Source organism: Streptomyces coelicoflavus (genome assembly GCF_045041415.1).
In the GTDB taxonomy this organism is placed as follows: domain Bacteria; phylum Actinomycetota; class Actinomycetes; order Streptomycetales; family Streptomycetaceae; genus Streptomyces; species Streptomyces coelicoflavus.
In genome coordinates this window covers 6,532,225-6,588,597 of sequence record NZ_CP108218.1, presented here as the reverse complement: position 1 = coordinate 6,588,597, position 56,373 = coordinate 6,532,225, and the positions used below count along the sequence as shown (strand labels likewise).

Below are 56,373 nucleotides of genomic sequence, written 5' to 3'. Positions count from 1 at the left end.
GGAGGTCCGCGAGGTCCTCGTGTCCCGGCACGCTGCCCTGTGCTGGGCGGACGTCCGGTCCCGCCCGGTCACACCCCTGTGGCGCACCACCGACTGGGGCTACGTCCGCTTCCACGAGGGCCGGGCCACGGCGTGGCCGCACTACGGCCGCCGGTCACTGTCGACGTGGCTCACCCGCATCGCCACGACCTGGCCGAACACGAGCGACGTCTACACCTACTTCAACAACGACCCGAACGCGGCGGCGGTGACAGACGCGGCGGTGTTGGCCGATCTGGCCCGCGCATCAAACCTGACGGTCACCCGAACGCGCCCCCAAGGGGCGCGGGGAACTGCGCGACAAGCCACAACGCACCCGCAGCCGAAAGGCAACCCCCACCCGAACGGCGCTCACCCGTAAGCCGCCCGCAGGGCATCCCGCACCGCGCCGAGCGCGTCCCCCTCGCTGACCCCGAGCCGCCGAGCCCGCTCGGCATACCCCTGGGCCGCGGCGGCCACCTCCCGCTCCGCCGCAGAGCCCGCGGCAGCGACGAACGTTCCGTTGCGCCCCCGCGTCTCGATCACCCCGTCCGCCTCCAGCGCCCGGTACGCCTTGGCGACCGTGTTCGCGGCGAGCCCGAGGGACTCGGCCAGTCCGCGCACGGTGGGCAGCCGGTGGCCGACCGGCAGGGCGCCCGACCGCGCCTGTTCGGAAATCTGCGCGCGCACCTGCTCGTAGGGCGGTGTGCCGTCGTCGATACGGATCTTCAAGGTCACCCGGTGATTGTCCCGTATCCCCGTGTCCCCGGGAAAATGAGAGGCACCGGACCGCCCGGCCGCCGTAGCGTGCGCCCACATGACCGTTCTCGTACGCGACCTGCGTTCCGACGATCCGGCCGATGTCGCGGCCTTCACCCATGCCCGCCACCGCGCCCTGCCGTTCATCCTGTGGACGCCGGAGGCCGTCGTGCACCGGCTCGCCCACACCCCTCCTCGGGCCCGGAGCCGGTGCCTGGTCGCCGAGGAGGACGGGGAGGTGATCGGCACGGCCCAGATCGGGCTGGTGCACGACAGCCCGGAGCCCGGTCAGGCCTTCCTGAACGTCTACGTCCACCCGGAGCGGCTGCGGCGCGGCGCCGGCGGCCTGCTGGTGCGGACGGCCGAGGAGTACCTGGCCGGCGAGGGCGCGACGAAGCTGTACGCCTGGGCGCTGGACGGGCCCGCCAACCTGGCCTTCGCCGAGCGGCACGGCTACGAACGGCGCCGCGCCGCCCATTTCCTCCGGCTGGACCTGTCGCACGCCACGCTGCCGCCCCTGTGGTCCCCTCCCCCGGGTGTCGAGCTGCGCACGGCCGCCGACTTCACCGACGACCCCCGGCCCATGTTCGAACTGGACGCGGAGACGGTGGCGGACGAACCGAGCGACGTCGAGATCGAGTTCACGAACTACGAGACCTGGCTGGCGGAGACCTGGCGGCACCCGCTGCTCAACCGTGAACTGACCACCGTCGCGCTCGTCGACGGCCGCCCGGCCGCCTTCAGCGTCGCCTACACCGACGGCACCCGGTATTCGACGGCGATGACGGGCACGGTCCGCTCCCAGCGCGGCCGGGGCCTGGCCAAACTCGCCAAGACCGACTCCCTGCACCGGGCGCGCGCGGCCGGGTACACGGAGGCGCTCACCGGCAACGACACGGACAACGGCCCGATGCTCGCCATCAACAAGTGGCTCGGGTACGAGATCTGCGCGACGGAGGTGCGGCATGTCCGCGAACTCGGCTGAGCCGGCGGCCGGGCTGAGCGTCGTGCTGGTCAAGGCGGGCCGGACGAAGATCCGGTACGCGGCCGCACTGCTGCACGACGACGGGACCCGCCTCGCCGTCCGCGCCCCCTGGGCCGGTGACGGCGTGCGCGACTTCGGCTTCGTGCGCTTCGAGGCCGGGGACGTCTTCACCGAGTACTACTGGCGCGACCGGTGGTACGCGGTGAAGGAGGTCCGCACCGCGGCCGGGGTGCTGAAGGGCTGGTACTGCGACGTCACCCGCCCCGCCGTCCTGACCGGCACGGAACTGGTCGTCGAGGACCTCGACCTGGACCTGTGGCGCTCCGCCGACGGCACGGACGTACGGCGGCTCGACGAGGACGAGTTCGCCGGGAGCGGGCTGGCGGACCGGGATCCGGGGGCCGCTGCCGCCGCCGTGGCCGCGCTGGACGAACTGGAGCGGCTGGCCCGCGGGGACGGCTTCACCGCCCTGCTGGCATAGCGCGCCGCCGCCCGGTCATCCGTACGTCACCACCACCGCGTACCGCTCGTCCGTCACCTCTCTGCCCCACAGCGACGCGTCGTCCGACAGCCGCTCCACGCGGGCCTGCCCGGCGAGCGGGCCGAGCAGGTCGAGGAGCCGGCCGGCGGATATGCCGACCGGGGCGGCACTCCCCCACACGCCCTCCACCAGGACCAGCCGTCCCGCGGGGCGCAGCAACTGCCGCCAGTGCCGCAGGACCCGGCCGGGGCCGGGCAGCGTCCACAGCACGTGCCGGACCAGCACGGCGTCGAAGCGCTGCTCGCCCACGGGCGGTGCCGCCGCGTCACCGGTGAGGAACACCGCGTCACGACCGGCGAGTTTGGTCCTGGCCAGCTCCACCATGGCCGGGGAGCGGTCGACGCCGGTGACGCGGTGCCCCTGCTCGGCCGCGAGGAGCGACAGGCTGCCGGTGCCGCAGCCCAGGTCGAGGACGTCACCGGGCCGCTCGGGCAGCCAGGAGGCCAACCGGGCGGCCCAGGCCCGGCGTACGTCCGCGTCGCGCAGGCCGTGGTCCGGTTCGTCGTCGAAGGAGGCGGCCAGGGCGTGCCAGTCGACACCCGGCGCGTTCGTCCCGTCACTGTTCCCACTCATGCGCCCAGCGTGACAGGCACCACTGACAACGGAGTCGGGCCACGGGAACGTGACAACCGCCACTGACAGGGATGCATCGATGAGTGAGTCTCGGGGAAAGGGTCTACCTCCGTGAGAACGCGGAACCCGGTGGATCCGTAAGGAGGCAGCCATGCGCCGTCTGACCGTGCAGAAGCCCCTGAAGAAGAACGACGCCCGCCGAGTCCGCGAGGAGACCGACGAGCACGCCTCGAGGCGTCCGGAGGTCCGCAAGGACATCGCGCGCACCTGGTGGCCGGAGAGCTGCTGACCGGGCGGGGCGGCCATGAGACGCCTCAGAGCAGCCGCTTGCGGTAGTGGACGCGGTCGTAGGGCCCGTCCACTCGGCGTTCCACGACGTCGTACCCGTACCTCGGGTAGATCTCCTGGTTCTCCCACATCAGCGCGTTCGTGCAGAGCCTGACCTCGGGCAGCCCCAGCGCACGCGCGTGCGCGTCCACGAACCGCAGCAGCCGTCGGCCCACGCCCCTGCCGTGCGCGCCGGGATGGACGGCGATGCTGTCGAGGAACAGATGGCCTGCCGACGCCTCCACGACCACGAGCCCCAGGACACCCGCGAGCCCCGCGGGGCCGGTGCCGGGCTCGTCCGTGACGAAGACCTTCCCCGCCGCCACGTCCGCCGCGTGGTCCGCCTCCATGGGCTGCGGCACCACCCCGATGCGCTCGATGTAGGGCCGGTAAGCGGCGTCGGTCACCGCCTTGACCGCCGGCACGTCGGAGGCGACCGCCGGCCGGACCCGTTCTCGTTCCATACCGCGCACGGTAGCTACCTCAGCCCAGCCTGAGCAGTCCCTTAACGCGACCATAAGGATCTCCGTCGCCCGCCTCCGGCGGGCGATTCCACGGTGTCCTGGGGCTAGCTTGCTGATCAACCCCACGGGTTCCGGCCCGAGTTCCCCAGTCCCCCGTGACCGTTTCGAGGAGTTCCGCATGCCCGCACCGTCCGCGTCCCGCAGGGCCGCCGCCGTCGCCGTCGCCGGTCTCGCCCCGCTCGCCCTGACCACGCTGGCCGCCGCCCCGGCCTCGGCGCACGGTTCGATGGGCGACCCGGTCAGCCGGGTGTCGCAGTGCCACGCCGAGGGGCCCGAGAACCCCAAGTCGGCGGCGTGCAGGGCGGCGGTGGCCACGGGCGGCACCCAGGCGCTCTACGACTGGAACGGCATCCGCATCGGCAACGCCGCCGGCAAGCACCAGGAGCTGATCCCGGACGGCAAGCTGTGCAGCGCCAACGACCCGGCCTTCAAGGGCCTGGACCTGGCCCGCGACGACTGGCCCGCGACCGGTGTGAACAGCGGCTCGTACACCTTCAAGTACCGCGTGACGGCCCCGCACAAGGGCACCTTCAAGGTGTACATCACCAAGCCGGGCTACGACCCCTCGCAGCCGCTCGGCTGGGGTGACCTGGACCTGTCGGCGCCGGTGGCGACCGCCACCGACCCGGTCGCCTCGGGCGGCTTCTACACCTTCTCCGGCACGCTGCCGGAGCGCTCCGGCAAGCACCTGCTGTACGCGGTGTGGCAGCGCTCGGACAGCCCGGAGGCGTTCTACTCCTGCTCGGACGTCTCCTTCGGCGGCTCCGGTGGCGGCAGCGGCAGCGACGACGGCGGCAGCAGCGACGGTGGCGGCGACGACGCGGCCGGCGGTGCCGCGCCGGCGCCCGAGGCCTCCGCGCCGTCCGAGGAGCAGATCGCGGCGGCGGCCGACAAGTCGACGATCGAGCACCACGGCCACGGCGACCAGGACGCGGAGACCACCACGGACCCGACGGATCCGGCGGCCACCCCCGACGCTCCGGAGGAGGCGCCCGAGACCGCCGCCGCCGAACCCAACCAGGTGAAGGCCGCCGGCGGGGGCACCGAGAACCTCGCCGAGACCGGCGGGGACAGCACCACGCCGTACATCGCCGTCGGCGGCGCCGCCGCCCTGGCGCTCGGCGCGGCCACCCTGTTCGCGTCGGTCCGCCGGCGCGCGGCGACCGGTGGCCGGCACGGCCGCTGACCCGGAGCCCGGGGGAACGCGGGGGAACGCGGGGTCCGTCCAGCGGCTCAGGCCGGGCGGACCCCGCGTGACGTGCGCCGGGGCAACCGGTCAGCCGAAGACCGAGGCGCAGGTGGTCGGCGTGGCGTGCGCCGGGTCCAGGGCGTTGGTCACCTCGTGGAAGGCGATCCGGTCGAACAGCCCGATCGCCAGGTGCTCGGAGAAGTCGAGCGGGCACAGGTCCTGGAGCAGGACGTTGCGCACCCCGGGACCGTCGAGGAACTGGCTGCGGTACGGCGTGACCACCTCGTCGTACTTGGTGGCGAGGACGGTGTAGCGCACGCCCGGCACGGTGTCGCCGCCCGCGTTGAGCTTGGTGAGGACGTCCGAGCCGACGATCTGGTCGGCGAGGGCGGGGGTGTGCTCGTTCAGCAGGTCCTCGACGCCGGGGAAGTACGGCAGCAGCCGGGTGAGGCCGGACAGGGTGGTGCCGTGGTTGCTGGGCGCTATGCCGACCAGGGCGTTCACCTTGTCGGCCCCGCCGAGGAATTTGAGGTAGTAGCGGGGCATCATGCCGCCCTGCGAGTGGCCGACGAGGTCGGTCTCGGCGGCGCCGGTCGCGGTGAGCACCTTGTCGACGTAGGCGGCCAGTTGCCCGGCCGACTTCTCGACCGGGCCGAGTCCGTTGAAGAGCGGGACCCCGGGCAGTTGGCCGTAGTCCAGGGAGAAGACGCAGTAGCCGCGGTTCTTCAGGTAGGGCGCGAGACCCAGCCAGTTGTCGACGGAGTTCCCGAAGGTGCCGTGGACCAGGACGACGGGGCGGGGATGGGCGGCGGAGGGCTCGCAGGTGTAGTCGTTCCAGCCGGAGCCGGGGCGGGCGTCCGCGGTGGGGGCGGCGGTGGCGGTGACGGTGGGGACCAGGGCGACCGCGACGGCCAGCAGCAGCGCGGCCAGCGGTCTGAACACTCGGTTCCAGGGCAGCATCGGGTGATCTCCTTGCGGATCGGGGGAGTTGCGACGGCAGGGATGCCCTGTGATCCGGATCACGGGATGCTGTTCACCCGTCAAGTTACGGGCGAGTAGTGCAAGTGTGAAGTTACGCGTCAGTAAAAACTTCCAGTGATAACCGCCCACGCCGACGCCGCAGGTGACGGCGGACCGGGTTCACCAGGCGGGACGGATCGGCCCGCCCGGCGCCACCCGCAGCAGCCCGTCGCGCAGCGCACGCACCCCGTCCTCGCCGAGCACCCCGGCCCAGGCGCCGACGGCCTCCGCCGCCGCCTCCTCCGCGGCCCGCGTGCAGGCCCATCCGGCCTCCGTCAGCACGACGAGCCGGGCGCGCGCGTCGGCGGGGTGCGGCCGGCGTTCGACGTAGCCCTTGCGGACCAGCTCCTCGACCAGCTGACTGGCGGCCTGCTTGGTGGTCCCGAGGTGCACGGCCAGGTCGGTGACGGTCGCGCCGTCCGGGGCGAGCCGGGTGAAGGCGAACCCGTGCGCGGGCCGCACGCCCTCGAAGCCGCGGGCGACGACGCCCTCGTGGATGCGCTGCGTCAGCCCGCCGGCCGCGGCGAGCAGGGCGGCGGTCAGGGCCATGGCGTCGGAGTTCTGCACGGGGGCATTGAAACACCCTTGACACATTGGTCAAGCAGCTTGACCATAAGGGCGACAGAAGTAGTCAAGCCGCTTGACCACATGTTCCGAGGAGCCCGCCATGCCCGTCGTCCGCTCGTCCGAAGGCGTCACCCACGAGATCCACGGCGCCCGATTCGTCTCGTACGCCAGTCCCCGCGCCGGCAGCAGGGAGCTGTGCGCCTGGCGGGGCGAGATCCCGGCGGGGACGAAGGCGCCCGCGCACACCGTCGACCGGGAGGAGGTCTTCCACCTGCTCACCGGCGAGCTGCTGATCACCCTCGACGGCCGCACCGAGCGCGTCGCCGCGGGCGACACCGTGATCATCAACGCGGGGGCGACGCTCGCCGTCGAGAACCCCACCGATCGGACCGCGACCTCCTGGGTCACCACCTCCGTCGGGCTGACGGCGGAGCTGGCCGACGGCACCCGCCTCACTCCCCCGTGGGCCAACTGACCGGCGGACGGGGGCTCATGCCGCCAGGGACCCCGGCATCACCGCCCTCGGCCCGAACTTCGCCCGCGCGCGGTCCGCGACCTCCTCGATCCGGCGGACCTTCTCGTCCACGGGGTCGAAGGTCAGCTGGTGGGAGGCGTGTTCGGCGGGCGTGAGGCTCTCGGCGCGCAGGGCGAGGGAGCGGACCCGGGCCCGCTGGAGGCCGAGCGCCTCGTACAGGTCGTACGCGGTCCGGGTCAGGGCCGCCGAGTGCGCGGTCGGTTCGGACAGGGTGCGGCTGCGGGTGGTGGCCGACCGGTCGGCGTAGCGGACGGTGAGGGTGAGGGTGCGGCAGACCTTGTCCACGGCGCGCAGCCGGGCGCCCAGGTCCCCGGCGGCCGAGAGCAGGGCGCGGCGGTGGCGGTCCGGGTCGAGTTCGTCGCGGTCGAAGGGGCGGTCCGCGGCCAGGGACCGGGAGACGCCGTTGGGGACGACCCGGCCGCGGTCGACGCCCTGGGCCTTCTCGTGCAGTTCGCGGCCCGCCTTCGCGCCGACCAGGCGCTGGAGCGTGGACAGCGGCGCGGCGGCGACCCGGCCGAGGGTGTCGAGGCCGTACTCGCACAGGGTGCGGGCGGTCGCGGTGCCGACGCCGGGCAGCGCGGCGACGGGCTTGCCGTCGAGGAACGCGCGCTCCCCGCCGCCGGGTACCGCGCGAGTCAGTCCCGGCCGGGCGTCGCGCAGGGCCATGCGGGCCAGCATCGGGCCGGGTCCGGCGCCGATCACGCAGTCCACGCCGTACAGCGCGAGGGCGCGCACCCGGATCACCGAGGCCAGCTCCACGGCGTCGCGCCCGAAGTACCGTTCGGCGCCGCGCAGGTCGGCCAGCGCGCCGTCGGGCGGCAGCGCCTCGACGACCGGCGTGAACTCCTCGAGCAGTCCGAGCAGTTCGGGCAGGGCCGCCTCCCGTGTCGGCGGCAGCTGGAAACGTACGCAGAGGATCGTCATCCCGCACTCCCCGGACTCTGGTGCCACAACTTCCTTCCGACCGCGGGCCCTTCGCCCGCGGGGCGCAGATCGGCCCAGGGGTGCATCTCGTACCCGGTGGACATGCGGATCCTCCGCTGCTCCATCGGGTCCTGGGCCGCGGACCCGGCCGGCGCGGGCTGCCCGTCCGAACCGGCGAGGCGGCGGCGCGCCGGGCCGCCCTCGGGGGCGTCGCCCTCCTGGCTTGCGCCCGCTGCGGCCAGCCGGGCGGCGACGCCCTCCAGGCCCTCCTCCCGGCGCACCTCCAGCAGGTCGGCGAGGTTCCAGGCGGCGGAGCCGACCACGCTGAGGCTGCGCGGGCCGCGCCGCTGCACCACCCCGCGCACCAGCAGCAGCCAGGAGTGGAAGACGGTGTGCGCGCAGGTGTCGTGCGAGTCGTCGAAGAAGGCGAGGTCGACCAGGCCGGAGCCGTCGTCGAGGGTGGAGAAGATGACGCGGCGGCCGGAGCGGACCGGCGGGGTCTGGGTGGCCGCCTTGGCGCCCGCGACCAGCACCGTCTCCCCGTGCCGTGCCTCGCGCAGCCGCTTGGCCGACACCACGCCCAGCTCGCGCAGGAAGGTGCGGTGGTCGTCCATCAGGTTGCGCGAGGCGTCCATGGACAGCACGCCGAGTTCGGCGCTGAGCTTCTCCTCGGAGGTGAGGTCGGGCAGTCCGGCGGAGGCGGTCTTGCGGCCCCCGGCCAGGGGGAGCTGGTCGCCGCGTCCGCCCCGGGCGCCGCGGTGCAGTTCGGTCAGGTGCAGTTGGAGGTCGCGGCGGTTGGCGCCGAACGCGTCCAGCGCGCCGACCTGGGCGAGCCGTCCGGCCAACGGCCTGCTGGGGCGGGCCCGTTCCCAGAAGTCGAGCAGGGAGGCGTAGGGCTGCCCCTCGGCGATCCGCCCCGCCTCGGCCTCGCTGATGCCGTGCACGTCGGAGAGGGCGAGGCGCAAGCCCCACGCGTCGGGCTTCCGTGGCCGCGCTTTCCGTGATTCAGACACCAGTTCGATCCTGTGTGCGACTCCGGACTTGTTCACGTCCAACGGCAGGATCGGCACCCCGCGCCGCCGCGCGTCCGCCAGCAGCAGCCGCTTGGGGTACATGCCGGGGTCGTGGGTGAGCAGGCCCGCGTAGAAGGCGGCCGGGTGGTGGGCCTTCAGCCACGCCGACTGGTACGTCGGCACCGCGAAGGCGACGGCGTGCGCCTTGCAGAAGCCGTACGACCCGAAGGCCTCGACGATCTCCCAGGTCCGCTGAATCGTTTCCGCGTCGTAGCCGTTCGCCGCCGCGTGCTGGGCGAACCACACCTTGATCCGCCCCTGCGACTCCGGGTCGGACAGACCGCGCCGCACCCGGTCCGCCTCGCCGCGTCCGCAGCGGGTCATGATGGCGACGATGTCGATGATCTGCTCGTGGAAGACGACGACCCCGTAGGTGCCCGCCAGCGGCTCCGCCAGGTCCTCGTGCGGGTACCGCACCGGTGCCCGTCCGTGCCGGGCCTCGATGAACGGCCGCACCATGTCGGCGGCGACCGGTCCGGGCCGGAAGAGCGAGATGTCGACCACCAGGTCGTGGAAGGTGGCCGGCTGGAGCCTGCCGACCAGGTCCCGCTGGCCCGGCGACTCGATCTGGAAGCAGCCCAGCGTCTCGGCGGACCGGATCATCCGGTACGTCGCCGGGTCGCCCTCGGGTACGGCGTCCAGGTCGACCCGCTCCCCCGTCGCCCGCTCCACCTCGGCGACCGCGTGCGCCATCGCCGACTGCATCCGCACCCCGAGCACGTCCAGCTTGAGCAGCCCGAGGTCCTCGACGTCGTCCTTGTCGAACTGCGTCATCGGGAAGCCCTCGCCGCTGGTCGGCATGACCGGCGTGCGGGAGAGCAGGGAGGCGTCGGACAGGAGGACGCCGCAGGGGTGCATGGCGACGCCGCGCGGGAGGGCGTCGAGGCCCTCGACCAGCTCCCAGAGCTTGCCGTACCGCCCTCCTCCGTCCCGCCGGGACTCCCCCGCCAGCGCTTTGAGTTCGGGCAGCTCCTCCAGCGCCGCGCGGGCGTCGCGGGCGCGGATGTGCGGGAAGGACTTGGCGACCCGGTCGATCTCGGCCGGGTCCATGGACAGGGCGGCGCCCACGTCGCGGATGGCGTGGCGCACCCGGTACGTCTCCGGCATGGCGACCGTGGCGACCCGCTCGGTGCCGAACCGCCCGATGATCGCGCGGTAGACCTCGAGCCGGCGCGCGGACTCCACGTCGATGTCGATGTCGGGCAGCACGACCCGCTCCCTGGACAGGAACCGCTCCATCAGCAGCCCGTGCTCGACCGGGTCGGCGTGCGCGATGCCCAGCAGGTGGTTGACGAGCGAGCCCGCGCCGGAGCCGCGCGCGGCGACCCGGATGCCCATGTGCCGTACGTCGTCCACGACCTGGGCGACGGTGAGGAAGTACGAGGCGAAGCCGTGGTGGGCGATGACGTCCAGCTCGTGGTGCATCCGCTCCCAGTACTCCCGGTGGCCTGGGCGCCGGTCGTAGCCGCGCCGCACCATGCCCGCCGCCGCCCGGGAGGCGAGCGCCCGCTGGGCGGTGCGGCGGCCGGCGCCCACGAGGTGCGGTTCGGGGAAGTGGACGGCGCCCATGCCGAGGTCGTCCTCGGGGTCGACCAGGCACTCGGCGGCCGTGGCCCGGGTCTGCTCCAGCAGGCGGTGGGCGGTGTCGCGCCGGAAGCCCGCGGACTCGACGATCCGCTCGGCGGCGTCCCGCATGGCACCGGCGTCCTTGAGCCAGGCCTCGCCGGAGTCCAGCTCCTTGCCGGCGCCGATCGGGACGAGGCGGCGGGCGGCGTCCAGGACGTCGGCGACCTCGCCCTGGCCGGGGTCGGCGTAGCGGACTGCGTTGGAGAGCACCGGCCGCACGCCCTGCTCGGCGGCGAAGCCGACGGTGCGGGCGGCCAGCCGCAGGGAGCCGGGGCCGGTGCCCTCGCGGCCGTGCCAGACGGCCTCCAGGCGCAGGGCGTCGCCGTAGACCTCCCGCCAGGGGACGAGGAGCCGCGCCGCGCGGTCGGGGCGGCCCGCGGTGAGGGCGCGGCCGACGTCGGAGTCGGGGCCGAGCAGGACGGTCAGACCGTCGGCGTGGTTGTCGGGCCAGGACAGCAGCGGGGTGCCCTCGGCCGTGTGGGCGGCGGAGACCAGGCGGCACAGATCGGCCCAGCCGCGGGCGCCGTCCCGGGCGAGGAAGGTCACCCGCGGGGCCGACTCGTCGACGAAGGCACCGCCGCGCACGGGGGCACGGCGCCGGTCCCGGCGTACGGAGGTGTCCGTGCGGTCGGCTCCGGACTCGGGGGCCGCCACCGCCAGCTCCGCGCCGAACAGCGGACGGACGCCCGCCTTCGCGCAGGCCTTGGCGAAGCGGACGGTGCCCGCGAGGGTGTCGCGGTCGGTGAGGGCGAGGGCGTCCATGCCCCGTTCGACGGCGCGCCCGGCCAGCCGCTCCGGGTGGGAGGCGCCGTAGCGGGCGGAGAACCCGGAGACGGTGTGCAGGTGCGTGAAACCCGGCATCACGCACCTCCCGACTCATGAAACCGACGCGTGACCACGTAGGCCCGAACGCCACTATCGAACATCTGTTCCCAGCTACCCCACCCACCATACCCCCATCCTCGAATGTGTGTACGACATCCGTTCGGCCCCGTCCCACCTGCGCAAACACCCCCCGACCCGGACTGTGGGGACATGTCACACACACCGGGCCCCCGCACGCGAAGCGGCACGCGAGGCGGCACGCGAGGCGGCTCCTTCCTCGGTGAGGTGAGGGACGCCGTCACCCCGCGGGCCACCCTGCTCGTGCTCGGCGTGATCGCGCTCCAGCTGCTGTTCATCGCCTCCTACGTGGGGGCGCTGCACGACCCCCGGCCGAGGGACGTGCCCTTCGGGGTGGCCGGGCCCGGTGCGGCCGCCGGACGGACGGTGGACCGGCTGGAGCGGCTGCCCGGCTCCCCGCTGGACCCGCGCACGGTGGCCGACGAGGCGGACGCCCGGGAGCAGATCATGAACCGGGAGATCGACGGCGCCCTGATCGTGAACCCAGGGGGCGGACAGGACACCCTGCTGGTCGCCTCCGGCGGCGGCACCGTCCTCGCCACCACTCTGGAGCGTGTCGTCGGCAAGGCGGAGCAGGCCGAGAAGCGCACCGCGCGGACCGTCGACGTGGCCCCGGCCTCGCCCCACGACTTCAACGGGCTGTCGTCCTTCTACCTGGTCGTGGGCTGGTGCGTGGGCGGCTATCTGTGCGCCTCGATCCTGGCGATCAGCACCGGCGCCCGGCCGTCCAACCCGCGCCGGGCGGCGATCCGGCTGATCGTGATGGCGCTGGTCGCGATCGTCGGCGGGCTCGGCGGCGCGGTGATCGTCGGGCCGATCCTGGGCGCGCTGCCCGGCGGAGTGCTGGACCTGTGGGGGCTCGGCGCGCTGATCACCTTCGCGGTGGGCGCCGCCACGCTCGCCCTCCAGGGCGTCTTCGGGATCGTCGGCATCGGTCTCGCGATCCTGCTGGTGGTGATCGCGGGCAACCCGAGCGCGGGCGGCGCCTTCCCGCTGCCGCTGCTGCCGCCGTTCTGGGCGGCGATCGGTCCGGCGCTGCCGCCGGGCGCGGGCACCTGGACGGCCCGCTCGATCGCCTACTTCAAGGGGAACGACGTGACCGCCGCCCTGCTGGTGCTGTGGGCGTGGGCGGTCCTGGGAACGGTGATCACGATGCTGGCGGCCGTACTGCCGCGCCGCGGACGGGAGGAGGCGGAGCTGCCGCCGACGGCGGCCGGCTGACCGCCGTACCCGCGCGGGAAGCGCCACCTGTCACCGGGGCACACGCGGAAGTCCCGCCCCTCGCGCGCGGGACGGGACTTCACGGGTGGTGCGGGTGCCGCTCGGCGGAGCTGCCGGCTCAGCCGATCTGCGTGCCGGTGGCCGACAGGGCCTCCGTCACCGGCTGGAAGAAGGTCTCGCCGCCCGAGGTGCAGTCGCCGCTGCCGCCGGAGGTGAGGCCGACGGCCTGGTCGCCCGAGAAGAGCGAGCCGCCGCTGTCGCCGGGCTCGGCGCAGACGTCGGTCTGGATCAGGCCGTTGACGATGTCGCCGTTGCCGTAGTTCACGGTGGCGTCCAGGCCGGTGACCGTGCCGTCGTGCACCTGCGTGGTGGAGCCGCTGCGGGTCACCTGCATGCCGACGGTGGCGTCGGCGGCGCCCGAGATGGCCTGCGAGGAACCGTTGTAGAGGTTCACCTCGCTCGGGTGGTCCACGTCGGCGGTGTACTTGACCAGGCCGTAGTCGTTGTCCGGGAAGCTGGAGGCCGCGTTCTCGCCGATGACGTTCCCGGAGGAGTCCGACCAGGTCGAGATGGACTCGGTGCAGTGGCCGGCGGTGATGAAGTACGGCTCGCCGCCCTTGGTCACGTTGAAGCCGAGCGAGCAGCGCCCGCCGCCTCCGGTGATGGCGTCGCCGCCCGCGACGAAGGGCCTGTACTCGCCCTTGGTGCGCTTGAGCTCGGCCTTGGCGCCCAGTCCGTCGACCACCTTGGTCAGCTTGGCCAGTTCGGCCTTGGAGACCGTGCGGTCGGCGGTGACGACGACCTTGTTGGTGGTCGGGTCGGTCGCCCAGGAGGTGCCCGGGATGGTCGCGTCCTCGGTGAGGGTGGTGCGCGCGCTCTTCAGGTCGGCGAGCGAGTTCTCGACGACTCTCGCCTTGGCGCCGGCCTCCTCGACGGTCTGCGCGGCGGCCTGGTCGAGCACGTTGACGACGAGGCTCTTGGCCTGCGCGTCGTAGTACGTGCCCGCGGCGTCGGCGCCGAGGTCGCCGATCAGCGTGGAGGCGAGGTTTCCGGCCGCCGTGACCGACAGGGTCTCGGGCGCGGCGGTCTTCGGGGCCTCGCTGGCGTTCGCACTCTGCAAGGTGACTCCGGCCGCGACCAGTGCGGTGATTCCCGCACCTACCACGGCGGCCCGCCGCCTGGGTATGCGTCGGTGCTTCAACTCACGTCCTCCTGTGGGGGGTCGGTCCGCGAGGTTGTGGGGACCCCGTGAACCGGAAGGCTGGTTGACGAGCGTTAACTCTCCCGATCCCACGGGCCGTACACAAGGTCGACTTCAGGACGTGCGCACGACAACTCCAGTGTGGTCACACGGCCTTCACCTCTTTGCCCCGGGCCGGCCCGGGTGTTCGCACCGGGGAAGGCGCGCGGTCGCGGTCTCCACCCAGGGTGGGAGTCCGGGTTTCGACCGTGGGTGGATGACCGGGAGATCACCACGCCGGAGGCTTCGGACATGACTTCTTCACGAGGTGTCGGAATCCGAGGTGCCGGGGATCGAGGTGCCGGGGACAGAGGTGCTGGGGACCGGAGTGCCGGAACCCGAGGTGCCGGGGATCCGCCGGTCATCAGGGTCGAAGGGCTGACGAAGCGTTACGGCCGCAGGACGGCGGTCGACGACCTGTCGTTCACGGTCCGGTCCGGAAGGGTGACGGGATTCTTCGGGCCGAACGGGGCGGGCAAGACCACCGCGCTCAAAGCGGTCGTCGGACTGGCGCGGCCGACGGCGGGCGGGGCGTTCCTGCGGGGCACACCGGTCACGGCCGTCAGGCCCGACGCCCGTCTGCTCGGCGTGCACATCGAGCCCTGCGGGGCCCATCCGGGCCGCACCGGCAGGGCGCATCTGCGTTCGCTGGCCGCACTGGCCGGGCTGCCCCGCCGCCGGGTCGGCGAGGTCCTGGAACTCGTCGGTCTGGAGGAGGCGGCCCGGCGCAGGGTCGGGAAGTACTCGATGGGCATGCGGCAACGGCTCGGGCTCGCCGCCGCGCTCCTGGGCGACCCGGAGATCCTGGTACTGGACGAGCCGGTGAACGGCCTGGACCCGCAGGGCATCCGCTGGTTGCGCACGCTGGTGCGGGAGCGGGCCGCGCACGGCGGCACGGTCCTGCTGTCCAGCCACATGCTGGGCGAGGCGGCGCAGACCGTCGACGACGTCGTCGTGATCGACCGGGGCCGGCTGGTCCACGCGGGCGCGATCCGGGACCTCGAACGCTCCGGGGAGAGCGCGGTCGCGGTGCGCACCGCGGAGACCGGGCGCCTGTCGGCCCTGGTGGCCGCCGCCGGTGGCCGTACGAAGGCCACCGACGGGGGCGGGCTGCTGGTCGAAGGGCTCGATGCCGCCGAGGTGGCGCGGCTGGCCCACCGCGAAGGCGTCCTGCTGGAGGAGATCGTCGAGCGGACCGCGTCCCTGGAGGACGCGTTCTTCGGCCTCACGGGAGGTGCGGACCGGTGAGCCGTCTGCTGCGGGGCGAACTGATCAAGGCCGTGACCACCAGGAGCGTGCTGGGCTTCGCGCTGGGCGGGGTCGCGTTCGCCGCCCTCAACGCCCTGGCGATCGCGGCCTGGTCGGGCACGCTGGACGAGGTGCCCGAGAAGGAGGAGGCCCTGTCGGCGCTGCCGATCCTGCTCCTGCTGTGGGGGCTGGTCGGTACGGCCGGTGAGTACCGGCACCGGACGGCCGCACCGGCGGCTCTGGTGGCCCGCCGTCACCGCGGGGTCGTGCTGTCCGCGAGAATCACCGCGTACGCCCTGACCGGGTTCCTGCTCGGTACGCTGACGACCATGGTGTCGGTCGGGCTCGCGTTGCCGCTCCTGAGCGGCCACCCGGGTCCCGGTCTCACCTCGGGGGACGTCGGTGCCGTCGTGGCGGGCAACCTCGTGGCGTTCGTCCTGTCCGCGATCCTGGGGGCCGCTCTCGGCGCCCTGATCCGCAGCCCGGTCCTGGGAGTGGTCGTCCTGCTGGTCGTGAACTTCGCCGTGGTCCCGCTGCTGTCCGGCGTCTGGGAGGCGGGGGTCAACCTGACGCCGTTCGGCGCGGCCGGGATCCTGAGCCGGATGACGCACCACACGACCCTGTCGGTGGTCTCGGCCGGATGGGTGCTGGCCGCGTGGACGGTCGCGGTCACGCTGGTCGCGGTCCTCGCCGAGCGACGGCGCGACCTGGCGTGAACGCACTCCTGCGGCGGGCCCGGGCGGCGTACGACCTGCTGGTCGCGCGCCGCTCGGCGCTGTTCGACCTCGCGCTGGCGGCGATCACGACCGGAGTGGAGATCGGGCTGCTCTTCGACGACGGGACCCCGGTCGGTCCGGTCCCGGTCGTGGTGACGGTGCTGGTCGGCTCCGCCCTGCTCGTCCGCCGCCGCGCGCCCCTGACGGTGCTCGTCGCGGCCTGTGCGGGTGCCGCGGTGCTCGTGCCGCTGGGTTACTCGCCGGGCGGGGCACCCGTCGTGGTCGCCCTCGCCTCGCTCGCCGACCTGCGCGAGCGGAGCGTCTCGGTGGCGGCGCTCGTCCCGACGGCGCTGTTCCTTCAGTCGGCGAGCATCTCCTCGCTGCCCGTCCCGATCGGCGCGTGGGCCCTCGGCTCGTACCTCCAGACCCGGCGGCGCTACACCCGGGCGCTGGAGGACCGCGCGGCCACCCTGGAACGCGAGCGCGGGCAGCTCGACCAGATCGCGGCGCAGCGGGAACGCACCTCCATCGCCCGCGAGCTCCACGACATCGTCGCCCACTCCGTCACCGTCATGCTGATCGGCGTGCGCGGCGCCCGGGACATCCTGCCGACCGATCCCCGCGTCGCGGACGAGACCCTGGAACGGGTCGAGGTCAACGCCGAGCAGAGCCTGGCCGAGCTGCGCCGGATCCTCGGCCTGCTGCGCACTCCGGAGCACCACGCGCAGTGGCGGCCCCAGCCGTCGCTCGGGCAGCTCGCCGAGCTGGTCTCCGGATACCGTGCGGCCGGGATGCCCGTGCGGCTGGAGAGCACCGGCACGGCCCGGCCGCTGGCCGGCGGACTGGAACTGTCGGCCTACCGCATCGTCGAGGAGGCACTGACCAACGTGCTCAGACACTCCGATCCCGCCCGGGTCACGGTGACGCTCCACTACGGCCGGACGCACCTGCACGTCACGGTCGAGGACGACGGCGGCGGCCCACGCGACCCGGCCCCGTCGTCCGCCGGGCACGGCATCCGCGGGATGCGGGAACGCGCGGCGGTGACCGGCGGGAGCCTGGACGCCCGCCCCACCGCCGACGGATTCGTGGTGACCGCCCGGCTCCCGGCCGGGGACGCCGGAGCCGCGGCATGACCATCCGCCTTCTGATCGTCGACGACCAGGAGCTGATCCGCACCGGCTTCCGGCTGTTCCTCCAGACCCAGCACGATCTCGAGGTGGTCGGCGAGGCCGCCGACGGCCAGGAGGCACTCGACCGGGCCGCCGCTCTGCGGCCCGACGTGGTGCTGATGGACGTCCGCATGCCCCTCATGGACGGTGTCGAGGCCACCTCCCGGCTGACCGCCTCCGGCTCCTCGCCCCGGGTGCTGATCCTCACCACCTACGACCTGGACGAATACGTCTTCGGCGCGCTGCGGGCGGGCGCGTCGGGCTTCCTCCTGAAGGACGCCTCGCGCGCCCGCCTGCTGGAGGCGATCCGGGTCGTCCACGCCGGCGAGGCCCTGCTCTCGCCGTCGATCACCCGCAGGCTGATCGAGGACTACGCCACCCGCGCCGCACCCGTCCGGCCGCGGGCCACGGTGCTGGCCGGCCTCACCCCGCGGGAACGGGAGATCCTCCTCCTGGTGGCCAGGGGCCTGTCGAACCCGGAGATCGCCGCGCACCTGGTCGTGACCGAGGCGACGGTGAAGAGCCACATCGGCAGCATGTTCGCCAAGCTCCGGCTGCGGGACCGCGCCCAGGCCGTGGTGTTCGCCTACGAGAACGGCGTCGTCCTGCCCGGCAGCACGGGCTGAGCCCCCGCACACCGTCGCTGCGGTGTACGGGGGCTCGTCACGCTGCCGGCCGCGCTCCGGCGTGACCCGTGACAGTCCGGGTCGCGCCGGTGGGCGGTCTAGTAGACGCTGACGCCGTAGGCGTTCAGGGCCTCCGTGACCGGCTGGAAGAACGTCGTACCGCCGGAGGAGCAGTTGCCGCTGCCGCCGGAGGTCAGACCGTACGCGGTGCCGTTGCTGCCGTAGAGCGGACCGCCGGAGTCGCCGGGCTCGGCGCAGACCGTGGTCTGGATCAGACCGCCGACGATGTCGCCGCCGCCGTAGTTCACCGTGGCGTTCAGGGCGGTGACCCGGCCGCTGTGGGTGCCGGTGGTGGAGCCGTCACGGATGACGGTGGTGCCCACGCTCGGGGTGGCCGCGCGGGTGATGTCCACGCCGCCCGCGGTGCCGGGCTTGCTGACCGAGCTGTTGGTGTACCGGACGATGCCGTAGTCGTTGCCCGGGAAGCTGGACCCGGCCGTCGAGCCGAGAACGGTGGAGTGCCCGGAGTTGGACCACCAGGTGCCGGCGCCGTCGGTGCAGTGACCGGCGGTCAGGAAGTACTCGGCGCCGCTGCTGGTGCGGACGTTGAAGCCGAGGGAGCAGCGCCAGCTGCTCGCGTAGATGGCGTCGCCGCCCTGGATGAGCTTGTTGAACGTGCCGGGGGTGCGCTTGATCGTGAGCGCACCGGCCTTGTCGCCGGCCTGCTCCTTGATCTTCGCGATCTCGGCCTGGGAGACGGTGCTGTCGACGGTGAGCAGCACCCGGCCGGACTTGCCGTCGACGGCCCAGGCGGTGCCGGGGACGTCGGCCTGGAGCACCGCGCCACTGGCGCTGTTCAGTTCGGCGGCGCTGAAGGTGGCCGGGGTGGGTGCCGCGTTCGCGCTGGGGATCGCGATGGCGGCGGCGGCCACGAGGCCGGTGGATACGGCGATCAGCCGAGTCCGTCTCGTGATGCCGCTGCGGGGGTTGGTGCGCTTGATCCTCACTTTTCGTTCCTCCACAGGGGAAGTCGGGGGCCCCTCTTGTGGGGTTGGGGGCCCGTGAGGCGCAGCCAGGGACGGACCTCCGGGTTCCGGATACGTCGTGCCCCTGACAAGCGCTGAGGTTGGAGTATTCGGCCGAACGACCGGTCGGCGCAAGGGTGCCTTTCGGCCGTCAAGCTTTGAACGACTTTTACCCGACCCCTGCCAACTCCTGCTGCCGCTCGGCCCGGTTCCGCGCTCTCCCGCCGCACGGGGATGTCCGGAAGTCGCCCCTCCGGATGGCCCTCCGGCCGGCGCCCGCCGACGAGCACCGGGCCGGCCGACGGGAATCGACAGGAACCCGACGGGAACCCGACGGGACTGACGGCGCCTCAGCAGCTACAGCCGCAGTCGCACCCGTCGCAGCCGCAGTCGCAGCCGTCGTCGCCGCAGCAGTTGCTACAGCAGTCACAGCAGTCGCAGCAGTTGCCGCAGTCGCACTGGGAGCAGAGGCCTTCCCGGCGCTGCCCGCTCCAGGGGTCGTTGAAGGTGCCGCAGCACATCTGGCAGGTGCAGGCCAGCCCGAGCCACACCGCGCAGCCCGCGAGCAGCCCGCGCCGGTCGCGGCGCGGCGGCTCCGGGGGCGTCGGCCCACCGGGACCGCCGGGAGCACCCGGGGTACCGGGCGCGCCGGGAGGGGCGTACGGATGGCTGCCGTGGGCGCACGAGACGGTGCCGAACGCGCGGTCCACGGAACTGCCCAGCTCGTGCACGAGCAGCCGGTGCACCAGCCGCCCGTCGGTGAACTCGGCCTCCCGCAGGGCCAGCCGCACCCCGTGCACGGCGTCGTCCGCGAGCCGCCGGGCCTCGGTGAGCGGCGTCCCGGTGGCGGTGAGCGGGTTCCAGGCGCCGGCGGCGGCGTCGGCCTCCCGGTCCTCCACGGCGTCCAGGAGGTGGGCGAGCCGGCCGAAGAGGCGGCCGGCCTCGGCGAGCGGCGCCGCGTTGTGCGGCCGCCCGGCGAGGTGCGCGGTGTGCGCGAAGGCGGCGGCGGTCGCGGTCTCGGTCGGTTCGGTGACGGTGAGCAGCGGCGTTCCGGGCCCGGCGAGCGCCTCGATGCCGCCCTGCCGGTCCACGGCGTCCACCAGTACGGCGGTGTCGAAGCCGACGGCGCTGCCGCCGCGCGCTCCGGCGGCGTCCCAGCCGCCGGCGATGCGGCGGGCGGCGAGGGCCACCGGCCGGCGGGCCAGCAGGCCGTCACCGTCGGCGACATGGTCGCGCACCTTGGCCGAGGCCAGCACCAGGGAGACGGCCGCCGCGAGCCGGGCGCCCTCGCCGTGCGCGACGGACGCGGTGCGCATCCCGCGCAGCGGGCAGGGCCCGGCGGTGCGCCGCCCGGCGCCCGCACCGCCCCGCTCCGCCTGAGCCTCCGTCAAAACCGATATGAGCAGCCCGTCATAGTTCGTCACGATCCGTGCGAACTGCCCGTGATCCTTGCGCAGTGCGAGGCACAATCCGCACAAATGAGCCATCCACTGACTCGTGAGGCTCTCTCCGAGCCGGTGCCTGCACGGCCTGACGATTCCGAACACGACGCTCCCCCGTGGTTGGTACGACGCTGAGCTGCGGCATCGTACCGACCGCCCACTTCACCCGTACGCACCCGTCCTCACCCGTGTGCCGTGAAGAATCATATTTCACTCACAGTCAGCAGCCGTTTGGGAAACGACCCTTGGGACACAAGGACTCTCGACGGATCCGCTGTGCACCAGTACCGTCACAAACCCCCCGCGCGGCGTCTATCCACTTGGCGCGACGTCCGCATCATGGATGACCATAGGGATGCGGAAGCACGAAAGACCGCTGTGAGAGGAGGCGTCCATGGGATCGGTACGCAAGGCGAGTGCGTGGCTCGGCCTCGTCGACGACAACGATGACGAGCGTTACTACGACGACGACTACTCCGAGGGCACCGAGCAGCCCGGGGACGCCTGGGTCACGGACCCGCGGGTGAAGGTGGCCTCGGACGTGGCCGAGGAGAAGGGCCGCCGCATCGCGACGGTCACCCCGGACAGCTTCCGGGACGCGCGGGCCATCGGTGAGCTGTTCCGGGACGGCGTCCCGGTCATCGTGAACCTGACGGCCATGGAGGGCACCGACGCCAAGCGGGTCGTCGACTTCGCGGCCGGACTCATCTTCGGCCTGCGCGGTTCGATCGAGCGGGTGTCCACCCGCGTGTTCCTGCTCAGCCCGGCCGACACCCAGGTCATCAGCGGCGAGCCCGCCGCGCACCGTTCCGACGGCTTCTTCAACCAGAGCTGAGGCGGGGCCGCACACACGGCCCCGCCCCACCCCCGGCCTCTCACCGGAAGGCGTCGAGCCCGGTGAGCGCCTTGCCCAGCACCAGCTGGTGCATCTCGACGGTGCCCTCGTAGGTGAGCACCGATTCCAGGTTCGTCGCGTGCCGCATCACGGGATATTCGAGCGAGATCCCGTTGGCGCCGAGGATCGTACGGGCCGTACGGCAGATGTCGATGGCCTCGCGCACGTTGTTGAGCTTGCCGAAGCTGACCTGCTCGGGACGCAGGCGGCCGGCGTCCATGCGCCGCCCGAGGTGGTGGGCGAGCAGGATCCCCTTGTGCAGTTCGACCGCCATGTCGGCGAGCTTGGCCTGGGTCAGCTGGAAGCCTCCGATGGGCCGCCCGAACTGCTCCCGCGACTTCGCGTACTCCACGGCCGCCTCGAAGGAACTGCGCGCCGCCCCCATCGAGCCCCAGACGATCCCGTAACGGGCGTGCGACAGACAGCTCAGCGGCCCGCGCAGCCCGGTCACCTCCGGCAGCACCGCGTCGGCGGGCAGCCGTACGTCGTCCATGACGAGCTCGCTGGTGACGCTGGCGCGCAGGGACCACTTGTGCTTGATCTCGGGCGCGGAGAACCCCGCGCTGTCGGTCGGCACGACGAACCCGCGGATCCCCTCCTCGGTCTGCGCCCAGACCACGGCGACGCCGGCCACCGAGCCGTTGGTGATCCACATCTTGCGCCCGTTGAGCACCCAGTCCCCGCCGGCGTCCCGCTTGGCGCGGGTGCGCATGTTGGCGGGGTCGGACCCGTGGTCGGGCTCGGTCAGCCCGAAGCACCCGATGACCTCACCGGCGGCCATGCGCGGCAGCCACGCCTCCTTCTGCTCCTCGCTCCCGAAGCGGTGGATGGCGTACATGGCGAGGGAACCCTGCACGGAGACCAGGGAGCGGATGCCGGAGTCGGCCGCCTCCAGCTCCAGACAGGCCAGCCCGTACTGGACGGCGCTCGCGCCGGCGCAGCCGTACCCCTCCAGGGACATGCCGAGCGCGCCGATGCCCCCGAGGTCGCGCGCGAGCTCCCGGATCCCGGGCAGCTCGCCCTTCTCGTACCAGTCCGCGACGTACGGCAGCACACGGTCCGCGGCCCAGCCCCGCACGGTGTCCCGGACCGCCAGGTCCTCCGGTTCCAGCAGGTCGTCGATGCCGAGGGGGTCGGCGGGGTCGAACGCGGGCAACTTGGGGGACGCGGCCATGGGACACCCTCCGGGGGACTTTAAAACTAGCGGCGCTAGTTACGACTCTCATGCCGACGTTACGACGCACCGCTCCCCACGTCCACCATGCCAGTCCCCCACCCACGCACCACCCGTTCACCGTCGGGAACGAGGCGGACGTCGCCCGCGGGGGTGACCCACCGCCGGCGGCTTGCGGTGGGGGTGGGTGGCGACACGCGGTGCGAAGAGCGATGACGGCCCGTCGCGGCGGGGAGGCAACTCACGGCAGGCCGTGCAACGCCTCGTGCACGGGACGCTGCGGCAACTCACGGCAGGCCGTGCGACGCCTCGTGCACGGGACGCTGCGGCAACTCACGGCAGGCCGTGCGACGCCTCGCGCAGGGGCGGTGCGGCAGCTCGCGGCGCACTGCGCGCGAGCCCGCGATGCCGCGGCTCTGGAGCCGGACCCGTGACGGGCCGGCAGCCGCCGACGCTCCTCGGCCACCCACGGGAAACGTCCACCCCGCTCCCGACGGTGAACGGGTGGTGCGTGGGTGGGAGGCCGTGGGGTCACACCGAGACGCGGGACTGGGCATCCACCGAGCCCCGGGGCGCCGGCACCGAAACCTCCTCGCACTGCATCACCCGCGGCAACCGCAACGCCATCACCGCCCCCAACAGCAACAACACCGCACTCACCACCAACGTCACATGCAGCCCGTGCACGAACGCGTCCCCCGCGGCCCGCCGCAGCGCGACCCCCGCAGGCCCCCCGAGCTGCCCGGCAACCTCGTACGCCTCCCCCAGCGAATGCCCCGCCGCCACCGACGCCGACGACGGCACCCCGGGCACACCCCCCGTCAGTCCGGGCGCGTACGCCGCGTTCATCACGCTGCCCAGCAGGGCGATACCGATCCCGGCGCCCAGCTGGTACGAGGTCTCCCCGATCGCCGCCGCGCCCCCCGACTGCTCCTGCGGCGCCTCGCTCAGCATCGACTCGTACGCCCCGAACAGCGTCGTCTCCAGACCGAAGCCGAGCAGCACGAACCCGGTCAGCAGCAGCGCGCAGTTGTCGGCCCGTCCCATCGCCGTGAGCAGCACCACCGCGAAGGCCGTCAGGCAGAACCCCGCGCACACCATCCGCCGCGGCCCGAAGCGCCGCAGCAGCCGCGCACCCGCGAGCCCCGCCGCCATCGCCGCGAAGGTCAGCGGCAGCAGCCGCAGCCCGGTCTCCAGCGGGGAAAGACCGAGCACCAGTTGCAGGTACTGCGCGGCGATCAGCTCGAGCCCCACCAGCGCCAGCATGGCCAGCACGATGCACCCCACCGACGTACTGAACGCCGGCCGCCGGAACATCGCGAGGTCCACCAGCGGATACGTGCGCCGCCGCTGGCGGCGTACGAAGCCCGCCAGCAGCGCCGCGCCCGCCGCCAGCGGCAGCAGGGTGAGCAGGCTCGCCACCGGCTCCCCGCCGCCCAGCCGCTTCACGCCCAGGACGACGCCGAACAGACCGCCCGCCGCCATCAGCGCGCCGACCACGTCCCAGGGCCCGCGGCCGTCGCCCTTCGACTCGGGCAGCAGCAGCCGCCCCACCGGCAGGCTGACCAGCATCAGCGGGATGTTGACGAGGAAGACCGACCCCCACCAGAAGTGCTCGAGGAGGAAACCGCCGAGCAGCGGTCCGACCGCCGCGCCGACCGCGGCCACGGCACTCCAGATGCCGATGGCCAGCGCCCGCTCCCGCCGGTCGGGGAAGACCTGCCGCAGGATCGACAGCGTCGCCGGCATGATCATCGCGCCGCCGACGCCGAGCAGCGCGCGGGCCGCGATCAGCACCTGGGCGGTGTCGGCGAGCGCCGCGAGCGTGGAGGCGACGCCGAAGAGGGCGTAGCCGAGCAGCAGGACCCGTCTGCGGCCCACCCGGTCGCCCAGCGTGCCGAACAGGATCAGCAGCGAGGCGCAGACCAGTGGATAGACGTCGACGATCCAGAGCAGTTCGATGGCGCCGGGCCTGAGGTCCTCGGTGACGGCGGGGACCGCCACGTGCAGCACGGTCGCGTCGACGGCGACGAGCAGCAGGCTGGCACAGAGGACGACCAGGACCACCCAGCGGTTGGCACCGGCCCCGGTCGCCCGACGGCGCGGCCCAGCGGCAGCCGTGGTCGTCCCGGACATGTACGTACCTCCAAGATGTTCCCTCGCGTCCGGCGGGCCGCGGGGTGGGGACTCCCTGCGGCTCGGCCGGAGGGGAGCGGGGGCTCCGGGCCGTGCAACGGAACGCGAGTGATTCGCCAGAGTACGCCAGAGCGTGCACCACACACGTGGCAGGCCTCACACATCCCGCGTCACCCGTGTGGCATACGCCACTGCGACCGCCGTCCCGCCCGCCCCGACGGGACGGCGGCTCTCGCACCCGGCAGATAATCGAGCCCGTGACCGATCTTGAAACGCGCACCGCGGGCCGCCCCGGCGCCCCGGGCCCGCCCGGTGCCCTGCGCCGGGCCGCCCCGGCGCTGCTGGGCTACGCGGCCGTACGCGCCCTGGGCCTGCTCGCCCTGGCCCTGTGGAGCGCCGCGCGCGACAAGAGCGCGTACACGCTGCTGACGGCCCGCTGGGACTCGCTCTGGTACACCAGGGTCGCCGAGTTGGGGTACGGCTACGAGGTGCGGCTGCCCAACGGCGATGTGCACTCCAACCTGGCGTTCTTCCCGCTGCTGCCCTGGCTCGAGCGGCTCGGCGCGGCCGTCTCCCCGCTGTCGTACGCGGACGCGGGCTTCGTCGTGAGCCTCCTCGCCTCGCTCGCCGCGGCCTGGGGGATCTTCGCGGTGGCGGACCACGTGTACGACCGCCGCGTCGGCGGGTGCGCGGTGCTGTTGTGGGCCGTGCTGCCGGTCGGGGTCGTGCAGTCGATGGCGTACAGCGAGTCCCTGTTCACGGCGCTGGCCGCCTGGTCGCTGTACGCGGTGCTGACGGGGCGCTGGGTGACGGCGGGGATCCTGGCCTCGCTGGCCGGGCTGACCCGCCCGGTGGGGCTCGCGGTGACGGCGGCGGTGTGGGCGGCCGCGGTCGTGGCGTTCGGACGGGACCGGAACGGCCCCGACGGCCGGGACCGCGCGCGCCGCGTGCTCGGCATGCTGCTCGCGCCCCTGGGCGCCGCCGGGTACGTCCTGTGGGTCGGTCACCGCACCGGCAAGGGCCCGCTCGGCTATCTCGACGTGCAGGCCGGCTGGCGCAACGGCTTCGACGGGGGCGCGGCCTTCGCCCGCTTCGTCGCCGCCAAGTTCACGTCGTTCCCGGCGGCCCTGGCCGGCGTCGGGCTGATCGTCGGGGTCGCGCTGCTGGTCCGGCTGTACGTGGTGTGCGTACGGCAGCGCCAGCCGCTCCCGCTGCTGGTGTACACGGGGATCGTCACCGTGCTCGCCCTGTGCGCGTCGAGCTACTTCGGCTCGAAGCCCCGGCTGCTGCTGCCCGCGTTCCCGCTGCTCCTCCCCCTGGCCCTGGGCCTGGCGCGACTGCGTACCTCCAGGTCGGCGCCGGTCGTGTGCGCCGTCGCGGTGGCGTCCGCGGCGTACGGGGCGTTCTGGCTGAACGGCTCAGGACCGCCCTGACCGGCCGGGGCCGCCCGATGGCCGCCTCGTGACCGCCGGGTCAATTCCGTACCAGCATTCGGTGAACGAATTCATAAGCACGATAAAACCGCCGACCGGACAGATCAAAGGAATTGAAGTCCAGGGCCGAGTGCACGTCCAACTCCACGGCCGGGCCGGATTGCGGATTACCCGGAAATAGAGCGCAGCCTGAGAGGAATCCCACATCACATCGTCATCACAAAGCCGTTGATTCGTCAGGGATCACTCCTCACTCGCTGTAACGTCGATTGGGTGCGTACCGAACGGAAGCCCACCCGTCTGGACCGGGTGTTCGCGAGACTGGACCGGGAGCCGGAACGACCGGAGCTCCTGGACGCGCCGGAGATGTCCCGGCACAGGTTCGCGCTGTTCGCCGGAACCCTCGCGTTCTACCTCGCGATCGTGTGGGCCGTGGTGATCACCTCGTGGCTGGTCCGGCTCGACTGGCAGGTCATGTTCTTCCGGCCCTACCAGCAGTGGCCCGAGATCCACGCGTTCGTCGACTACTACGTGGTGCTCGGCCAGCGCGGCCCCACCGCGGTGATGGTCTCGGCCTGGCTCGGCTGGCGCTCGTGGCGGCAGCACACCCTGCGTCCGCTGCTGGCGCTCGGGGTCTCCCTGCTCCTGCTGAACGCCACCGTCGGCGCCGCCAAGTACGGCATGGGCCGCCTCGGCCCCCACTACGCGACCACGATCGGCGCCAACGAGATGTGGCTCGGCGGCGATATATTTCCGAGCGGTCACACCGCGAACGCCGTCGTGACCTGGGGCATCCTCGCCTACCTGGCCTCGACGCACCGCGCCCGGCGCTGGCTGTCCGCGCTGTCCGCGGTCACCTCGCTCGGGGTGGGCATGTCCACCGTCTACCTCGGTACGCACTGGCTCAGCGACGTGCTGCTCGGCTGGGCGGCGGGACTCCTGATCCTGCTGGCGCTCCCCTGGTTCGAGCCGCTGATCACCCGCGCGGAGGCGTGGATCCTCGGCCTGCGCGACCGCTGGTACGCGCGGATCGGCCGCGAGAGGACGGCACGGCGCCCGCTGGGCCCGCCCGTGGCGGTCACCCCGCCCGGTTCCGCCCGGCCGGAGGCACCGGCTCGCGAGCCGGTCGCCGCGCCCCGCGGCACCCGCGCCCCCGCCCACCTGGCCCCGGGCCCGCACACGGCGCGCTCGGACCGTACGCCGGTGACGCCGGCCGGCAGCCGTCGGCCGCCGCACGCGGACCGCCACCCGCGCAGCTCCGCCCCGGCCGCGCGCCCCCTGTCGGGCGGCTGACCGTACCGCCGGGGCCGCCGGCCGCGCCTCAGCCCTTCCAGGCCCGGGAGACCCGGCCCTCCTTCACCTCGAAGTTGAGACGGCCCACGCGGTACTCCATGGTGATGACCGTGCCCGGCGCCAGGGACCGCACCGTGGACCAGCCCCGCTCCCGCGCCAGCCGTTCGGCCGCGCCGGAATCGAGGCCGACATAGGTGTCCGGACTGTCCTGGGGCTCGGCCGGGGGTGTCGGAATCGGTGCCATGCCGCCACGCTATGCCCTGCCCCGGGAGCGGGGAAGCCCAAGCCGGTAACGCGGGCCCCAGGTGCACCTACGGTCACATTTCTGTCACAGGATCATGATGCGCGTTTTGATGGAACGCGTTCACACGGACGGACGGTTCTGCCCGACTTCCGCGGGCGGACCGGATGAATTCCCGCGAGTCGCGGTGACCCCTCGAATAAGCGGACGGAAAAGGCGGTCCGAGCACCCCGGCGACGCCTCGCATTTCGCGCCCGAACACCACCGAACGAACTTGCGCACCCCCTCGCGCAAACGCCCGCATACCGCTTACACGAATCGAACATCGGACACACGGACACACGGACCGCCCCGTGCGGCGCTGCTCGGCTTCCGGCGGCTTCAGGCGTCCAGCGGGGTGACGGCGAGCGACAGGTCGTTGTCCCGGGTGTAGTACGGCCCGGCCGCCACGGGGCCGTGCGGCGTCCGCACACGCGCGCGGGGGAAGGTGAGGACGGGGTTCTTGTCGGCGACGTCGTCCAGCAGCCGCGCCAGGCGCACCACGGGGCCCAGGTCGCCGGCGGGCCGCAGCCACAGGTCCCAGTCGCCCGGCGCCAGGCCGTCGTAGGGGACGGTGAAGGCGAACTCCGTGCGCTCGGCGGCGACGTCCAGCCTGCGTACGCCGCCGCCCACGCCGTCACCGGACCGGGCGCGCAGCTCGGCGTCGGCCCCGGGCACGAGCTGGGTGCCGTACACCCGTCCGCGCACGGTCAGCCCGTCGCTCTCGAGGCGCAGGTCCACCGCTTCGGCGTGCGGGGCGCGCAGCCAGCTGCGGACGGTGAGGTTGCCCTGCCGGGTGGCGTACGGGATGCGGACGGCGACGTGGCCGAGCAGGCCGCTGGGGGTGCGCTCGGCGAGGGAGCGCAGATCGGTGACGCCGGGCACCAGGCGCCGCGGCTCGCCGCCGGCCAGGCGGGCGTACGCGTCCCAGCGGCCCTCGGGCAGGGACACGCTGCTGGGCAGGGCCGCCCGCAGCCGGCCCTCCGCCGCCGGGGCCAGCGGCAGGCTGACCGTGTCCGCCGAGGAGTCGGCGACGGCGTCCGCGCCTCGGCGACGCAGGATGAGCAGGGCCGCCCCGGCGTTTCCGCGCGCGGCGACGTCGAAGGTCAGACCGCCCGCGGAGTCGCCGATGCAGTCGGCGCGCAGCGGGGCGGCCGGTGGGGCCGGCGGCGTCATGCGGTGCGGTTCCTCCAATGGGCTTCTCGTCGTCCGGTTAGACCCGGAACCCCGCCTTCTGGTTGTCCGTGTCCGATTGCGATGTGGTCACGACCGGGATGCCCGGCCGGCAACGACCGTTTCCGGTCACCCTGTTCCTTCACTGATTTCCTGATTTGTCGACTCCCGAGGATGCCGGACCGACCCGCTCATTGCGCTCAACCGCAGCTCAGGACAGGCCACTTGGAGGCACGGCGACGTTCCCGGCCCCCGCGGGATCACCCACCCGTCATGGTTCGATTCCGTCGGCCGTGGGGCGTGACTCCCGCCACTGATCCCCCGTTGTCCTTGCATGAGCCGGGACCGCCCGGCCCACGGCCCGGGAGCCACCCGGTCCGGCCACGCACCGCATCCCGAGGGAGCCACCCGTGCCGCGCATGCTCGACGTCAGCGACGACGTACGCGCCGAGATCGGCGACGAAGAAGCCGACCGTCTGCTGGCCGGGGAGTCCGCCCCGGGCAGCTACGACTGCACGTCCTGCCGCACCCCGGGCGACTGCGAGCAGGAGCGCACCAGCACCGTCCTGTTCATCGGCGACGAGACCGCCGTGCTCGCCTTCGCCCACGCCGGCTGCCTGCCCTCGCAGGTCGTCAAGGTCACCGAGGAGCAGTTGCAGGGGGCGGTGCGGTCCATCAGCGCCGACCAGGCCCGCTCCGCGCCCGCTCCCGCCGCCCCCGAGAAGGCCGCGCCCGAGCAGGCCGTGCTCGGTGTGACCAGCGGACTGATCCTCATCGCCGGGGAGCTGCACCCGGCCCTCGTGGTGGAGCCGACCGCGCCCATCGCGCGGCCCGGCACGACGGGCGCCGGCGACGACTTCCTGCCGCTGCTGATCGAGCAGGGCTTCATGCCGGTCACCGAGCTGGCGTCCGCTCCGGCGGTGCTGCACGGCTGGTCGGTGCTGCTCGCGATGGGCCAGCTGCACGCGGTGCTCCAGCCCGGGACGAACGGCGGCCGGCCGGTGGCCTGGTGGCAGGCGCACCAGCCGCTCCAGGTCACCGAGGGCTGGCGCACGGCGGCCAACAAGCACCAGCAGGTGCTGATGTTCGCGGCGCCCGTCGGGTCGATCGGCCGGCAGCCGCGCGAGGACCTGCTGCGGGACGCGCTGGACAAGGCGGCGGCGAACGGACAGCTGGTCGCGGCGGCGCTGCCGCTGGCGGGAACCTGATCCCGTTCACGCGGGTGCCGGACGGCCGCCACCTGGGCCGCATCCCTTCCAGCGCGGGGTCGTTTGGACATACGTGTACGCATACGACGCCTTCCACCGCCACGGCGGCCCCTCGGCCACGCCGATCTACGACGCGCTCTACGCCGAGTACGTCCGCTCCTTCCGATCGCTGCCGGGCGATCGCAGCGGTGAGGAGGAGCTGGGATTCACGGCCTTCCGGAGCATCCCGCGCGGCAGAAGCGCCTACAGCGCCTACAGCGCGGGGGCCCAGAGCGCCCGCGTCGGCCAGCAGTCGGTGTGGCAGCGCGTCGGCGGCACGCACCACGTTCCGGCGGCGCTGCCGCCGGCCCCGCGGTCCGGCACCTGACCGCCGGACGAGTGACGCGTGAGGGGCGCCCCGGCCGGGGGCGCCCCTCACGCGTCACTGTGTGTTCCCGCTGTCTACTTCTTCTTCGCGCCGCGCTTCTCGCGCACCCGCACCGAGATGTGGATCGGCGTCCCCTCGAAGCCGAACTCCTCGCGCAGCCGGCGCTCGATGAAGCGCCGGTAGCCCGCCTCGATGAAGCCGGAGGCGAAGAGCACGAACCGCGGCGGCTTGGTGCCCGCCTGGGTGCCGAAGAGGATGCGCGGCTGCTTGCCGCCCCGCACCGGGTGCGGGTGGGCGGCGACCAGCTCGCCCAGGAAGGCGTTGAGCCGGCCCGTGGGGACGCGGGTCTCCCAGCCGGCCAGGGCGGTCTCGATCGCGGGGACCAGCTTCTCCATGTGCCGGCCGGTCTGCGCCGAGACGTTGACCCGCGGCGCCCACGCCACCTGGCCCAGCTCGGTCTCGATCTCCCGCTCCAGGTAGTAGCGGCGCTCCTCGTCGAGGGTGTCCCACTTGTTGTAGGCGACGACGATCGCGCGGCCCGCCTCGACGGCCATGGTGACGATCCGCTGGTCCTGGACCGAGATCGACTCGGAGGCGTCGACGAGGACGACGGCCACCTCCGCCTTCTCGACGGCGGCGGCGGTGCGCAGCGAGGCGTAGTAGTCGGCGCCCTGCTGGAGGTGGACGCGCTTGCGGATGCCCGCCGTGTCGACGAACTTCCAGGTGACGCCGCCCAGCTCGATCAGTTCGTCGACCGGGTCGCGGGTGGTGCCGGCGAGTTCGTTGACCACGACGCGCTCCTCGCCGGCCACCTTGTTCAGCAGCGAGGACTTGCCGACGTTGGGGCGGCCGATCAGAGCGATGCGGCGCGGGCCGCCGACGGCGGTGCCGAAGGTCTGCGCCGGGGCCTCGGGCAGGGCCTCCAGGACCCGGTCCAGCATGTCGCCGGTGCCGCGGCCGTGCAGCGCGGAGACGGGGTGCGGCTCGCCCAGGCCCAGCGACCACAGGTAGGAGGCGTCGGCCTCGCCGCTGGGGCCGTCGACCTTGTTGGCGCACAGCACGACGGGCTTGCCGGCCTTGCGCAGCAGCCGGACGACGGCCTCGTCGGTGTCGGTGGCGCCGACCTTGGCGTCCACGACGAAGACGACGGCGTCGGCGGCCTCGATGGCGTACTCGGCCTGCGCGGCCACGGAGGCGTCGATGCCGAGGACGTCCTGCTCCCAGCCGCCGGTGTCGACGACCTTGAAGCGGCGCCCGGCCCACTCGGCCTCGTAGGTGACGCGGTCGCGGGTGACGCCGGGCTTGTCCTCGACGACGGCCTCGCGGCGGCCGATGATGCGGTTCACGAGGGTCGACTTGCCGACGTTGGGGCGGCCGACGACGGCGAGGACGGGCAGCGGGCCGTGCCCGGCCTCCTCGATCGCGCCCTCGACCTCCTCGATGTCGAAGCCCTCTTCGGCGGCCAGCTCCATGAACTGCGTGTACTCGGCGTCGCCGAGCGCCCCGTGGTCGTGCTCCCCGCCCGAGCCCTCGGAGTGGATGTGGTCGTTCATGAAGTCCGTACCTCGTTCATCGTGGTGATCGGTGGAACACCCCTGTACCGGGTGATCCACTACTCAAGTGTCACTCAGCGCCCGGTGAGGCGCCTGGCGTTTTCCAGGTGCGCGGTGAGCTGCTTCTGGATGCGTTCGGTGGCCTCGTCCAGCGCCTTGCGGGTGCGCCGCCCGCTGCCGTCGCCCGCCTCGAAGGGGTCGCCGAAGACGACGTCCACGCGGGAGCGCAGCGGGGGCAGCGCCTTTATCAACCGTCCGGGACGGTCGGTGCTTCCCAGTACGGCGACCGGGACGATCGGGGCGCCGCCGCGCACCGCGAAGTAGGCGAGCCCGGCGCGCAGCGAGGCGAAGTCGCCCTCGCCGCGGGTGCCCTCCGGGAAGATGCCGAGGACGCCGCCGTCCGCCAGCACGCCGAGCGCCTGCCCTATGGCCGTGCGGTCGGCGGAGTGGCGGTCCACCGGCAGCTGGCCGATGCCGGTCAGGAAGCGTCCCAGCGGGCCGACGAACGCCTCCTTCTTGATCAGGAAGTGCGTGGGCCGGGGCGCGACGCCCATGACCATCGGGCCGTCGACGTTGTGCGCGTGGTTGACGGCGTAGATCACCGGGCCGGTGGCGGGCACCCGCCAGGCGCCGAGCACGCGCGGCTTCCACAGCCCGTACATCAGGCCGACGCCGATGCGCCGGCCGACCTCGGCGCCCTTCTCGGAGGGGGCGGGCGCGGCGGAGGATGCGGTCACTTGCCCGCCCGCTTCTCCTCGACGAGGGTGACGACGCACTCGATGACCTGCGCGAGGGTGAGGGCGGTGGTGTCCACCTCGACCGCGTCGCCGGCCTTGGCCAGCGGGGAGGTCTTGCGGCTGGAGTCGGCCGCGTCCCGCTTGATCAGGGCCTCGCGGGTGGCGTGGACGTCGGCGCCCTTCAGCTCGCCGCTGCGGCGGGCGGCGCGGGCCTCCGCCGAGGCGGTGAGGAAGATCTTGAGGTCGGCGTCGGGCAGCACGGTGGTGCCGATGTCGCGGCCCTCGACGACGATGCCGAGCGGCGCGGCGGCGGCGATGGAGCGCTGCAACTCGGTGATCCGGCTGCGGATCTCCGGTACGGCGCTGACCGCGCTGACCTTGGAGGTGACCTCCTGGGTGCGGATCGGTCCGGCCACGTCCACGCCGTCGACCGTGATGGTCGGGCCGGCCGGGTCGGTGCCGGAGACGATCTCGGGCTTGCCGGCCGCGGCGGCGACGGCGTGCGGGTCGTCGGTGTCGATCCCGTTGCTCACCATCCACCACGTGATCGCCCGGTACTGCGCACCGGTGTCCAGGTAGCTGAGGCCGAGCTGTGCGGCCACGGCCTTCGACGTGCTCGACTTGCCCGTGCCGGAGGGGCCGTCGATGGCGACAATCACGGCCGGGGCGGTCGGGGCGGCGCCGTTTTCCACGGGGGGACACCTTCCTGGTGCGGTGCGGTGGGTGGTGTGCGGGACGCGAACGCGTCCCGCACAAGGTTACCGGGCCCGCAGGACCCCTCTGACAGCCGTACGAACCCGGGAACGACCCCGTGGGCCCGCGATCACTGCCGGATCGCCCAGCCCCGCTCCTTCAGGGCCGCCGTGAGGACGGCGGCGGCCCTCGGCTCGACCATGAGCTGCACCAGGCCGGCCTGCTGACCGGTCGCGTGCTCGATCCGTACGTCCTCGACGTTGACCCCGGCCCGTCCCGCGTCCGCGAAGATGCGGGCCAGCTGGCCGGGCTGGTCGTCGATGAGGACGGCCACCGTCTCGTAGGCCCGCGGTGCCGACCCGTGCTTGCCGGGGACGCGGACCTGTCCGGCGTTGCCGCGCCGCAGCACCTCGGCGATGCCGGTGCCGCCCTCGCGGCGCTTGTCGGCGTCGGCGGACTCCAGGGCGCGCAGGGACCGCACCGTCTCCTCCAGGTCGGCGGCGACGTCGGTGAGCAGGTCGGCGACCGGTCCCGGGTTGGCGGAGAGGATGTCGATCCACATCCGGGGGTCGGAGGCGGCGATCCGGGTCACGTCGCGGATGCCCTGCCCGCACAGCCGTACGGCGGCCTCCTCGGCGTGCTCCAGGCGCGCGGCGACCATGCTGGAGACCAGGTGGGGCATGTGGGAGACGAGAGCCACGGCGCGGTCGTGGGCGTCCGCGTCCATCACCACGGGCACCGCGCGGCAGTGCGAGACCAGCTCCAGGGCGAGGTTGAGCACCTCGGTGTCGGTGTCCCGGGTCGGGGTCAGCACCCAGGGGCGGCCCTCGAAGAGGTCGGCGGTGGCGGCCAGCGGCCCGGACTTCTCCCGGCCGGACATGGGGTGGGTGCCGATGTACGCGGAGAGGTCGAGCCCGCGTTCCTCCAGCTCCCGCCGGGGTCCGCCCTTGACGCTGGCGACGTCGATGTAGCCGCGGGCGACGCCGCGGGCCATGGCGTCGGCGAGCACGTCGGCCACCAGGGCGGGCGGGGCGGCGACGATCGCGAGGTCCACCGGTCCGTCCGGGGTCTCGTCGGTGCCGGCGCCGAGCGCGGCGGCGGTGCGGGCCTGCTCGGGGTCGTGGTCGGCGAGGTGGACGGTGACGCCCCGCGCGGTGAGGGCGAGGGCGGCGGAGGTGCCGATGAGGCCGGTGCCGATGACGAGTGCGGTTCTCACTGGGCGATGTCCTTGCGCAGGGCCGCGGCGGCGCCGAGGTAGACGTGGGTGATCCCGGCGCGGGGCCGGTCGGACTCGATGTGGGCGAGAACACGGACGACGCGCGGCATGGCGCCCTCGATGTCCAGCTCCTGGGCGCAGATCAGCGGCACGTCGGTGATGCCGAGCCCGCGGGCCGCGGCGGCCGGGAAGTCGCTGTGCAGATCGGGGGTGGCGGTGAACCACAGGCTGATCAGGTCGTCGACCGTCAGGCCGTTGCACTCCATGAGGGCGGTCAGCAGGGCCGCGACCTGCTCGTCCATGTGCCCCGCCTCGTCCCGCTCCAGTTGGACGGCGCCCCGGACCGCTCGTACCGCCACGGCGATGCTCCTTGCTGACGTTGCCGACGTTGCTGGTTCTTGGTCCGTCCAGCCTAGTCAGCCCGCCGCGTACCGGCCCGCGGCGCCCGTCTCCTGAGACGCTGGCGGCCTCGCCTGGAACCCCCTTCCCCGGAGTTGCGACATGACCCAGACCCCGACCCGCCGTACGGTCCTCCTCTGCACGGGCGCGGGCGCGGCGGCGCTCTGCGCGGGCTGCGGCGGAGGCGGTGACGACGGCGGTTCCCCGGCCACCTCCTCCGGGCAGGAACTGGCGTCCACGAACGACATCCCGATCGCCGGCGGCACGGTCCTCACCGACCGGAAGATCGTGGTGACCCAGCCGGAGAAGGGCCAGTTCAAGGCGTTCTCGGCGGTCTGCACCCACCAGGGCTGCATCGTCTCGGACGTGCGGGACGGCACCATCGACTGCGCCTGCCACGGCAGCAGGTTCTCCGCCGCCGACGGCTCGGTGGTGCGGGGTCCGGCCACGAAGCCGTTGCCCGGGAAGGAGATCACGGTGGAGGGAAATTCGGTCCGCCTGGCGTGAGCCGCCCGCGTACGCTCCGGCCATGCACCCCGAAGCCCCCGGCAACCCCGAGACCCTGGTCCGTGACCACACGGTCTACGCCTGCGTCATGGGCTCGCGCGCCTTCGGTCTGGCCACGGAGGACAGCGACACGGACCGCCGGGGCGTCTTCCTCGCGCCGACCGCGCTGTACTGGCGCTTCGAGAAGCCGCCGACGCACGTGGAGGGCCCCGGGGAGGAGCAGTTCAGCTGGGAGCTGGAGCGCTTCTGCGAGCTGGCCCTGCGCGCGAACCCGAACATCCTGGAGTGTCTGCACTCACCCTTCGTGGAGCGCGTGGACGACACGGGCCGCGAACTGCTCGCCCTGCGCGACGCGTTCCTCTCCCGCCGGGCCTACGAGACCTTCACCCGCTACGCCCACGGCCAGCGCCGCAAGCTCGACGCCGACGTCCGCGCCCACGGCGCCCCGCGCTGGAAGCACGCGATGCACCTGCTGAGGCTGCTGATCTCCGCCCGCGACCTGCTGCGCACGGGCGTCCTGACCATCGACGTCGGCGCGGACCGGGAGCCGCTGCTCGCCGTGAAGCGCGGCGAGGTGTCCTGGCCGGTCCTGGAGGGGTGGATGAGCCGCCTGGCCCGGGAGGGCGAGGAGGCCGCCCTGCGCAGCCGCCTGCCCGCCGAACCGGACCGACGGCGCGTCGAGGACTTCCTGGTCCGCACCCGCCGCGCCTCAGCGCTCCAGCCGGGTCCGTACGACGAAGTCGTGCAGGGCGTCGTACGCGGTCGGGGCGTCGGGGAGGGCTGAGGCGGCCTGGGCGTCGTCCAGGACACCGTGCAGCCGCTCCACGTCGGCCCGCACGCGCGCGTGGTCGACGTCCGCGTCCCCGTGTTCCCGCTCGGCCTTGGCGGCGACCAGTTCGGGCAGGTACCCCGGAGCGGCGTCGACCTCCTCGACGAGGGTGGGCAGGTGGGGCTGCACGTCCCCGGTGCGCATCAGGTGGATGCCGGTGAGCAGGACCCGGAAGGTGTACAGGAGCGGCTTCAGCTGGCCGGTCTTCTCGAACAGCCGCCACTGGGTCCCCGCGAACCCCCGGTAGTGGTGGGCGTGGTGACCGGTGAGCACCCCCGGCGCGAGTCCGGCCAGCTCCCCGTGGGCCTCCGTGGTGTGCACGACCAGCGGGGAGAGCAGCTGCTCCAGCACGTAGCCGTTGCGTCGGAGCATCAGCCGGACGAACTTGCGCAGGTCGTGCGTGACCAGGTCCATCTCGACGCCGTCCCGGTCCCACATCCGCGACCTGGTCTCCTCCGGCTCGCGCAGCCCGACCAGGTCGGCGGCGGGCAGCAGGTGCACGCCGCGCAGGTCCACGTCGGAGTCGCGGGAGGGGAAGCCGTACAGGTGGGCGCCCGAGACGGTGGCGAACAGCACCGGGAAGGGCTGCTCGGCCACCACCGGGGCCAGGTCGATGTCGAGGGCGTCGATCATGCGCTCAAGCGTCCCAGAGGGCGCCGAGGGCCAGCAGGTCGCCCCGGTACTCGATGCGGTCCGCCCAGTCGGCGGGCCAGGCGTCGGCTCCCAGGTGCGCGCCCGCGAAGGCGCCCGCGAGGCAGGCGATGGAGTCGGAGTCGCCGGAGGTGCAGGCGCCGCGCCGCAGGGCGGTGAGCGGCTCGTCGACGAAGAGCAGGAAGCAGAGCAGCCCGGCCGCCATGGCCTCCTCGGCGATCCAGCCCTCGCCGACGGCCAGGCAGGGGTCGGTCTCGGGCGAGACGGTGCGCACCGCCTCCTGGAGCCGGTCCAGTGTCGCCAGGCACTCGTCCCAGCCGCGCGCGATGAAGTGCTCGGGCGTCGGGTCCTGGGCGCGGCTCCACAGGTCGCCGAGCCAGCGCTCGTGGTAGCGGGTGCGGTTGTCGTAGGCGTACGAGCGCAGCAGCCCGACCAGGCCGGTCGGCTCGGCCCCCTCGGCGAGCAGCCGTACGGCGTGCGCGGTGAGGTCGGATGCGGCGAGCGCGGTGGGGTGCCCGTGGGTGAGCGCGGACTGCAACTGGGCCGCGCCCGCACGCTGTTCGTCGCTCAGGCCCGGGACGAGCCCGACCGGCGCGACGCGCATGTTGGCGCCGCAGCCCTTGGAGTGGATCTGGCTGGCGTCCTGCCAGGGGCGGTCGGCCCGCTCCAGGAGGTCGCAGGCCCGCAGGCAGGTGTTGCCCGGGGCCCGGTTGTTCTCGGGCGAGCGGTTCCAGGCGACGAACTCCTGCCGCACCGGCTCCGCCATCCCCTCGGGCGCCAGGACGCCCCGGTCCATGGCGGTCCGCAGCCCCTTGCCCAGCGCCAGCGTCATCTGGGTGTCGTCGGTGACGATCGCGGGCCGGGGCAGCTTCATCTCCCGCCAGGGGCCGCACTTGGCGAGGATGGCCGGCACGTCGTTGAACTCGGTGGGGAAGCCCAGCGCGTCGCCGAGGGCGAGGCCGGTGAGCGCTCCGGTGGCGGCGCGTTTGGTGCCGGTGGTCGTGGTCATGCGGGGCGTCCTTCCCGAGGGGTGCGGAGCAGCGGTGGGTGCAGGGTGGTGGCCGGCCCTGCGCGGTAGAGGGCGGCCGGTTTGCCGCGGCCGCCGGTGAGGCGGGCGGCGCCGGGAACCGCCTCGACGAACCCCGGCGTGGCGAGGACCTTGCGGCGGAAGTTGGGCCGGTCCAGGGCCGTGCCCCACACCGTCTCGTAGACCTGTTGCAGCTCGCCCAGCGTGAACTCGGCCGGGCAGAAGGCGGTGGCCAGGCAGGTGTACTCCAGCTTGGCGCCGACCCGGTCCCGGGCGTCGGCCAGGATCCGGCCGTGGTCGAAGGCGAGGCCCTCGGCCTCGTCGTACGGCATCCAGCGGGCCTCGGCCGCGTCACCGCCGCCGTGCGGCTCGGGAGGGTCCGGCAGCAGGGCGGCGAAGGCCACGGACACGACCCGCATGCGGGGGTCGCGGCCGGGCTCGCTGTAGGTCCGCAACTGCTCCAGGTGCAGCCCGGTCACGTCCGCCAGGCCGGTCTCCTCGGCCAGCTCGCGTCTGGCCGCCGTCTCCGCCGACTCCTCGGGCAGCAGAAAGCCGCCGGGGAGCGCCCAGCGGCCCGCGTACGGCTCCTGCCCCCGCTCGACGAGCAGCGCGTGCAGCGCGCCCGCGCGCAGCGTGAGGACGGCGAGGTCGACGGTGACGGCGAAGGGTTCGAAAGCGTGCTTGTCGTAGCCGCGCACGAAACGCCCACCCCCTTAATAGTCAGTACGACTATAAAGAAGGCGGGCGCTCGTCACAACCCTTGGAGACCTGGGAGACCTAGAGGTCGACCTCCTGCATCAGCATCCCGACCTCCGTGTTGGACAGGCGGCGCAGCCAGCCCGACTTCTGGTCGCCCAGGGTGATCGGGCCGAAGGCGGTGCGCACCAGCTTGTCGACGGGGAAGCCCGCCTCCGCCAGCATCCGGCGGACGATGTGCTTGCGGCCCTCGTGCAGGGTGACCTCGACCAGGTAGTTCTTGCCGGTCTGCTCGACGACCCGGAAGTGGTCCGCGCGCGCGTACCCGTCCTCCAGCTGGATGCCGTCCTTGAGGCGCTTGCCGAGGTCGCGCGGGATCGGGCCCACGATGTGCGCGAGGTAGGTCTTCTTCACGCCGTACCGGGGGTGGGTCAGGCGGTGGGCCAGCTCACCGTGGTTGGTGAGCAGGATGACGCCCTCGGTCTCGGTGTCGAGCCGGCCGACGTGGAAGAGGCGGGTCTCGCGGTTGGTGACGTAGTCGCCGAGGCACTGGCGGCCCTCGGGGTCCTCCATGGTGGAGACGACACCGGCGGGCTTGTTCAGCGAGAAGAACTGGTACGACTGCGTGGCGACGGTCAGGCCGTCGACCTTGACCTCGTCCTTCTCCGGGTCGACACGGCGTCCCTGCTCGAGGACGATCTCGCCGTTGATCTCGACCCTGGCCTGCTCGATCAGCTCCTCGCAGGCGCGCCGGGAGCCGTAGCCCGCGCGCGCGAGGACCTTCTGAAGCCGCTCGCCCTCCTGCTCGGCGCCGGGGAAGGTCTTGGGCAGCCTGACGTCTGCCTTGCCCGCGTTCCGCTCGGAAGTGCCCGCGTACCGCTCGCGGTTGCGCTCCTCGGCCCGCGTCTCGTACTCGCGGGACGTGGCGGGCGCGCTGCGGCCGCGCTGCTGGGGCCGCTTCGGGCCGCCCTTGGCGCCGCCGCGGGCCGAGGGTCCGCGGCCCGACTTGGGGCCGTCCTGGGTGGCGCCGGGGCCCACGTCGTAGCGCCGCTCCTCCGGGCGCGGCTTCTTGGGACGGCCGCCCTGCTTGTCGTCGCGGTTGTTGCCGGCGCCGCGGTGGTTGCCGCGGCCACCGCCACTCCCGCCGCGGCCGCCGCTGTTGCCACCACGGCTCCCGCCGTTGTTTCCGCTGCTGTTCCTGCCGCTGCTGCTTCGCATCAAAATTCCGTCTTGTCGTCTGCGTCCCCGGCATCCGGGGCGTCCGGATCGAACGACGGGACCCCTTCCAGCGTGTCGGCCTCGATCGCCTCCGCCTCGGGGAGGAAGGGCGCGAGCTCCGGGAGCTCGTCGAGACCGCGCAGGCCCATTCGCTCCAGGAAGTAGTTCGTCGTCACGTACAGGATCGCACCTGTTTCGGGTTCCGTGCCCGCCTCCTCCACGAGACCCCGTTGCAGGAGGGTGCGCATCACACCGTCGCAGTTCACGCCGCGCACCGCGGAGACGCGGCTGCGGCTGACCGGCTGGCGGTAGGCGACGACGGCGAGCGTCTCCAGGGCGGCCTGGGTGAGGCGGGCGTGCTGGCCGTCCAGGACGAAGCCCTCGACGGCGGCGGCGTACTCGGCCCGGCTGTAGAAGCGCCAGCCGCCGGCCACCAGGCGCAGCTCGAAGCCGCGGCCCTGGACGGCGTACTCGTCGGCCAGCTCGCGCAGGGCGTCGGCGATCCGTCGCCGGGGCCGTTGCAGTATCTTCGCCAGCCGTTCCTCGGTCGCGGGCTCGTCGACGACCATGAGGACGGCCTCGAGCGCGGGCTTGAGGTCGAGGGCGGCGACGCCGTCCGGCCCGCCCTCGGCCTCCGCTGCCTCCTCGGCCCGGTCGGCCTCCTTGGTGTGCTCACTCACGCCTTCTGCTCCTCCTTCGGCACCTCGGGCGGCCGGTCGAACTCGTCGGTCACCACCGGCTGCGTCTCCCCGTCACCGCCGGTCCAGCGCACCAGCAGATCGCCCAGGGCCGTCTCCTGGTCCAGTTCGACGGCCTTCTCCCGGTACAGCTCCAGCAGGGCCAGGAAGCGGGCGACGACGGTCAGGGTGTCCCCGGTGTCCTGGACCAGCACGCGGAAGCTGGCCTCGCCCAGCTCCTTCAGGCGGGCGACGACGATGCCGGCCTGCTCCTGCACGCTGACCAGGGGCGCGTGGATGTGCTCGACGTACACCTGCGGCTTGGGCTTGGGCTGCATCGCCTTCACGGCGAGCTTGGCGAAGCCCTCGGGGCCGATGCTGATGACGACCTCGGGCAGCAGCTCGGCGTGGTGGGCCTCCAGGCCGACGGTACGGGGGTAGCGGCGGGCCTCGGTCGCGAGCCGGTCGTTGAAGATCTCCGCGATCTGCTTGTACGCGCGGTACTGGAGCAGGCGGGCGAAGAGCAGGTCGCGGGCCTCCAGCAGGGCCAGGTCGGCCTCGTCCTCGACCTCGGCGGCGGGGAGCAGCCGGGCCGCCTTCAGGTCGAGCAGCGTCGCCGCGACCACCAGGAACTCGGTGGTCTGGTCGAGGTCCCAGTCCGGCCCCATCGCCCGGATGTGTGCCATGAACTCGTCGGTCACCTTCGACAGGGCGACCTCGGTGACGTCCATCTTGTGCTTGGAGATCAACTGGAGGAGCAGGTCGAACGGCCCCTCGAAGTTGGCGAGCCGCACCTTGAAGACACCGTCGTCGGGCGTCTCGGGCTCCTCGCTCTCCGGACCCGGCTGCTCGACCGACGTGGGGCCGGCGTGGCCCGCGTCCCCCGGAGGCGGTGCGGCGGTGAACGCCCCGGGCACGGCTTCCGCGTCGGCCGGCTCCGGCCGCGTCCCGGGATCAGCGGAACCCGGGCCCGTCGCGGGCGTGCCGGGCGTCCCGGTGTCCGAGGGGCCCAGGTGGTCCCGTTCGTCCGCGTCCGGCTCCGCCGTCTCCCCGACCCGCGCCGGGGCTCCGGGTCCTGCGGCCGGGGCGGGGGCGTGATCGCCCCGGGAGTGCCGCTCGCCGTCCTCCCTCGCGGGGGACGCCGACGGGACGGGACCGGGGTGCGTGCCCTCTCCGGGCTCCCCCGCCGTCCGGGCCCCCACCGGGTCGCCGGGGTCCGCGCCCTCCGGAACGGCGGCCGGGGAACGCCCGGTGCCGGAGGGTGCCTCCTCGGGCGGCGGCTCGGTCACCGGCGCCCCCGGGCCCCTGCCCAGCGCGCGTCGGCGGCCGGCGCGCGGGCCGCCGCCCGGGTGGGGGCCGCCGCCGGGGTGGGGGGTGTCGTTCGAGGTCATGGCCCCCGCAGGCTACCGCTACCGCCCGCGCAGTCGTCGTACGAGGATGCTGGCGTCACCGCGGGATTCCAGGTCGGCCAGGACCACGGCGACCGCCTCGCGGACGATGCGGCCGCGGTCGACGGCCAGGCCGTGCTCGCCCCGGAGCACCAGGCGGGCGTGCTCCAGGTCCATCAGCTCCTCGGCGGAGACGTACACGGTGATCTTCTCGTCGTGGCGCTCACGCCCGCTGGGGCGGCGTGCGGCGGCCCTGCCGCGCTTGCGGGACCGGTCGGCGCCGGGGGCGGCAGAACCTTCCTGCACGCCCGTGCCCGGCCCGGAGCCCCGTGCGGAGCGCTCCCCGCCCCGGCTGCGCGGCTCGCCCGCCGAGCCCTGCTCCGCGTCCGCCGCGGCGTGCTCCGCGCCCTCGCCGTCACCGCCCTGGGCGGGCACCGACTGCGGTGCGTCCTCGGCGGCGGCCTGGTCGCTCTCCCCCGCCGGGGCCGGCACCCGGGCCTCGCCGCCCGCCGGTCGCCGCGGGGTGGACGCCTGGAGCGCCATCCCCCCTGTCGTACGGAAGAGTTCGTCGGCCCCCGGCAGACTCACTCGGCGTGACACCGGGCGAGCACCTCCCTGGCGAGCTGGCGGTAGGCGGCGGCACCGACGGAGTTGGACGCGTACGTGGTGATCGGCTCGCCGGCGACCGTGGTCTCCGGGAAGCGGACCGTGCGCCCGATGACCGTGTGGTAGACGTGGTCGTCGAACGCCTCGACGACCCGCGCGAGCACCTCACGGCTGTGCACCGTGCGCGAGTCGTACATCGTGGCGAGGATGCCGTCGAGCTCCAGGTCGGGGTTGAGCCGCTCCTGGACCTTCTCGATCGTCTCGGTCAGCAGCGCCACACCGCGCAGCGCGAAGAACTCGCACTCCAGCGGCACGATCACCTTGTGCGCGGCGGTCAGCGCGTTGACCGTGAGCAGGCCGAGCGAGGGCTGGCAGTCGATCACGATGTAGTCGTAGTCGTCCATCAGCGGCTTCAGTGCCCGCTGGAGGGTCGACTCGCGCGCGACCTCGCTCACCAGCTGCACCTCGGCCGCCGACAGGTCGATGTTGCTGGGCAGCAGGTCCATGTTGGGGACCGCGGTCTTCAGCAGCACCTCGTCGGCCGCCATGCCCCGCTCCATGAGCAGGTTGTAGACGGTGAGGTCGAGCTCCATCGGGTTGACGCCGAGTCCGACCGACAGCGCGCCCTGCGGGTCGAAGTCGACGAGCAGCACCCGGCGCCCGTACTCGGCGAGCGCGGCACCCAGGTTGATGGTCGACGTGGTCTTGCCCACGCCGCCCTTCTGGTTGCACATCGCGATGATCTTGGCGGGGCCGTGATCGGTCAGCGGGCCCGGGATCGGGAAGTACGGCAGCGGGCGTCCGGTCGGGCCGATGCGCTCGCGGCGCTGTCGGGCCGCGTCGGGCGCGAGCGTGGCGGCGTACTCGGGATCCGGCTCGTACTCCGCGTCCGGGTCGTAGAAGTGACCCTCGGGCAGTTCGTCGTAGTCGGCGAAGTGGTTGCGTGGCGCGCCACTTCCGTCGCCGGCCCTGGCGTTCACGTGTTGGCCATCCATACTCATGTGTGCTGTCCGAGTCGCCTGCGGACTGTGGTGGTCGGCTGTGGAGGTGCGTACAGCCACGGAGCCGACAGCCTCGAGACGCCCGGGACCGTGGGTCCGTGCCGGCATTCCTGGTTGACCACCCCCGGGAGTAAATGTCGACTCATTCACAAGTCGTCTTACCTCCTTGGTGACCAGGGAACTTCTAGACAGGTCAGCGTGGCACCATGCCGACGTTCGGCGACTCTATGGCGTGTCGGCCGTCCGCAGCAACACAATCCGCCGGACCCGGCCCGATGTGTCGGCAATGAAACATCCCTCTGTCAAGGGCGTACGGCCGTCGCACAGCAGGTTTCACCGGTGCGCGAATCGGTTGAAGCGTTACGTTCGAGGCGAGTTGACCGAGAATCGCAAAGTGACCATACACACACCCGGCCGGACCTTGTCGGGCAAGGTCCGGCCGGGTGTGCGGGGTTGACGACGGGTGTTGACGTATCGCCTTTTCCGGTTGTCGACTTGCTCGGCGGGTCAGGCGAGGAGCGAGGCGAGCTCGACGTGCTCGAGGCCGTGCGCCTCGGCGACCTCCTTGTAAACGACCTTGCCGTCATGGGTGTTGAGACCCTTGGCCAGCGCCGGGTCGCGGCGCAGCGCGTCGGCCCAGCCGCGGTTGGCCAGCTCCACGATGTACGGCAGCGTGGCGTTGGTCAGCGCGTAGGTGGAGGTGTTGGGCACCGCGCCGGGCATGTTGGCGACGCAGTAGAAGACCGAGTTGTGGACCGGGAAGGTCGGCTCGGCGTGGGTGGTCGGGTGGGAGTCCTCGAAGCAGCCGCCCTGGTCGATCGCGATGTCGACAAGGACACTCCCGGGCTTCATCCGGGACACCAGCTCGTTGGTGACCAGCTTCGGGGCCTTGGCGCCGGGGATCAGCACGGCGCCGATCACGAGGTCGGCCTCCAGGCAGGCCTTCTCCAGCTCGAAGGCGTTGGAGACGACGGTCTGGATCTTCGTGCCGAAGATCTTGTCGGCTTCCTTGAGCTTGGTGATGTCCTTGTCGAGCAGGGTGACGTGGAAGCCCAGGCCGATGGCGATCTGCGCCGCGTTCCAGCCGGAGACACCGCCGCCGATGACGACCGCGCGGCCCGCGAGCACACCGGGGACACCACCGGGCAGCACACCGCGTCCGCCGTTGGCGGCCATCAGGTGGTAGGCGCCGACCTGGGGGGCGAGGCGGCCCGCGACCTCGGACATGGGGGCCAGCAGCGGCAGCGCGCGGCTGGGCAGCTCGACCGTCTCGTAGGCGATGGCGGTGGTGCCGGACTCGATGAGCGCGTCCGTGCACTCCTTGGAGGCGGCCAGGTGCAGGTAGGTGAAGAGCGTCTGGTCCTTGCGCAGGCGGTGGTACTCCTCCGCGATCGGCTCCTTGACCTTCAGGAGCAGGTCCGCGGTGGCCCAGACCTCGTCGGCGGTGTCGAGTATCCGCGCACCGGCCGCGACGTACTCCTCGTTGGGGATCGAGGAGCCGACGCCGGCGTCGCGTTCGATGACGACCTGGTGACCGTGGCGCACCAGCTCGTGCACGCCGGCGGGGGTGATGGCCACCCGGAACTCGTTGTTCTTGACCTCGCGGGGGATGCCGACCTTCACGTGGATCACGGTCCTTGGCTCAGAGGATGGGGCTATTACAAGGCATACCCGCTCAAGCGCGGGCACACCGGGAGAGACCGCAGGAGAATGTGCGGCATGGCCAGTCTAATGAAGGCGTTCTCTCTGTCTAGCCTTTCAAAGCACTAATCTTCAGTCACTGCGCTGCGGATTTCGCAGGCGTCTGCGGGATCTTCCCTCAGCATCCGCTCGGCCGCGCTCCGTTCCAGGCCCGCCGCCGTGGGGTCGCCGAGCCGGTCGAGGGTGTCGGCGAGCCGCAGGTGCAGGGCGGCCTGGAGCCGGTCGTCCTCGGCGTGGCGGGCCCGCTCGACGGCCTCCTGGCAGGTGCGGAGCGAGTCCTCGGGGCGCCCGGCGTACTCCTGGACGCGGGCCAGCTCGGACAGCGCCCGCGCCTGGGCGGCCACGTCGCCGCCCTTGCGGTGTCCGGCCACGGCCGCCCGCCAGGCCCGCACCGCCTCGCCGTAGCGTCCGGCGTAGGTGTGGGCGGTGGCGATACGGCCGTAGACCCGGGCGGCGTCGGCGCGCTCGTCCCGGGCGAGGCGCTGGGCGAGGGCCCGGCCGAACCAGTCGGCGGCGCGGTCGTAGTCCCCCAGCTCCAGGTGGGCACCGCCCACGGATTCCATCGCGCGGCCGGTCGCGTACGGGTCGTCGGCCTCGCGTCCGGCGTCCAGCGCGGCCCGGTAGCGAGCCAGGGCCTCCGCGGTACGGCCGGTGCGGGCGTCCAGGTCGGCCAGGTTCAGCAGGGCCGCGGCCTTCTCCCGGGGCAGCTCACGGCGCTCGGCCACGTCGAGGACGAGGCGGTGGATGCCGTACAGGTCGGGGGCGGCGGCCCGGGTCCCGAAGTGGGCGACCATGGCCCGCACCAGCTGGGACATGAGTCTGCGGGCCAGGGTGTCCAGCTCGCCGTCGGCGACCGCGAGGCGGGCGGCGGCCAGCAGGGCGGGGCGCCGGGCGCGCAGCCAGTCGGCGGCGGCCCTGGGGTGCGGGAAGCGCAGGTCGCGCGGTGTGGCGAGGAGCTTCTCGCGGGCCTGCGGGCTGTCGGTCTCGGTGACCGCACGGCAGGACTGGAGCAGCCGCACCGTCCGCTCCAGCATGCGGGCGCGGGCCAGCTGGAGCTCGGCCGGCCGGTCGTGCTTGTGTGCGAGGCGCCTCAGCATCCCGTGCAGCCAGTCGGGCACCTCGTACTCGGGCAGCGGCGAGCCGGCGGCGCGCAGCAGGCCGAGGGCGACGAAGTCGTCCAGGGTGCCGCGGGCGCCGTTCACCGAGCAGCCGGCGAGGGCGGAGGCGGTGTGCGGGTCGACCAGGCCCGCCGGGGCGAGGGAAAGCAGCCGCAGCATCCGGGCGGCGGTGCTGGGCAGGGACCCGTAGACGAGGCGGAAGACGCGGGCGAGCGCGCTGCCGTCCTCGTTCTCCGCGTGGAGCTGCTTGGCGAGGTCGGCGACGGCCGCCTGGGGACGGGCCGCGAGCCAGCCGCCGGCCAGGGTCAGGGCGGCGGGCTGGGCCTGGCAGAGCTCGACCAGCTGTTCGGCGGCCCTGGGGTCGACGGTGATGCGGACCGAGCCGGTGTGGCGGGAGAGCAGCTCTACGGCCGACTTGGTGTCCAGGCCCCCCAGCGTGCACGGCCGGACGTCGGCGATACCGGTCAGCGGGCCCTCGGACACGGCGACGGCCAGGCAGTCCGGGGTGTCCGGCAGCAGGGCGTCCACCTGCTCGGCGTCGGCGACGGCGTCGAGCAGGAGCAGGGCCCTGCGCTCGGCCAGCGCGGCGCGCAGGGCCTCGGTGAGGTCGTCCTCGTCGGCACCGGGCGGGGCGGTGCGGTCCAGCTCGGTCAGCAGGTCCCGGGCGAGGCGTTCCACGGGCACGCGGGTGCCGTCCGGCTCGCTCAGCCGGGCCCGCAGCACGCCGTCGGGGTAGGCGTCGGCGACCTGCGCGGCCAGCTCCTCCGCGAGCGCGGTGCGCCCCGAGCCGGGCCGGCCCGCGATGAGCAGCACGCGCGCACGGGGGGCCTTGCGGCCGGAGAGGGTGTCCAGACCGGCGCGCTCGATGTCGGCGCGCAGCTCCTTCAGCTCCCGGGTGCGGCCGAGGAACCCGTTCTCCTCAGCAGGGTCGTGGGACAGCCGTGCGCCGTCCGTGTCCACCGCCTGATCCGTCACGGGCCACACTCCCGATCCCACCGCACGCCGGTGCCCGCCGGAAGCCCGGTTCGGGCGTTTCCCGAGCCTAGTTCACGCTCTGCGACGTTCCCGGCGGAGCGCGGCGGGCACATCCCCTGATCGGATCAACCGATCGTCACATTGGTCGGGACCGGAGTGTGGGCGGGCCCGCGCCCGGCGTCGGGGCGGGCCAGCTCGCCCCCCGGGCGCCTTCCGGCCCCCGGCGACGGGCCCGAGCCACCCGCCCCAGGCACGCGGCCCCCGACCAGAACGGCACCGGTCGACCGCGCCCGGCCACGGGTAGGACAGCTCGCCTCCAGACAGCACCCCGGCCCCCAGCGACAGACCCAAGCCACCCGCCCCGCGCACGCGGCCCCCGACCAGAACGGCACCGGTCGACCGCGCCCGGCCACGGGTAGGACAGCTCGCCTCCAGACAGCACCCCGGCCCCCGGCGACCAACCCAAGCCACCCGCCCCAGGCACGCGTTGCCCCCTGATTCCTGACCCCGACCACCAGCCACCAGCCACCAGCCACCAGCCACCAGCCAGGACCAACGCCGGGCGGCAGGTCCCGGCCGCGGGAGGCACCTGGACGCCGTACGGCTGCGCGCCCCGCCCGGTGGCGTCCGCACCCGTGACTCGCCGGGCACCGCCGTACCCCTGGGACCTGCCAGGAAGCGGCTCATGCCTCGGACGCGGAGGGCGGCACGCCCTCCGGCACCGCCTCAAGGGCGTGGGTCCCTCAGCGGGGTTGTCGTCGGTCGCCGGCTTCCACGTTCCGCTGCGCCGACGGGAGGGGCCCGTCGCCCCCGTTCACCGGCGGCAATGAGGCGCCGCGGGTATCCCCCGACCGGATCCGCCGGACGGGCCTACGCCTCGAAGGGCCGTGCCGGCCAGGGCGCCTCGGCCGGGCGGAGCGCGTCGACGCCCTCGCCCCGCTCCGCCGCGATCAGCGAGAGCACGCCCACGACCAGGCAGTTGTTGTGCAGCTCCCCCGCGAGCACCCCCCGGACCAGGTCCGCGACGGGCACCCGCGCCAGCTCCATGTCGGCCTCTTCGTCCTCGACCTCGAAGCGCTCCCCGGCGGCCTCGGACAGCCCTCGCGCGAGGAAGATCCGTACGGCCTCGTCGCAGCCGCCGGGGGTGGTGTAGACGTCGGTCAGCACCCGCCAGTCCTCGGCCTTGACGTGCGCCTCCTCGTACAGCTCGCGCTGGGCGGCGTGCAGCGGGTTCTCGCCGGGGACGTCGAGCAGCCCGGCCGGGATCTCCCAGAGCTTCTCGCGCACGGGATGCCGGTACTGCCGGATGACCAGCACCCGGCCCTCGTCGTCCAGGGCGAGGACGGCCACGGAACCGGGGTGGACCTGGTAGTCGCGGGTCACCACGGAGCCGTCGGGCATGACCACGTCGTCCGTGCGGACCGAGGTCTTCTTGCCCCGGAAGGGCGTCTGGCTGCCCCGGACCTCCCACTCCTCGGGAGTGTCCTTGATCGTGCTGCCCGTCATCGCTGACCTGCCCTTCCAGACGTACGCGAAAGCCGGGGCCCGCGCCGCTGAGTGCGCGTGCCCCGGCCAACCGTACAACTGGTGTGCTACTTCGACGTCTTCCGCTCGACCGCGGCCTTCACCAGCCCGGCGAAGAGCGGGTGCGGGCGGGTCGGGCGCGAGCGCAGCTCCGGGTGGGCCTGCGTGGCGACCAGGTAGGGGTGGACGTCCCGCGGGTACTCGACGTACTCGACGAGCTTGCCGTCCGGGGAGGTGCCCGAGAAGACGATGCCGGCCTTCTTCTCCAGCTCCGCGCGGTAGGCGTTGTTCACCTCGTAGCGGTGGCGGTGCCGCTCCTCGACGTACTCCTTGCCGTCGTAGACCTCGCGCACGATGGAACCCTCGGCCAGCTTCGCCGGGTACATGCCGAGCCGCATCGTGCCGCCGAGGTCGCCCTCGCCCGCCACGATGTCCAGCTGCTCGGCCATGGTGGAGATGACCGGGTGGGCGGTGGCCGGGTCGAACTCGGTGGAGTTGGCGTCGCCGATGTCCGCCAGGTTGCGCGCGGCCTCGACGACGATGCACTGGAGGCCCAGGCAGAGGCCGAGCAGCGGGATCTTGTGCTCGCGTGCGTACTTGATCGCGCCGACCTTGCCGGTCACACCGCGCTCGCCGAAGCCGCCCGGGATGCAGATCGCGTCGACGTCGCCGAGCTGCGCCTTGGCGCCGGCCGGGGTCTTGCACTCGTCGGACGTGACCCACTTGATCTTGACGCGGGCCCGGTTGGCGAAGCCGCCCGCGCGCAGCGCCTCGGTGACCGAGAGGTAGGCGTCGGGCAGGTCGATGTACTTGCCGACCAGGGCCATGACGATCTCGTGCTCGGGCTTGTGCACGCGGTCGAGCAGGTCGTCCCAGGTCGTCCAGTCCACGTCGCGGAACGGCAGGTCCAGCTTCCGGACGACGTAGGCGTCCAGGCCCTCGGTGTGGACGACCTTGGGGATGTCGTAGATGGAGCGGGCGTCCGGGCAGGCCACGACGGCGGCCTCGTCGACGTCGCACATCAGCGAGATCTTGCGCTTGATCGCGGTCGGCACCTCGCGGTCGCAGCGCAGCACGATCGCGTCCGGCTGGATGCCGATGTTGCGCAGGGCGGCGACGCTGTGCTGGGTCGGCTTGGTCTTCAGCTCGCCCGAAGGGCCGATGTAGGGCAGGAGCGAGATGTGGACGACGAAGACGTTGTCGCGGCCGACCTCGTGCCGGACCTGGCGGACGGTCTCCAGGAACGGCAGCGACTCGATGTCGCCGACCGTGCCGCCGACCTCGGTGATCACCACGTCGACCTCGTCCGTCGCCATGCGGCGGATGCGGTGCTTGATTTCGTTGGTGATGTGCGGGATGACCTGCACGGTGTCGCCCAGGTACTCGCCGCGCCGCTCCTTGGCGATCACGGCCGAGTACACCTGGCCTGTAGTGACGTTGGCGGTGCCGTCCAGGTCACGGTCGAGGAAGCGCTCGTAGTGTCCGATGTCCAGGTCGGTCTCGGCACCGTCGTTGGTGACGAAGACCTCACCGTGCTGGAAGGGGTTCATCGTGCCGGGGTCGACGTTCAGGTACGGGTCGAGCTTCTGCATCACGACGCGCAGGCCCCGGGCCTTGAGCAGCATGCCGAGGCTGGAGGCGGTGAGCCCCTTGCCGAGCGAGGAGGCGACACCCCCGGTGACGAAGATGTGCTTGGTCGTCGAAGATTTGGGCGGCATGGCCAAGAGGGGGCTCCCGTGGTCGCGGTCTGGGGTGCGGTGCGTTCGTCCTCCGCCCCGGTCGTACCGGGAGTCGTCGGCGGCGCCGTCGCTGCGGTTCCGGGGTTTTTCTCCCACCGGTCCACGGGCTACCAGCGTAACAGCGCCTCGGGGCGATGGCTTCCGGCCACCCTCCGCGCACGTCCGGACACGCAGACGGCGGCGTCACCGTTTCCTCACTCGTTCGGCCGACCCGGGTTGCCCGGAGCGGCACACAGATCATCTACGTGCGTCGTATCCTGCTCGGACGTTCGCTGCCGAGCCCGCCCGGCGACACGGCACCACCCCTCGCCCGTCAGCACCGGAACAACGGGAGCTCGTCAGTTCGTTGAGCAACAATTGTCGTTCGGGGCACCACGTTTGGCTTCACGGCCGAACGGCTGCTTTGCTTCATGACTCACGAGGCATGACACGCATGACACGCATGGCACGCCTCCCCCGACACACATCCACTGACACACATTCCTGACCCCACCCTTGACCGCTGACCGCACTAGCGACCGCCCCCACGCGGGGTGACGTGGCCGTTCGACTGGAGTTGCACGTGGCCGGGCGCATCGAAGACTACGCACTCATCGGAGACATGCAGACCGCTGCCCTGGTCTGCCGGGACGGCACAGTCGACTGGCTGTGCCTGCCCCGCTTCGACTCGCATGCCATCTTCGCCGGCCTGCTCGGCACCGGGGAGCACGGTTTCTGGCGGATGGGACCGGCGTACGCCCCCGGCGCCGAACCGCCGACCTCGGCCCGGCGGACCTACCGCGGCGACTCGCTGATCCTGGAGTCCGAGTGGGACACCCCGCGCGGCACCGTCCGGGTGACCGATTTCATGCCGCCGCGCGACGGCGCGCCGCAGCTCATCCGGATCGTGGAGGGCGTCTCCGGCCGGGTGCCGATGCGCTCGGAGCTGCGGATGCGGTTCAGCTACGGCCGGGTGGTGCCCTGGGTGCACAAGCAGGAGGGCCGCACGGTGGCCGTCGCGGGCCCGGACTCCGTGTGGTTCGACACGGAGGCCGAGACCTACGGCAAGGCGCTGACCACGTACGCGGACTTCACGGTGGCGCCGGGCGACCGGATCGCGTTCACCATCTCGTGGGAGCCCTCGCACAAGGAGCCGCCGGCGCTGCCGGAGCCCGAGCAGTCGCTGGTGGCCACCGAGGACTTCTGGCGCGACTGGGTCGAGCACTGCACGTACCACGGCCCCTACCGGGAGGCCGTGGTCCGCTCCCTGATCACGCTGAAGGCCCTGACGTACGCCCCCACCGGCGGCATCGTCGCCGCGCCCACCACCTCCCTGCCGGAGGACATCGGCGGCGTCCGCAACTGGGACTACCGCTACACCTGGCTGCGCGACGCCGCGATCACCCTCTCCTCGCTGCTGCGCACCGGCTACCGCGAGGAGGCCCGCGCCTGGCGCGAGTGGCTGCTGCGCGCGGTCGCGGGCGACCCGGAGAACCTTCAGATCATGTACGGCATCGCCGGTGAGCGGGAACTGGGCGAGGCGGAGCTGGACTGGCTGCCCGGCTACGAGAACTCCACCCCGGTCCGGGTCGGCAACGGCGCGGCCCACCAGCTCCAGCTGGACGTTTACGGCGAGGTGACCGAGGCCCTGCACCTGGGCCACATGACGGGCCTGGCCCGCAACGACTACGCCTCGGTGCTCCAGCTCAAGCTGATCCGCTACCTGGAGTCGCACTGGCAGGAGCCGGACGAGGGCATCTGGGAGGTGCGCGGCCCGCGCCGCCACTTCGTGCACTCCAAGGTGATGGCCTGGGTCGCCGTCGACCGCACCATCAAGCTGATCGAGTCCGGCGACGCGGACGGCCCGCTGGAGCGCTGGAAGCAGCTGCGGGACGACATCCACCGGGACGTGTGCGAGAAGGGCTACGACAAGGAACGCAACACGTTCACGCAGTCCTACGGCTCCCAGGCGCTGGACGCCTCCCTGCTGCTCATTCCGCAGATGGGCTTTCTGCCGCCGGACGACAAGCGGGTCATCGGCACCATCGAGGCCATCCAGCGGGAGCTGTCCACCTCGGACGGCTTCATCCTGCGCTATCCGACGGACGGCGAGGACGAGGGCGTCGACGGTCTGCCGGGCGACGAGGGCGCCTTCCTGGCCTGCTCGTTCTGGATGGCCGACGACCTGGCGATGATCGGCCGGGTGGACGAGGCCAGGAAGCTCTTCGAGAAGCTGCTGTCCCTGCGCAACGACCTCGGCCTCCTGGCCGAGGAGTGGGACCCCCGCCTCCAGCGCCAGGTCGGCAACTTCCCGCAGGCCTTCAGCCACGTGCCGCTGATCGACACCGCCCTCCGGCTGACGGCGAGCGGGGCGTACGGAGGCTGAGCCCGCGTCCACGGCCGCCGGTGGCGGGGCGCGCCCACGGATGTCCCGGCGGGGGGCGCGCCGGGTAGCGTCCGGCTCATGGACAGCGGCATGAACAGCGGATTCGACACCCAGGGCGCCGGGATCACGGTGCGCCGGGCACTGGAGCTGCCCGGGCTGCGCAGCGGTCTGCCGGAGGTCGTCGCGGGCGCCGACCGGCTGCACCGCACGGTTCGCTGGGTGCACGCCGGTGAGGTGCCCAACATCGCCTCGCTCCTCAAGGGCGGCGAACTGCTGCTGACCACGGGATACGGCCTGGGCACCCGCCCCGCCGAGCAGCGGGTGTTCGTCCGCACGCTGGCCGAGCGCGGCATCGCGGCCCTGGTGGTGGAGCTGGGTCCGCGTTTCGCCCGGCTGCCGGCGGCGCTGGTCGACACGGCCCGCGCGGCCGGGCTGCCGCTGGTCCAGCTGCACCGCGAGGTGCCGTTCGTGACGGTCACCGAGGAGATCCACACGGAGATCGTCAACGGCCACTACACGCTGCTCCAGCGGGCCGAGGAGGTGCACCGCCGCTGCACCGAGGCCCTGCTGGGCGGCGGCGGGGTGCCCCAGGTCCTCGCCATCCTGGCCGACTTCGCCGGCAATCCCGTCTTCCTGGAGACCACCGACGGCCGCCTGCTGTACGCCGCCGGTTCCGGCCCCGAGGGCGCCGACCCCCTCCAGGTGTGGGAGGGGCTGCGGGACCCGCACAAGGACGCGCCGCCCCCGGCGGGGTCGGTCCTCGTGGACGTACCGGGCGGCGGGCCCGGCACCGGGTCGGTCCGGGCCCGCCTGGTCCTGCTGCCGGTACGGTCCGCCCTGGCCCCGGTGCACCGGATGGCGGCGGAGCGGGCGGCGGGCATCCTGGCCGTGGTGCTGATGCAGGCGCGGCAGGAGGAGGAGCTGGCGGCGCGCGGGCGGGGCGACTTCCTCACCGACCTCGCCGAGGGCCGGATCACCGCGGACGACGCCCCGGCGCAGGCCCGCGTCCTGGGCTTCAAACCGGGCTCGGGACCGCTGCTCCCGGTGGTGATGCGGCTCGGCGACGCCCTGTCCCCGGCGGGCGGCGGCTGGGCGGTGCTGGCGCGCGCGGTCGGCGAGGAGCTGGCCTCGGTGGGGGTTCCGGTGCTGCTGGGCGTACGGCCGGTGGAGGGCCGGGTCCCGCTGCTGCTGGGGCTGCGCTCGGAGTCGGAGCGGGCGGCGACCGCGGACCGGGTCGCGGCGGCGCTGCGGGCGGGTGTGGAACGGGCCGGGATGCGGCGGCCGGGGGCCCAGCCGCCGGTCGTGGTCGTCGGGGTGTCCGGCGGCTGGGCGGCGGCGTCGGCGGGCCTCAGGCACGCGGCGGAGACGGCGACCGCGGCACAGGGCCTCACCGACCGGCCCTGGTACGACGCCCGGCGCCTGGACATCGACCTGCTGCTGTGGCGGCTGCGCGACCATCCGGACCTCGCGGCGTTCGTGGACCGGGCGATCGGCCCGCTGCGGGACCACGACGACCGCTCGAAACCGCCGCTGCTGCCCACCCTCCAGACGTACCTGGCCCACGCCGGCCGCAAGGCGGAGACGGCCCGCGAGCTCCATCTCAACCGGCAGACGCTCTACAACCGGCTGGCCCGGATCGGTGAGTTGCTGGGCACGGACCTCGACGACCCGCAGACCGTACTGGCGTTGAGCCTGGCCCTGCGCGCCCGCCGGCACGTTCCGTAGCGGCCGCGGCCCCAGGACGGATGCCTAGAGCAACGGCGTGGGCTGCGTCAACTCGTCGTAGATGCTGAGGACCTGGGCGACGGTCTCGTCCTCGGTGGGCCAGGTGGCCGCCTGCCGTACGCCCCGCTCCCGCAGCTCCTCGCGTCGTGCGGGGGCGTCGAGCAGGCCCACCACGGCGTCGCCGAGCGCTTCCGCGTCGCCGGGCGGCACCAGTTCGGCGGCGTCGCCGACCAGTTCGGGGATGCCGCCGACGTCACTCGCGACGAGCGGTACGCGCGCGTGGAGGGCCTCCTGGGCGAGCACGGAACGCCCCGGCTCCCGGCGGCTCGGCAGCAGCGCGAGGTCGGCCGCCGCCAGCAGTTCGGGCACGTCGTCGCGGCTGCCGACGAGGACCACCGGCAGTTCCTCGCCCTCGATCCGCGCCTGCAACTCCCCGCGCAGCGGCCCTTCTCCGGCGACGACGACCATCGGCGCCGGGTCGAGGCGGCGCCAGCCGCGGGCGGCGTCGAGCAGGACGTCGTAGCCGCGGTGCGGGTCGAGGGAGCCGACCGCGATCAGCAACGGGCGGTCGACGGCACCGAGTTCGGCCCGGACCTTGGAGCGCGGCCGGTCGGGGTCCTCGGGTCCGGGATGCGGGTCCGGCCGGGCGGGGAGCGCGACGGGGCCGAGCCGGGCGTCCCGCGCACCCGTCCGCCGCGCCCCGTCGACCAGCTCCGAGGTGGCGCCGAGGACGACGGTGGCGGCCTTCATCACCCGCCGCTCCAGCACGCGCAGCAGGTGGGCGCGGGCCCCCTCGGCGGCCACCCGGTCGTGCCAGGTGACGACCAGCGGAGTGCGCACGCGCCGCCCGCCGAGGGCGAGGACGGCCCGGAAGGAGGCGTGCAGCCCGTGCGCGTGCACCAGATCGGCGTTCGCACACACCGTCCGCAGCGCGGCCACGGAGACGGGGTCGCTGCTGCGCGGCACGTGGACGTGATCGGCCCCGGTGCCGGTGAAGTCGTAGGTGCACTCCGCATCGGAGGGGGCGCACACCGTCACCTTCACGCCCCGTGCGACGAGCCCCGCGGCCAGTGAGCGCACGTGCGCGCTGCTGCCGGCGTTGCCGCCGCCCAGCACCTGCACGGTGCGCAGCGGCGACTGGCCGTGCGGTGAGTGGCTGCTCACGGGGGTCACCTGGCCCGGGGCTCCTGGTTCGGTGGGGGACGGTCACGAAGAACGTACAGAAGGATGGTGCGGACGGGGCGCGCCGCGCGGATTCCGGTGCGCCGCTCCGTCAAGGATGCCAGGCCGTACGGGTGTTCCGGGCACGACGGCCACCGGGACCGGACCGACGGTGGGACGACGGCGGGGAACCGCCTCACTCGTACGAGTGATTGTGACTCAGCCCGCCGGTACGCCCCGAAGTCACGCCGGGGGCCACGGTCGACGCGGGCAGGGCACACGGCCGACGCCGGCACGGCGGACGGCCTGCGCGGGCACAAAGACGGGGGCGCGGGCACGAAGGACGGGGGCGGACGGCCGACGCGGGCCGGCGGACGGCCGACGGCCCGACCGGTGTGGTGCTCCACCGGCCCCGGCGGCCCCGGCCCCGGCGGCCCCGGCATCCCGCACGCGTGGGGCCCCGCCGCCGCTACTGGTCCGCCCGGGCCGTCTCCAGCAGTTCCTCCGCGTGGGCGCGGGCCGTCTCCGAGTTCTCCTGGCCGGCGAGCATCCGGGACAGTTCCCGGACCCGCTCCTCGCCCTCGAGGACCTTCACGCCGGAGCGCGTCACCGAGCCGTCGTCGGTCTTCTCCACCAGCAGCTGCCGGTCGGCGA

The 56,373-nt window shown here is 73.2% G+C and carries 53 protein-coding genes (2 of these 53 cut by a window edge); 20 read left to right on the top strand and 33 right to left on the bottom strand.

Going from position 1 to position 56,373, the window contains the following annotated elements; all coding sequences use genetic code 11:
* On the top strand, positions 1–400 hold the 3' portion of the coding sequence (locus OHA99_RS29530) for a DUF72 domain-containing protein (RefSeq protein WP_381498304.1). It extends 437 nt beyond the left edge of the window; 400 of the gene's 837 nt are visible here — the last part of the coding sequence; its start codon lies beyond the left edge, outside the window; it ends in the stop codon at positions 398–400.
* On the opposite strand, the gene OHA99_RS29525 is transcribed toward OHA99_RS29530, so the two are convergent.
* Complete coding sequence (locus OHA99_RS29525) at positions 391–756, bottom strand: GntR family transcriptional regulator (RefSeq protein WP_164385311.1); 366 nt, start codon at positions 754–756, stop codon at positions 391–393. The genes OHA99_RS29530 and OHA99_RS29525 overlap by 10 nt on opposite strands.
* A gap of 79 nt (positions 757–835) precedes the next feature.
* Between OHA99_RS29525 and OHA99_RS29520 the strand changes: the two genes are divergently transcribed.
* Positions 836–1,762, top strand: a complete 927-nt coding sequence (locus OHA99_RS29520; protein ID WP_153180580.1) for a GNAT family N-acetyltransferase — start codon at positions 836–838, stop codon at positions 1,760–1,762.
* Positions 1,743–2,243, top strand: coding sequence for a DUF402 domain-containing protein (locus tag OHA99_RS29515; RefSeq protein ID WP_153180579.1), 501 nt, complete (start codon positions 1,743–1,745; stop codon positions 2,241–2,243). The genes OHA99_RS29520 and OHA99_RS29515 overlap by 20 nt, the downstream gene beginning before the upstream one ends.
* Before the next feature lie 15 nt (positions 2,244–2,258).
* Here the strand turns inward: OHA99_RS29515 and OHA99_RS29510 are convergent, their stop codons facing one another.
* Positions 2,259–2,876 (bottom strand): class I SAM-dependent methyltransferase, encoded by a 618-nt coding sequence (locus tag OHA99_RS29510; protein ID WP_405698371.1) that lies wholly within the window; start codon positions 2,874–2,876, stop codon positions 2,259–2,261.
* A gap of 151 nt (positions 2,877–3,027) precedes the next feature.
* Here OHA99_RS29510 and OHA99_RS29505 point away from each other — a divergent pair, with 151 nt between their 5' ends.
* Positions 3,028–3,165, top strand: a complete 138-nt coding sequence (locus OHA99_RS29505; protein ID WP_007447922.1) for a hypothetical protein — start codon at positions 3,028–3,030, stop codon at positions 3,163–3,165.
* A gap of 25 nt (positions 3,166–3,190) precedes the next feature.
* On the opposite strand, the gene OHA99_RS29500 is transcribed toward OHA99_RS29505, so the two are convergent.
* Positions 3,191–3,667 carry a GNAT family N-acetyltransferase gene (locus OHA99_RS29500; RefSeq protein ID WP_405698370.1) on the bottom strand — a complete coding sequence of 159 codons (477 nt, stop codon included), beginning with the start codon at positions 3,665–3,667 and terminating at the stop codon, positions 3,191–3,193.
* 178 nt (positions 3,668–3,845) lie between these two features.
* On the opposite strand from OHA99_RS29500, the gene OHA99_RS29495 reads away from it, so the two are divergent.
* Positions 3,846–4,913 carry a lytic polysaccharide monooxygenase gene (locus OHA99_RS29495; protein WP_405698369.1) on the top strand — a complete coding sequence of 356 codons (1,068 nt, stop codon included), beginning with the start codon at positions 3,846–3,848 and terminating at the stop codon, positions 4,911–4,913.
* A 90-nt stretch (positions 4,914–5,003) separates the two neighbouring features.
* Here OHA99_RS29495 and OHA99_RS29490 read toward each other — a convergent pair whose 3' ends face one another.
* Positions 5,004–5,876 carry a triacylglycerol lipase gene (locus OHA99_RS29490; RefSeq protein WP_153180575.1) on the bottom strand — a complete coding sequence of 291 codons (873 nt, stop codon included), beginning with the start codon at positions 5,874–5,876 and terminating at the stop codon, positions 5,004–5,006.
* 180 nt (positions 5,877–6,056) lie between these two features.
* On the bottom strand, positions 6,057–6,503 hold the full coding sequence (locus OHA99_RS29485; protein ID WP_164385306.1) for a MarR family winged helix-turn-helix transcriptional regulator: 447 nt from the start codon (positions 6,501–6,503) through the stop codon (positions 6,057–6,059).
* A gap of 100 nt (positions 6,504–6,603) precedes the next feature.
* On the opposite strand from OHA99_RS29485, the gene OHA99_RS29480 reads away from it, so the two are divergent.
* A complete protein-coding gene (locus tag OHA99_RS29480; RefSeq protein WP_153180573.1) occupies positions 6,604–6,978 on the top strand; it encodes a cupin domain-containing protein in 375 nt (124 codons plus the stop codon).
* A 15-nt stretch (positions 6,979–6,993) separates the two neighbouring features.
* Here OHA99_RS29480 and OHA99_RS29475 read toward each other — a convergent pair whose 3' ends face one another.
* Both OHA99_RS29475 and OHA99_RS29470 read right to left on the bottom strand, forming a co-directional pair.
* On the bottom strand, positions 6,994–7,962 hold the full coding sequence (locus tag OHA99_RS29475; RefSeq protein ID WP_153180572.1) for a DNA polymerase thumb domain-containing protein: 969 nt from the start codon (positions 7,960–7,962) through the stop codon (positions 6,994–6,996).
* Positions 7,959–11,522 carry a DNA polymerase III subunit alpha gene (locus OHA99_RS29470; RefSeq protein WP_153180571.1) on the bottom strand — a complete coding sequence of 1,188 codons (3,564 nt, stop codon included), beginning with the start codon at positions 11,520–11,522 and terminating at the stop codon, positions 7,959–7,961. Before OHA99_RS29470 ends, OHA99_RS29475 begins: the two co-directional genes overlap by 4 nt.
* Before the next feature lie 174 nt (positions 11,523–11,696).
* Here OHA99_RS29470 and OHA99_RS29465 point away from each other — a divergent pair, with 174 nt between their 5' ends.
* On the top strand, positions 11,697–12,785 hold the full coding sequence (locus OHA99_RS29465) for a DUF3533 domain-containing protein (RefSeq protein WP_366473244.1): 1,089 nt from the start codon (positions 11,697–11,699) through the stop codon (positions 12,783–12,785).
* 118 nt (positions 12,786–12,903) lie between these two features.
* On the opposite strand, the gene OHA99_RS29460 is transcribed toward OHA99_RS29465, so the two are convergent.
* Positions 12,904–13,986: a S1 family peptidase gene (locus OHA99_RS29460; RefSeq protein ID WP_153180569.1), complete on the bottom strand. Its 1,083-nt coding sequence runs from the start codon at positions 13,984–13,986 to the stop codon at positions 12,904–12,906.
* Positions 13,987–14,277: 291 nt separating this feature from the next.
* Here OHA99_RS29460 and OHA99_RS29455 point away from each other — a divergent pair, with 291 nt between their 5' ends.
* From OHA99_RS29455 to OHA99_RS29440, 4 genes are read left to right on the top strand one after another with little or no spacing between them, the layout of a single operon-like run.
* Positions 14,278–15,273 (top strand): ABC transporter ATP-binding protein, encoded by a 996-nt coding sequence (locus OHA99_RS29455; RefSeq protein WP_405698368.1) that lies wholly within the window; start codon positions 14,278–14,280, stop codon positions 15,271–15,273.
* Positions 15,270–15,989, top strand: coding sequence for an ABC transporter permease (locus OHA99_RS29450; RefSeq protein ID WP_164385301.1), 720 nt, complete (start codon positions 15,270–15,272; stop codon positions 15,987–15,989). Before OHA99_RS29455 ends, OHA99_RS29450 begins: the two co-directional genes overlap by 4 nt.
* Entirely contained in the window at positions 15,986–17,125 is a 1,140-nt protein-coding gene (locus OHA99_RS29445) for a sensor histidine kinase (RefSeq protein WP_405698367.1), read from the top strand. Before OHA99_RS29450 ends, OHA99_RS29445 begins: the two co-directional genes overlap by 4 nt.
* Positions 17,122–17,787 carry a response regulator transcription factor gene (locus OHA99_RS29440; RefSeq protein ID WP_282881060.1) on the top strand — a complete coding sequence of 222 codons (666 nt, stop codon included), beginning with the start codon at positions 17,122–17,124 and terminating at the stop codon, positions 17,785–17,787. Before OHA99_RS29445 ends, OHA99_RS29440 begins: the two co-directional genes overlap by 4 nt.
* A gap of 98 nt (positions 17,788–17,885) precedes the next feature.
* On the opposite strand, the gene OHA99_RS29435 is transcribed toward OHA99_RS29440, so the two are convergent.
* Positions 17,886–18,794, bottom strand: a complete 909-nt coding sequence (locus tag OHA99_RS29435; protein WP_153180565.1) for a S1 family peptidase — start codon at positions 18,792–18,794, stop codon at positions 17,886–17,888.
* A 368-nt stretch (positions 18,795–19,162) separates the two neighbouring features.
* On the bottom strand, positions 19,163–20,359 hold the full coding sequence (locus OHA99_RS29430) for a DUF5685 family protein (RefSeq protein WP_153180564.1): 1,197 nt from the start codon (positions 20,357–20,359) through the stop codon (positions 19,163–19,165).
* Positions 20,360–20,648: 289 nt separating this feature from the next.
* Here OHA99_RS29430 and OHA99_RS29425 point away from each other — a divergent pair, with 289 nt between their 5' ends.
* Entirely contained in the window at positions 20,649–21,089 is a 441-nt protein-coding gene (locus OHA99_RS29425; RefSeq protein ID WP_007447969.1) for a cell division protein SepF, read from the top strand.
* Positions 21,090–21,129: 40 nt separating this feature from the next.
* Here OHA99_RS29425 and OHA99_RS29420 read toward each other — a convergent pair whose 3' ends face one another.
* Together OHA99_RS29420 and OHA99_RS29415 are read right to left on the bottom strand one after the other, a co-directional pair.
* A complete protein-coding gene (locus OHA99_RS29420) occupies positions 21,130–22,323 on the bottom strand; it encodes an acyl-CoA dehydrogenase family protein (protein WP_405698366.1) in 1,194 nt (397 codons plus the stop codon).
* A gap of 531 nt (positions 22,324–22,854) precedes the next feature.
* Positions 22,855–24,459, bottom strand: coding sequence for an MFS transporter (locus tag OHA99_RS29415; RefSeq protein ID WP_405698365.1), 1,605 nt, complete (start codon positions 24,457–24,459; stop codon positions 22,855–22,857).
* A 257-nt stretch (positions 24,460–24,716) separates the two neighbouring features.
* Between OHA99_RS29415 and OHA99_RS29410 the strand changes: the two genes are divergently transcribed.
* On the top strand, positions 24,717–25,892 hold the full coding sequence (locus OHA99_RS29410) for a mannosyltransferase family protein (RefSeq protein ID WP_405698364.1): 1,176 nt from the start codon (positions 24,717–24,719) through the stop codon (positions 25,890–25,892).
* A 273-nt stretch (positions 25,893–26,165) separates the two neighbouring features.
* A complete protein-coding gene (locus OHA99_RS29405) occupies positions 26,166–27,185 on the top strand; it encodes a phosphatase PAP2 family protein (RefSeq protein WP_164385295.1) in 1,020 nt (339 codons plus the stop codon).
* Between the two features lie 28 nt (positions 27,186–27,213).
* Here OHA99_RS29405 and OHA99_RS29400 read toward each other — a convergent pair whose 3' ends face one another.
* Positions 27,214–27,429, bottom strand: coding sequence for an I78 family peptidase inhibitor (locus OHA99_RS29400; protein WP_153180559.1), 216 nt, complete (start codon positions 27,427–27,429; stop codon positions 27,214–27,216).
* A 378-nt stretch (positions 27,430–27,807) separates the two neighbouring features.
* Positions 27,808–28,641: a hypothetical protein gene (locus tag OHA99_RS29395; protein WP_405698363.1), complete on the bottom strand. Its 834-nt coding sequence runs from the start codon at positions 28,639–28,641 to the stop codon at positions 27,808–27,810.
* A 407-nt stretch (positions 28,642–29,048) separates the two neighbouring features.
* Between OHA99_RS29395 and OHA99_RS29390 the strand changes: the two genes are divergently transcribed.
* Both OHA99_RS29390 and OHA99_RS29385 read left to right on the top strand, forming a co-directional pair.
* Positions 29,049–29,846, top strand: a complete 798-nt coding sequence (locus OHA99_RS29390; protein ID WP_007448008.1) for a hypothetical protein — start codon at positions 29,049–29,051, stop codon at positions 29,844–29,846.
* A 73-nt stretch (positions 29,847–29,919) separates the two neighbouring features.
* Positions 29,920–30,213, top strand: coding sequence for a hypothetical protein (locus tag OHA99_RS29385; protein ID WP_102931335.1), 294 nt, complete (start codon positions 29,920–29,922; stop codon positions 30,211–30,213).
* A 74-nt stretch (positions 30,214–30,287) separates the two neighbouring features.
* Here OHA99_RS29385 and der read toward each other — a convergent pair whose 3' ends face one another.
* The 5 genes from der to aroH form a co-directional block, all read right to left on the bottom strand.
* Entirely contained in the window at positions 30,288–31,766 is a 1,479-nt protein-coding gene (gene der / locus OHA99_RS29380) for a ribosome biogenesis GTPase Der (RefSeq protein ID WP_153180557.1), read from the bottom strand.
* A gap of 74 nt (positions 31,767–31,840) precedes the next feature.
* Positions 31,841–32,503 carry a 1-acyl-sn-glycerol-3-phosphate acyltransferase gene (locus OHA99_RS29375; protein WP_153180556.1) on the bottom strand — a complete coding sequence of 221 codons (663 nt, stop codon included), beginning with the start codon at positions 32,501–32,503 and terminating at the stop codon, positions 31,841–31,843.
* Complete coding sequence (gene cmk / locus OHA99_RS29370; RefSeq protein ID WP_153180555.1) at positions 32,500–33,195, bottom strand: (d)CMP kinase; 696 nt, start codon at positions 33,193–33,195, stop codon at positions 32,500–32,502. Before cmk ends, OHA99_RS29375 begins: the two co-directional genes overlap by 4 nt.
* Positions 33,196–33,326: 131 nt before the next feature.
* Positions 33,327–34,412: a prephenate dehydrogenase gene (locus tag OHA99_RS29365; RefSeq protein ID WP_282881056.1), complete on the bottom strand. Its 1,086-nt coding sequence runs from the start codon at positions 34,410–34,412 to the stop codon at positions 33,327–33,329.
* Positions 34,409–34,771 carry a chorismate mutase gene (gene aroH / locus OHA99_RS29360; RefSeq protein WP_405698362.1) on the bottom strand — a complete coding sequence of 121 codons (363 nt, stop codon included), beginning with the start codon at positions 34,769–34,771 and terminating at the stop codon, positions 34,409–34,411. The genes OHA99_RS29365 and aroH overlap by 4 nt, the downstream gene beginning before the upstream one ends.
* A 142-nt stretch (positions 34,772–34,913) precedes the next feature.
* Between aroH and OHA99_RS29355 the strand changes: the two genes are divergently transcribed.
* Both OHA99_RS29355 and OHA99_RS29350 read left to right on the top strand, forming a co-directional pair.
* Positions 34,914–35,318 carry a Rieske (2Fe-2S) protein gene (locus OHA99_RS29355; protein WP_153180552.1) on the top strand — a complete coding sequence of 135 codons (405 nt, stop codon included), beginning with the start codon at positions 34,914–34,916 and terminating at the stop codon, positions 35,316–35,318.
* A gap of 22 nt (positions 35,319–35,340) precedes the next feature.
* Complete coding sequence (locus OHA99_RS29350) at positions 35,341–36,102, top strand: DNA polymerase beta superfamily protein (RefSeq protein ID WP_405698361.1); 762 nt, start codon at positions 35,341–35,343, stop codon at positions 36,100–36,102.
* Here the strand turns inward: OHA99_RS29350 and OHA99_RS29345 are convergent.
* From OHA99_RS29345 to OHA99_RS29290, 12 genes are all read right to left on the bottom strand, one after another.
* Positions 36,028–36,780: a nucleotidyltransferase domain-containing protein gene (locus OHA99_RS29345; RefSeq protein WP_164385290.1), complete on the bottom strand. Its 753-nt coding sequence runs from the start codon at positions 36,778–36,780 to the stop codon at positions 36,028–36,030. The genes OHA99_RS29350 and OHA99_RS29345 overlap by 75 nt on opposite strands.
* Positions 36,781–36,784: 4 nt before the next feature.
* Positions 36,785–37,807: an ADP-ribosylglycohydrolase family protein gene (locus OHA99_RS29340; protein WP_345963754.1), complete on the bottom strand. Its 1,023-nt coding sequence runs from the start codon at positions 37,805–37,807 to the stop codon at positions 36,785–36,787.
* Positions 37,804–38,523, bottom strand: coding sequence for an NUDIX domain-containing protein (locus tag OHA99_RS29335; protein WP_153180548.1), 720 nt, complete (start codon positions 38,521–38,523; stop codon positions 37,804–37,806). The genes OHA99_RS29340 and OHA99_RS29335 overlap by 4 nt, the downstream gene beginning before the upstream one ends.
* Before the next feature lie 79 nt (positions 38,524–38,602).
* Positions 38,603–39,739 carry a pseudouridine synthase gene (locus OHA99_RS29330; RefSeq protein ID WP_405698360.1) on the bottom strand — a complete coding sequence of 379 codons (1,137 nt, stop codon included), beginning with the start codon at positions 39,737–39,739 and terminating at the stop codon, positions 38,603–38,605.
* Complete coding sequence (gene scpB / locus OHA99_RS29325; RefSeq protein WP_202483124.1) at positions 39,739–40,308, bottom strand: SMC-Scp complex subunit ScpB; 570 nt, start codon at positions 40,306–40,308, stop codon at positions 39,739–39,741. Before scpB ends, OHA99_RS29330 begins: the two co-directional genes overlap by 1 nt.
* Before the next feature lie 107 nt (positions 40,309–40,415).
* Positions 40,416–41,429, bottom strand: coding sequence for a segregation/condensation protein A (locus OHA99_RS29320; protein ID WP_405699017.1), 1,014 nt, complete (start codon positions 41,427–41,429; stop codon positions 40,416–40,418).
* 396 nt (positions 41,430–41,825) lie between these two features.
* A complete protein-coding gene (locus OHA99_RS29315; protein ID WP_228126234.1) occupies positions 41,826–42,347 on the bottom strand; it encodes a hypothetical protein in 522 nt (173 codons plus the stop codon).
* Between the two features lie 41 nt (positions 42,348–42,388).
* Positions 42,389–43,519 carry a ParA family protein gene (locus OHA99_RS29310; RefSeq protein ID WP_164385285.1) on the bottom strand — a complete coding sequence of 377 codons (1,131 nt, stop codon included), beginning with the start codon at positions 43,517–43,519 and terminating at the stop codon, positions 42,389–42,391.
* 399 nt (positions 43,520–43,918) lie between these two features.
* Positions 43,919–45,043, bottom strand: coding sequence for an alanine dehydrogenase (gene ald, locus OHA99_RS29305; protein ID WP_164385284.1), 1,125 nt, complete (start codon positions 45,041–45,043; stop codon positions 43,919–43,921).
* 134 nt (positions 45,044–45,177) lie between these two features.
* The gene (locus OHA99_RS29300; protein WP_194280139.1) at positions 45,178–47,205 is read right to left on the bottom strand and encodes a tetratricopeptide repeat protein; all 2,028 of its coding nucleotides are present in this window, start codon (positions 47,203–47,205) and stop codon (positions 45,178–45,180) included.
* A gap of 870 nt (positions 47,206–48,075) precedes the next feature.
* Positions 48,076–48,711, bottom strand: coding sequence for an NUDIX hydrolase (locus tag OHA99_RS29295; RefSeq protein WP_153180544.1), 636 nt, complete (start codon positions 48,709–48,711; stop codon positions 48,076–48,078).
* Between the two features lie 86 nt (positions 48,712–48,797).
* On the bottom strand, positions 48,798–50,447 hold the full coding sequence (locus OHA99_RS29290; protein ID WP_405698359.1) for a CTP synthase: 1,650 nt from the start codon (positions 50,445–50,447) through the stop codon (positions 48,798–48,800).
* Between the two features lie 583 nt (positions 50,448–51,030).
* Here OHA99_RS29290 and OHA99_RS29285 point away from each other — a divergent pair.
* Positions 51,031–52,833, top strand: a complete 1,803-nt coding sequence (locus OHA99_RS29285) for a glycoside hydrolase family 15 protein (protein ID WP_165687410.1) — start codon at positions 51,031–51,033, stop codon at positions 52,831–52,833.
* A 78-nt stretch (positions 52,834–52,911) separates the two neighbouring features.
* Complete coding sequence (locus OHA99_RS29280; RefSeq protein WP_153180543.1) at positions 52,912–54,558, top strand: PucR family transcriptional regulator; 1,647 nt, start codon at positions 52,912–52,914, stop codon at positions 54,556–54,558.
* Between the two features lie 24 nt (positions 54,559–54,582).
* On the opposite strand, the gene OHA99_RS29275 is transcribed toward OHA99_RS29280, so the two are convergent.
* Entirely contained in the window at positions 54,583–55,731 is a 1,149-nt protein-coding gene (locus OHA99_RS29275; RefSeq protein ID WP_405698358.1) for a glycosyltransferase family 4 protein, read from the bottom strand.
* 457 nt (positions 55,732–56,188) lie between these two features.
* Positions 56,189–56,373, bottom strand: partial view of a DNA repair protein RecN gene (recN, locus tag OHA99_RS29270; protein WP_194280138.1) — the final stretch only. It continues 1,558 nt past the right edge of the window; the window shows 185 of its 1,743 coding nt (coding positions 1,559–1,743); its start codon lies off the right edge, out of view; it ends in the stop codon at positions 56,189–56,191.

Excerpts from the sequence above, each read along its gene's own strand:
- OHA99_RS29520 (WP_153180580.1), top strand. The coding sequence starts at position 836 with ATGACCGTTCTCGTACGCGACCTGCGTTCCGACGATCCGGCCGATGTC.
- OHA99_RS29515 (WP_153180579.1), top strand. The coding sequence starts at position 1,743 with ATGTCCGCGAACTCGGCTGAGCCGGCGGCCGGGCTGAGCGTCGTGCTG.
- OHA99_RS29510 (WP_405698371.1), bottom strand. The coding sequence starts at position 2,876 with ATGAGTGGGAACAGTGACGGGACGAACGCGCCGGGTGTCGACTGGCAC.
- OHA99_RS29505 (WP_007447922.1), top strand. The coding sequence starts at position 3,028 with ATGCGCCGTCTGACCGTGCAGAAGCCCCTGAAGAAGAACGACGCCCGC.
- OHA99_RS29500 (WP_405698370.1), bottom strand. The coding sequence starts at position 3,667 with ATGGAACGAGAACGGGTCCGGCCGGCGGTCGCCTCCGACGTGCCGGCG.
- OHA99_RS29495 (WP_405698369.1), top strand. The coding sequence starts at position 3,846 with ATGCCCGCACCGTCCGCGTCCCGCAGGGCCGCCGCCGTCGCCGTCGCC.
- OHA99_RS29490 (WP_153180575.1), bottom strand. The coding sequence starts at position 5,876 with ATGCTGCCCTGGAACCGAGTGTTCAGACCGCTGGCCGCGCTGCTGCTG.
- OHA99_RS29480 (WP_153180573.1), top strand. The coding sequence starts at position 6,604 with ATGCCCGTCGTCCGCTCGTCCGAAGGCGTCACCCACGAGATCCACGGC.
- OHA99_RS29475 (WP_153180572.1), bottom strand. The coding sequence starts at position 7,962 with ATGACGATCCTCTGCGTACGTTTCCAGCTGCCGCCGACACGGGAGGCG.
- OHA99_RS29470 (WP_153180571.1), bottom strand. The coding sequence starts at position 11,522 with ATGCCGGGTTTCACGCACCTGCACACCGTCTCCGGGTTCTCCGCCCGC.
- OHA99_RS29465 (WP_366473244.1), top strand. The coding sequence starts at position 11,697 with ATGTCACACACACCGGGCCCCCGCACGCGAAGCGGCACGCGAGGCGGC.
- OHA99_RS29455 (WP_405698368.1), top strand. The coding sequence starts at position 14,278 with ATGACTTCTTCACGAGGTGTCGGAATCCGAGGTGCCGGGGATCGAGGT.
- OHA99_RS29440 (WP_282881060.1), top strand. The coding sequence starts at position 17,122 with ATGACCATCCGCCTTCTGATCGTCGACGACCAGGAGCTGATCCGCACC.
- OHA99_RS29425 (WP_007447969.1), top strand. The coding sequence starts at position 20,649 with ATGGGATCGGTACGCAAGGCGAGTGCGTGGCTCGGCCTCGTCGACGAC.
- OHA99_RS29420 (WP_405698366.1), bottom strand. The coding sequence starts at position 22,323 with ATGGCCGCGTCCCCCAAGTTGCCCGCGTTCGACCCCGCCGACCCCCTC.
- OHA99_RS29415 (WP_405698365.1), bottom strand. The coding sequence starts at position 24,459 with ATGTCCGGGACGACCACGGCTGCCGCTGGGCCGCGCCGTCGGGCGACC.
- OHA99_RS29400 (WP_153180559.1), bottom strand. The coding sequence starts at position 27,429 with ATGGCACCGATTCCGACACCCCCGGCCGAGCCCCAGGACAGTCCGGAC.
- OHA99_RS29395 (WP_405698363.1), bottom strand. The coding sequence starts at position 28,641 with ATGACGCCGCCGGCCCCACCGGCCGCCCCGCTGCGCGCCGACTGCATC.
- der (WP_153180557.1), bottom strand. The coding sequence starts at position 31,766 with ATGAACGACCACATCCACTCCGAGGGCTCGGGCGGGGAGCACGACCAC.
- OHA99_RS29355 (WP_153180552.1), top strand. The coding sequence starts at position 34,914 with ATGACCCAGACCCCGACCCGCCGTACGGTCCTCCTCTGCACGGGCGCG.
- OHA99_RS29350 (WP_405698361.1), top strand. The coding sequence starts at position 35,341 with ATGCACCCCGAAGCCCCCGGCAACCCCGAGACCCTGGTCCGTGACCAC.
- OHA99_RS29345 (WP_164385290.1), bottom strand. The coding sequence starts at position 36,780 with ATGATCGACGCCCTCGACATCGACCTGGCCCCGGTGGTGGCCGAGCAG.
- OHA99_RS29340 (WP_345963754.1), bottom strand. The coding sequence starts at position 37,807 with ATGACCACGACCACCGGCACCAAACGCGCCGCCACCGGAGCGCTCACC.
- OHA99_RS29330 (WP_405698360.1), bottom strand. The coding sequence starts at position 39,739 with ATGCGAAGCAGCAGCGGCAGGAACAGCAGCGGAAACAACGGCGGGAGC.
- scpB (WP_202483124.1), bottom strand. The coding sequence starts at position 40,308 with ATGGTCGTCGACGAGCCCGCGACCGAGGAACGGCTGGCGAAGATACTG.
- OHA99_RS29315 (WP_228126234.1), bottom strand. The coding sequence starts at position 42,347 with ATGGCGCTCCAGGCGTCCACCCCGCGGCGACCGGCGGGCGGCGAGGCC.
- OHA99_RS29310 (WP_164385285.1), bottom strand. The coding sequence starts at position 43,519 with ATGCCGGCACGGACCCACGGTCCCGGGCGTCTCGAGGCTGTCGGCTCC.
- OHA99_RS29295 (WP_153180544.1), bottom strand. The coding sequence starts at position 48,711 with ATGACGGGCAGCACGATCAAGGACACTCCCGAGGAGTGGGAGGTCCGG.
- OHA99_RS29290 (WP_405698359.1), bottom strand. The coding sequence starts at position 50,447 with ATGCCGCCCAAATCTTCGACGACCAAGCACATCTTCGTCACCGGGGGT.
- OHA99_RS29280 (WP_153180543.1), top strand. The coding sequence starts at position 52,912 with ATGGACAGCGGCATGAACAGCGGATTCGACACCCAGGGCGCCGGGATC.